Annotated in this window: 48 protein-coding genes, 1 tRNA gene and 4 pseudogenes (2 of these 53 only partly in view); 21 read left to right on the forward strand and 32 right to left on the reverse strand. The window is 72.0% G+C overall.

Annotated elements, in window-relative coordinates:
* Together glp and galU are read right to left on the reverse strand one after the other, a co-directional pair.
* Positions 1-238, reverse strand: the 5' portion of a protein-coding gene (gene glp / locus PZB77_RS12370) for a gephyrin-like molybdotransferase Glp (protein WP_275492648.1). It extends 1073 nt beyond the left edge of the window; only the first 238 of its 1311 coding nucleotides appear in the window; the start codon lies at positions 236-238; the stop codon falls past the left edge of the window.
* 4 nt (positions 239-242) lie between these two features.
* Positions 243-1145 carry a UTP--glucose-1-phosphate uridylyltransferase GalU gene (galU, locus tag PZB77_RS12375; protein ID WP_275492649.1) on the reverse strand — a complete coding sequence of 301 codons (903 nt, stop codon included), beginning with the start codon at positions 1143-1145 and terminating at the stop codon, positions 243-245.
* Positions 1146-1239: 94 nt separating this feature from the next.
* On the opposite strand from galU, the gene PZB77_RS12380 reads away from it, so the two are divergent.
* A complete protein-coding gene (locus PZB77_RS12380) occupies positions 1240-1872 on the forward strand; it encodes a 5-formyltetrahydrofolate cyclo-ligase (protein WP_275492650.1) in 633 nt (210 codons plus the stop codon).
* On the opposite strand, the gene PZB77_RS12385 is transcribed toward PZB77_RS12380, so the two are convergent.
* Positions 1847-4615 carry a penicillin acylase family protein gene (locus tag PZB77_RS12385; RefSeq protein WP_275492651.1) on the reverse strand — a complete coding sequence of 923 codons (2769 nt, stop codon included), beginning with the start codon at positions 4613-4615 and terminating at the stop codon, positions 1847-1849. The two genes, PZB77_RS12380 and PZB77_RS12385, sit on opposite strands and share 26 nt — an antisense overlap.
* Positions 4616-4893: 278 nt before the next feature.
* On the opposite strand from PZB77_RS12385, the pseudogene PZB77_RS12390 reads away from it, so the two are divergent.
* The 5 genes and pseudogenes from PZB77_RS12390 to PZB77_RS12410 all read left to right on the forward strand — a co-directional run.
* A pseudogene (locus tag PZB77_RS12390) lies at positions 4894-6312 on the forward strand (potassium/proton antiporter); the annotation flags it as partial.
* Between the two features lie 890 nt (positions 6313-7202).
* Positions 7203-8483 (forward strand): MFS transporter, encoded by a 1281-nt coding sequence (locus PZB77_RS12395; RefSeq protein WP_275492653.1) that lies wholly within the window; start codon positions 7203-7205, stop codon positions 8481-8483.
* Between the two features lie 66 nt (positions 8484-8549).
* Positions 8550-8909 (forward strand): FmdB family zinc ribbon protein, encoded by a 360-nt coding sequence (locus PZB77_RS12400; RefSeq protein WP_275492654.1) that lies wholly within the window; start codon positions 8550-8552, stop codon positions 8907-8909.
* A gap of 164 nt (positions 8910-9073) precedes the next feature.
* Positions 9074-10000 carry an S-methyl-5'-thioadenosine phosphorylase gene (locus PZB77_RS12405; RefSeq protein ID WP_275492655.1) on the forward strand — a complete coding sequence of 309 codons (927 nt, stop codon included), beginning with the start codon at positions 9074-9076 and terminating at the stop codon, positions 9998-10000.
* A 140-nt stretch (positions 10001-10140) separates the two neighbouring features.
* Entirely contained in the window at positions 10141-10809 is a 669-nt protein-coding gene (locus tag PZB77_RS12410; protein WP_275492656.1) for a hypothetical protein, read from the forward strand.
* Positions 10810-10853: 44 nt separating this feature from the next.
* Here the strand turns inward: PZB77_RS12410 and PZB77_RS12415 are convergent, their stop codons facing one another.
* The 6 genes from PZB77_RS12415 to PZB77_RS12440 are packed head-to-tail and all read right to left on the reverse strand — an operon-like array spanning position 10854 to position 16404.
* A complete protein-coding gene (locus tag PZB77_RS12415) occupies positions 10854-11111 on the reverse strand; it encodes a hypothetical protein (protein ID WP_275492657.1) in 258 nt (85 codons plus the stop codon).
* Positions 11112-11155: 44 nt separating this feature from the next.
* Positions 11156-11539: a hypothetical protein gene (locus PZB77_RS12420; protein ID WP_275492658.1), complete on the reverse strand. Its 384-nt coding sequence runs from the start codon at positions 11537-11539 to the stop codon at positions 11156-11158.
* On the reverse strand, positions 11536-12273 hold the full coding sequence (locus tag PZB77_RS12425; RefSeq protein WP_275492659.1) for a Rieske (2Fe-2S) protein: 738 nt from the start codon (positions 12271-12273) through the stop codon (positions 11536-11538). The genes PZB77_RS12420 and PZB77_RS12425 overlap by 4 nt, the downstream gene beginning before the upstream one ends.
* Positions 12270-12872, reverse strand: coding sequence for a 4Fe-4S dicluster domain-containing protein (locus PZB77_RS12430; RefSeq protein ID WP_275492660.1), 603 nt, complete (start codon positions 12870-12872; stop codon positions 12270-12272). Before PZB77_RS12430 ends, PZB77_RS12425 begins: the two co-directional genes overlap by 4 nt.
* The gene (locus PZB77_RS12435; protein ID WP_275492661.1) at positions 12869-15238 is read right to left on the reverse strand and encodes a molybdopterin oxidoreductase family protein; all 2370 of its coding nucleotides are present in this window, start codon (positions 15236-15238) and stop codon (positions 12869-12871) included. The genes PZB77_RS12430 and PZB77_RS12435 overlap by 4 nt, the downstream gene beginning before the upstream one ends.
* Positions 15235-16404: an MFS transporter gene (locus tag PZB77_RS12440; protein ID WP_275492662.1), complete on the reverse strand. Its 1170-nt coding sequence runs from the start codon at positions 16402-16404 to the stop codon at positions 15235-15237. Before PZB77_RS12440 ends, PZB77_RS12435 begins: the two co-directional genes overlap by 4 nt.
* A gap of 613 nt (positions 16405-17017) precedes the next feature.
* Here PZB77_RS12440 and PZB77_RS12445 point away from each other — a divergent pair.
* Positions 17018-17764, forward strand: coding sequence for a DUF6227 family protein (locus PZB77_RS12445; RefSeq protein ID WP_275492663.1), 747 nt, complete (start codon positions 17018-17020; stop codon positions 17762-17764).
* A 176-nt stretch (positions 17765-17940) separates the two neighbouring features.
* On the opposite strand, the gene PZB77_RS12450 is transcribed toward PZB77_RS12445, so the two are convergent.
* Complete coding sequence (locus PZB77_RS12450; RefSeq protein WP_275492664.1) at positions 17941-18939, reverse strand: sigma-70 family RNA polymerase sigma factor; 999 nt, start codon at positions 18937-18939, stop codon at positions 17941-17943.
* 148 nt (positions 18940-19087) lie between these two features.
* On the opposite strand from PZB77_RS12450, the gene PZB77_RS12455 reads away from it, so the two are divergent.
* A complete protein-coding gene (locus tag PZB77_RS12455; protein WP_275492665.1) occupies positions 19088-19618 on the forward strand; it encodes a GNAT family N-acetyltransferase in 531 nt (176 codons plus the stop codon).
* Between the two features lie 73 nt (positions 19619-19691).
* Here PZB77_RS12455 and PZB77_RS12460 read toward each other — a convergent pair whose 3' ends face one another.
* Complete coding sequence (locus PZB77_RS12460) at positions 19692-20474, reverse strand: class III extradiol ring-cleavage dioxygenase (RefSeq protein ID WP_275492666.1); 783 nt, start codon at positions 20472-20474, stop codon at positions 19692-19694.
* 155 nt (positions 20475-20629) lie between these two features.
* Between PZB77_RS12460 and PZB77_RS12465 the strand changes: the two genes are divergently transcribed.
* Positions 20630-21142 carry a MarR family transcriptional regulator gene (locus PZB77_RS12465; RefSeq protein ID WP_275492667.1) on the forward strand — a complete coding sequence of 171 codons (513 nt, stop codon included), beginning with the start codon at positions 20630-20632 and terminating at the stop codon, positions 21140-21142.
* Between the two features lie 93 nt (positions 21143-21235).
* Here PZB77_RS12465 and PZB77_RS12470 read toward each other — a convergent pair whose 3' ends face one another.
* Positions 21236-22771: an MFS transporter gene (locus PZB77_RS12470; protein ID WP_275492668.1), complete on the reverse strand. Its 1536-nt coding sequence runs from the start codon at positions 22769-22771 to the stop codon at positions 21236-21238.
* 375 nt (positions 22772-23146) lie between these two features.
* Complete coding sequence (locus PZB77_RS12475) at positions 23147-23803, reverse strand: TetR/AcrR family transcriptional regulator (RefSeq protein WP_275492669.1); 657 nt, start codon at positions 23801-23803, stop codon at positions 23147-23149.
* Between the two features lie 262 nt (positions 23804-24065).
* On the opposite strand from PZB77_RS12475, the gene PZB77_RS12480 reads away from it, so the two are divergent.
* Complete coding sequence (locus PZB77_RS12480; RefSeq protein ID WP_275492670.1) at positions 24066-25343, forward strand: M6 family metalloprotease domain-containing protein; 1278 nt, start codon at positions 24066-24068, stop codon at positions 25341-25343.
* Positions 25344-25556: 213 nt separating this feature from the next.
* On the opposite strand, the gene PZB77_RS12485 is transcribed toward PZB77_RS12480, so the two are convergent.
* The 9 genes and pseudogenes from PZB77_RS12485 to PZB77_RS12525 all read right to left on the reverse strand — a co-directional run bounded on the left by PZB77_RS12485 (position 25557) and on the right by PZB77_RS12525 (position 34183).
* Positions 25557-26888: an aromatic acid/H+ symport family MFS transporter gene (locus tag PZB77_RS12485; RefSeq protein WP_275492671.1), complete on the reverse strand. Its 1332-nt coding sequence runs from the start codon at positions 26886-26888 to the stop codon at positions 25557-25559.
* 401 nt (positions 26889-27289) lie between these two features.
* Positions 27290-28240: a catechol 2,3-dioxygenase gene (locus tag PZB77_RS12490; protein ID WP_275496033.1), complete on the reverse strand. Its 951-nt coding sequence runs from the start codon at positions 28238-28240 to the stop codon at positions 27290-27292.
* Between the two features lie 60 nt (positions 28241-28300).
* Positions 28301-29350 (reverse strand): annotated as a pseudogene (locus tag PZB77_RS12495) (4-oxalomesaconate tautomerase); the annotation flags it as partial.
* A 23-nt stretch (positions 29351-29373) separates the two neighbouring features.
* Positions 29374-30084, reverse strand: coding sequence for a 4-carboxy-4-hydroxy-2-oxoadipate aldolase/oxaloacetate decarboxylase (locus PZB77_RS12500; RefSeq protein ID WP_275492672.1), 711 nt, complete (start codon positions 30082-30084; stop codon positions 29374-29376).
* Complete coding sequence (locus tag PZB77_RS12505) at positions 30081-30830, reverse strand: PIG-L deacetylase family protein (protein WP_275492673.1); 750 nt, start codon at positions 30828-30830, stop codon at positions 30081-30083. The genes PZB77_RS12500 and PZB77_RS12505 overlap by 4 nt, the downstream gene beginning before the upstream one ends.
* 57 nt (positions 30831-30887) lie before the next feature.
* A complete protein-coding gene (locus PZB77_RS12510; RefSeq protein WP_275492674.1) occupies positions 30888-31538 on the reverse strand; it encodes a GntR family transcriptional regulator in 651 nt (216 codons plus the stop codon).
* Between the two features lie 618 nt (positions 31539-32156).
* Positions 32157-32678 (reverse strand): recombinase family protein, encoded by a 522-nt coding sequence (locus PZB77_RS12515; protein ID WP_275492675.1) that lies wholly within the window; start codon positions 32676-32678, stop codon positions 32157-32159.
* Positions 32679-32787: 109 nt separating this feature from the next.
* A pseudogene (locus tag PZB77_RS12520) lies at positions 32788-33138 on the reverse strand (recombinase family protein); the annotation flags it as partial.
* Positions 33139-33286: 148 nt separating this feature from the next.
* Positions 33287-34183: a helix-turn-helix transcriptional regulator gene (locus PZB77_RS12525; RefSeq protein WP_275492676.1), complete on the reverse strand. Its 897-nt coding sequence runs from the start codon at positions 34181-34183 to the stop codon at positions 33287-33289.
* Between the two features lie 215 nt (positions 34184-34398).
* Between PZB77_RS12525 and PZB77_RS12530 the strand changes: the two genes are divergently transcribed.
* From PZB77_RS12530 to PZB77_RS12545, 4 genes are all read left to right on the forward strand, one after another.
* Positions 34399-35376: an aldo/keto reductase gene (locus PZB77_RS12530; RefSeq protein ID WP_275492677.1), complete on the forward strand. Its 978-nt coding sequence runs from the start codon at positions 34399-34401 to the stop codon at positions 35374-35376.
* Between the two features lie 61 nt (positions 35377-35437).
* Positions 35438-36466, forward strand: coding sequence for an alcohol dehydrogenase catalytic domain-containing protein (locus tag PZB77_RS12535; protein ID WP_275492678.1), 1029 nt, complete (start codon positions 35438-35440; stop codon positions 36464-36466).
* 51 nt (positions 36467-36517) lie between these two features.
* Positions 36518-37369, forward strand: coding sequence for an aldo/keto reductase (locus PZB77_RS12540; protein WP_275492679.1), 852 nt, complete (start codon positions 36518-36520; stop codon positions 37367-37369).
* Between the two features lie 88 nt (positions 37370-37457).
* Positions 37458-38153: a flavodoxin gene (locus PZB77_RS12545; RefSeq protein ID WP_275492680.1), complete on the forward strand. Its 696-nt coding sequence runs from the start codon at positions 37458-37460 to the stop codon at positions 38151-38153.
* Between the two features lie 18 nt (positions 38154-38171).
* Here PZB77_RS12545 and PZB77_RS12550 read toward each other — a convergent pair.
* Positions 38172-38624: pseudogene (locus PZB77_RS12550) on the reverse strand (Tn3 family transposase); the annotation flags it as partial.
* Positions 38625-38629: 5 nt separating this feature from the next.
* The gene (locus PZB77_RS12555; protein ID WP_275492681.1) at positions 38630-40048 is read right to left on the reverse strand and encodes an MFS transporter; all 1419 of its coding nucleotides are present in this window, start codon (positions 40046-40048) and stop codon (positions 38630-38632) included.
* A gap of 174 nt (positions 40049-40222) precedes the next feature.
* Here PZB77_RS12555 and PZB77_RS12560 point away from each other — a divergent pair, with 174 nt between their 5' ends.
* A complete protein-coding gene (locus PZB77_RS12560) occupies positions 40223-41179 on the forward strand; it encodes a helix-turn-helix transcriptional regulator (protein WP_275492682.1) in 957 nt (318 codons plus the stop codon).
* A 246-nt stretch (positions 41180-41425) separates the two neighbouring features.
* Here the strand turns inward: PZB77_RS12560 and PZB77_RS12565 are convergent, their stop codons facing one another.
* Positions 41426-42349 carry a phosphorothioated DNA-binding restriction endonuclease gene (locus PZB77_RS12565; RefSeq protein ID WP_275492683.1) on the reverse strand — a complete coding sequence of 308 codons (924 nt, stop codon included), beginning with the start codon at positions 42347-42349 and terminating at the stop codon, positions 41426-41428.
* Positions 42350-42717: 368 nt separating this feature from the next.
* Here PZB77_RS12565 and PZB77_RS12570 point away from each other — a divergent pair, with 368 nt between their 5' ends.
* A complete protein-coding gene (locus PZB77_RS12570; RefSeq protein ID WP_275492684.1) occupies positions 42718-43068 on the forward strand; it encodes a hypothetical protein in 351 nt (116 codons plus the stop codon).
* 207 nt (positions 43069-43275) lie between these two features.
* Positions 43276-43348: transfer RNA gene (locus PZB77_RS12575), tRNA-Arg, on the forward strand.
* A gap of 151 nt (positions 43349-43499) precedes the next feature.
* Here the strand turns inward: PZB77_RS12575 and PZB77_RS12580 are convergent.
* Positions 43500-43790 carry a hypothetical protein gene (locus PZB77_RS12580; RefSeq protein WP_275492685.1) on the reverse strand — a complete coding sequence of 97 codons (291 nt, stop codon included), beginning with the start codon at positions 43788-43790 and terminating at the stop codon, positions 43500-43502.
* A gap of 179 nt (positions 43791-43969) precedes the next feature.
* On the reverse strand, positions 43970-44509 hold the full coding sequence (locus PZB77_RS12585; RefSeq protein ID WP_275492686.1) for a helix-turn-helix transcriptional regulator: 540 nt from the start codon (positions 44507-44509) through the stop codon (positions 43970-43972).
* An 831-nt stretch (positions 44510-45340) separates the two neighbouring features.
* Here PZB77_RS12585 and PZB77_RS12590 point away from each other — a divergent pair.
* From PZB77_RS12590 to PZB77_RS12600, 3 genes are all read left to right on the forward strand, one after another.
* Complete coding sequence (locus PZB77_RS12590; RefSeq protein WP_275492687.1) at positions 45341-45712, forward strand: hypothetical protein; 372 nt, start codon at positions 45341-45343, stop codon at positions 45710-45712.
* 2 nt (positions 45713-45714) lie between these two features.
* Positions 45715-46458 (forward strand): ATP-binding protein, encoded by a 744-nt coding sequence (locus PZB77_RS12595; protein ID WP_275492688.1) that lies wholly within the window; start codon positions 45715-45717, stop codon positions 46456-46458.
* Between the two features lie 155 nt (positions 46459-46613).
* On the forward strand, positions 46614-47345 hold the full coding sequence (locus PZB77_RS12600; protein WP_275492689.1) for a hypothetical protein: 732 nt from the start codon (positions 46614-46616) through the stop codon (positions 47343-47345).
* A 90-nt stretch (positions 47346-47435) separates the two neighbouring features.
* Here PZB77_RS12600 and PZB77_RS12605 read toward each other — a convergent pair whose 3' ends face one another.
* Both PZB77_RS12605 and PZB77_RS12610 read right to left on the reverse strand, forming a co-directional pair.
* Positions 47436-48107 (reverse strand): response regulator transcription factor, encoded by a 672-nt coding sequence (locus PZB77_RS12605; RefSeq protein ID WP_275496034.1) that lies wholly within the window; start codon positions 48105-48107, stop codon positions 47436-47438.
* 59 nt (positions 48108-48166) lie between these two features.
* Positions 48167-49504: a histidine kinase gene (locus tag PZB77_RS12610; protein WP_275492690.1), complete on the reverse strand. Its 1338-nt coding sequence runs from the start codon at positions 49502-49504 to the stop codon at positions 48167-48169.
* A 211-nt stretch (positions 49505-49715) separates the two neighbouring features.
* On the opposite strand from PZB77_RS12610, the gene PZB77_RS12615 reads away from it, so the two are divergent.
* A complete protein-coding gene (locus PZB77_RS12615; protein WP_275492691.1) occupies positions 49716-50309 on the forward strand; it encodes a VanZ family protein in 594 nt (197 codons plus the stop codon).
* Between the two features lie 126 nt (positions 50310-50435).
* Here the strand turns inward: PZB77_RS12615 and PZB77_RS12620 are convergent, their stop codons facing one another.
* From PZB77_RS12620 to PZB77_RS12630, 3 genes are all read right to left on the reverse strand, one after another.
* Positions 50436-51389 (reverse strand): aminoglycoside phosphotransferase family protein, encoded by a 954-nt coding sequence (locus PZB77_RS12620; RefSeq protein ID WP_275492692.1) that lies wholly within the window; start codon positions 51387-51389, stop codon positions 50436-50438.
* Between the two features lie 172 nt (positions 51390-51561).
* A complete protein-coding gene (locus PZB77_RS12625) occupies positions 51562-53727 on the reverse strand; it encodes an MFS transporter (protein ID WP_275492693.1) in 2166 nt (721 codons plus the stop codon).
* Between the two features lie 210 nt (positions 53728-53937).
* Positions 53938-56665: the 3' portion of a serine hydrolase gene (locus PZB77_RS12630; RefSeq protein WP_275492694.1), read on the reverse strand. It continues 233 nt past the right edge of the window; the window shows 2728 of its 2961 coding nt (coding positions 234-2961); its start codon lies beyond the right edge, outside the window; its stop codon occupies positions 53938-53940.

Genomic DNA, 56665 nt, shown 5'->3' on the forward strand with positions numbered 1-56665 from the left:
CGACGACGGTCAGCACCGCGGGGAACTCCTCGCTCGCCCCGGTGATGTCGGCGACCCGGACCGCGTAGCCGTCCATGGAGCTGTTGTCGAAGGGTGGCAGCGCGATCCCCACCACGACGTCCTCGACGAGGACGCACCCCTGGGCGTCGGCGAGTTGCAGCTCGATGGGTTCGAGCGGCTTCACCGCGCCCAGGATGTCGTCGAGGTGTTCGTCGACGGACCAGATCGTGCTGCTCAAGGTGCTACATCTCCTCGGTGACGTAACGGCGGAGCCAGGTGCGGAAGTCCGGTCCGAGGTCCTCGCGTTCGCACGCGAGCCGGACGATGGCCCGCAGGTAGTCGCCCCGGTCGCCGGTGTCGTAGCGGCGCCCCTTGAAGACGACGCCGTGGACGGGACCGCCGATCTTCTCGTCGGCGGCGAGCAGTTGGAGGGCGTCGGTGAGCTGGATCTCGCCGCCGCGGCCCGGCTCGGTCCGTCGCAGTATGCCGAAGACGGACGGGTCGAGGACGTACCGGCCGATGACGGCCAGGTTGCTGGGCGCGTCGGACGGCTCGGGCTTCTCCACCAGGCCGGTGACGCGCACGACGCCCTCCTCGGCGGTGTCCGTCACGGCGGCGCAGCCGTAGAGGTGGATCTGTGCCGGGTCGACCTCCATCAGCGCGATGACGCTGCCGCCCTCGCGCTCCTGGATCTCCACCATCCGGGCCAGCAGCGCGTCGCGCGGGTCGATCAGGTCGTCGCCGAGGAGGACCGCGAACGGCTGGTCACCGACGTGCGGGGCGGCGCACAGCACGGCGTGGCCGAGGCCGCGGGGGTCGCCCTGGCGGACGTAGTGCATGGTGGCGAGGTCGCTGGACTCCTGCACCCGCTGGAGGCGCTCTCCGTCGCCCTTGCGGGTGAGCGCGGATTCCAGCTCGTAGTTCCGGTCGAAGTGGTCCTCCAGCGGGCGCTTGTTGCGCCCGGTGATCATCAGTACGTCGGAGAGGCCCGCCGCGACGGCCTCTTCGACGACGTACTGGATGGCCGGCTTGTCGACGACGGGCAGCATCTCCTTGGGAGTGGCCTTCGTAGCCGGCAGGAAGCGGGTTCCGAGACCTGCGGCCGGGATGACGGCCTTGCTGATCCTGGGTGTCGACTCAGTCATGCGCAGAACGATAACGGGTGGACACGGACGAACGAGGACTCCCTGCTTAACTTTGTACGCATATGCGCCCATATGAGAAGAGTGTGAGCTTCCTGTGACCCCCCATCAGGCCGACGACCCGGCCGCCACACCGTCCCGCAAGGCGGAGCTGCGGCGCGAACTCCTCGCCGCGCGGGCCGCTCTGACCCCGGCTGAGCTGACGGAATCCGCCGCCGCGCTGGCACGGACCGCGCTCACGCTGCCCGCTCTCGCCGGCGCCCGGACCGTCGCCGCCTACGTGTCGGTGGGGCGCGAGCCGGGAACCCGGGCGCTGCTCGACGCGCTGCGCGCCCGGGGTGCACGGGTCCTGCTGCCGGTCCTGCTGCCCGACAACGACCTCGACTGGGCGGTGTACGAGGGCCCGGACCGCCTGGCGAAGGCGGGGCGCGGGCTGCTCGAACCCGACGGCACCCGCCTCGGCCCCGGGGCCGTCCTGGACGCCGACGCGGTCCTGCTCCCCGGCCTCGCCGCCGACGCGCGCGGCATGCGGCTCGGCCGGGGCGGCGGCAGCTACGACCGGGTGCTCGCCCGGCTCGCCGACGCCGGGGCCCGCCCCGCACTCGTGGTGCTGCTGTACGGCCACGAGGTGGTCGAGCGGGTCCCGGCGGAACCGCACGACCACCCCGTGGACGCCGTCGTCACTCCGGCCGGGACCCGCCGCTTCAGCCGGCGGACGCCGCCGGCGTGAGCGTCAGCGTGTCGGTGGTGGAGGTGTCCACCGCCTCGGTGCCGTAGGACCAGTCGAGCAGTTCGCCCTCGACCCACTTGTCCGTCTGGTCGGTGTAGTGCGCGCTGAACGCGTGCCCCGAGGCGCCGGTGAGGTTGATCCAGCGTGACTTGTCCCAGTCGCCGACGTTGACCACCATCCGCATCGACGGCACCCAGATGACGTCGTAGCCGCCGGCCGCGTTCCAGCCGGTGGCGTCGACCGCCGCCTCGCCGCCGCCGAGGTTCCACGGGCCCCGGTTCAGCGCCCGCTGGAGCAGACCGGGCCCGGAGGTGCCGAGGGTCTGGTTCTTCAGGGTCAGCTGGTGCAGCCGGCCCCAGCTCCAGGTGGTGATGTCCTTGCCGAGCTTGGCGGTCAGCTCCCAGCGGGCGTCGTCCATGGCGCGGGCGAACAGCTGGTCGCGGTTGTTGACGGCGGACTCGCGGCCCTGGGCGGGCACCTTCCACCAGGCGTTGTCCTCGTCGTCGAGGATCGTGCGGACGACCTCGTTCCAGCGGTCCCCGCCGTCCGGCTGCGCCGAGGCGGCGTCACGCCGGCCGCACTCCCGCACGAGCTTGTTCTGCTCGTCGACGGGGCCGGTGCCGTCTGCCCGGGTGACGTAGATGCAGTCGCCCTCGACGCGCATCTCCTTGGGCAGCTTGTCGCCGAAGGCCAGCATCAGGATGTTGCGCCAGACGCCGTTGAAGTACGCGGCGGCGGCCGAGTCGGAGTCCTGGGTGTAGTCCCAGCCCTCCAGCAGCTTCTGGGCCTCGCGGACGTCCTTGTCGGCGATGTTGATGCTCAGCAGCTTGGGCACCAGCAGCGCGGCGATCTCGCTGGTGTTGTCCATCTGCATCTTCTGCATGTCGACGGTCGAGATCTTCTCGCCGCCCTTGATCTTCGAGGCGATGAGGTCGTTGATGCGCTGGCTGCGGGTGCCGTAGCCCCAGTCGCGGGTGAGCATCTCGGGGTACTTCTCGTCGACGACCGCCTGGTTCGCGGTGACGATGTAACCGCTCGCCGGGTTGTACGCGTACGGCAGTTCGTCGAAGGGGACGGGTTCCTTCTCCCAGCCGTACTTCGAGGACCAGCCGGGCATCGGCATGGTGCCGTCGCCGGACTTGCGGACCGGGATCCAGCCGGGCGCCTGGTAGCCGATGTTGCCCTTCGTCCCCTCGGCGTCCGCGTAGACGAGGTTCTGCGAGGGCACCTCGAAGTGCGCGGCGGCCTTGCGGAAGGAGGCGAAGTCGTGGGCGCGGTCCAGCTCGAAGACGGCGTCCATGGAGTGGCCGGGCTGGAGCGCCGTCCACTTCAGCGCGACGGCGTAACCGGAGGCGCGGTCGGGCGCGGCGTTGGCGACCGGGGCCTTCTGGCCGACCTTCGCCAGCTCGCTGCTGCGGTCGGAGACCAGGGGGCCGTTGTTGGTCTCGCGGACGGTGATCTTCCGGCTCCGGCCGCCGGCGACCTTGATGGTCTCCTCACGGGTGGTGAAGGGGACCGTCTTGCCGTCGTAGAGGTAGCCGTCCGCGGAGACCTTCTCCAGGAAGAGGTCGGTCACGTCGGCGCCGAGGTTGGTGAGCCCCCAGGCGACGTTCTGGTTGTGTCCGATGATCACGCCGGGCATGCCCGAGAAGGTGTACCCGGCGGTGTCGTACTGGCACGTGGCCGAGACCTTCCGGCAGTGCAGCCCCATCTGGTACCAGAGCGAGGGCAGCATCGGCGCCAGGTGCGGGTCGTTCGCGAGGAGCGGCTTGCCGGTGGTGGTGTGGTCGCCGGAGACGACCCAGGAGTTCGAGCCGATGCCGTTGCCGTTCGGGCCGAGCAGCGCCGGGATCTCGTCCAGCGTGTCGGAGAGCGCGCCGAGCTGGGTGTTCAGCCCTTCGGTGGCGCCGGCCACGGTGTCGCCGTCCACCGTGGGGTCGCTCGCCTCGGCGTCCGGGTCGAACTCGCCCGTCAGGGAGGAGACCGCGCCCTCGCCGACGATCGTCTCGTGCTTGTCGTACGGGTACCGCGGGTACAGGTCCGCGATCTGCTTCGCCGAGAGCCTGCTGGTCATCAGCGAGCGGTCGATCTCGTCCTGCATGTTGCCGCGCAGGTCCCAGGCCATCGCCTTCAGCCACGCGACCGAGTCGACCGGGGTCCACTCGGTGGGCTTGTAGTCGTTGGTGAGGTTCAACGCCGCGTACTCGACGGAGATGTCCTTGCCGTCCTTGCCCTTCAGGTACGCGTTGACGCCCTCGGCGTACGCCTGGAGGTTCTTCTTGGTGTCGGCGCCGAGGACCTTGTCGTACTCCTCCTGCGCGACCTTCCGCCAGCCCAGTGTGCGGAGGAAGGAGTCGGTCTCCACCTGGCCGGCACCGAACATCTCGGAGAGCCGGCCGGCCGTCATGTGGCGGCGGACGTCCATCTCGTAGAAGCGGTCCTGTGCCTGGACGAAGCCCTGGGCGCGGAAGAGGTCGGCGTCGGTGTCCGCGTACACCTGGGGAATGCCGTAGTCGTCGCGCTTGACCTCGACGTCCCCGGTGAGGCCCCGGAGCTCGAGCGATCCGGTGGTCTGCGGGTACGAGGCCCGGACCGTGGCGACGGACCAGTACGCGCCGTACCCGACACCCGCGACCAGCGCCAGGACCAGGACGATCACGAGGAGGCGGGCGCGTCGCCCCTTCTTCCTGCCTGTTTTCTTCGCAGCGGAAGGACCGGCAGAGACGGTGGTGTTGGCGGGCATCGCTGTCCTTCGCGGGGCAGGGTGGTCCTGGGAGTGCAGGAGCAACCATAGGCGCAGCCCCGATCACACGCGGACGCGGTGGGGGGCTGCGGCCATGTGCACACAGGTCGTACACATACTCGAAGGCGTCAAGAAAGCGTTAAAGATTAGGTAAGGTAACGAAGTACCTACCCGCCGGGAACCTGCCCGGCGGCCGTACGCGGGGAAGGAATCCGGCCCTGACCGTCCACACGCTCAACGAACTCCTGCTGGTCTCGTCGCTCGTCCTGCTCGTCGCGGTGGCGGCGGTCCGGATCTCGTCGCGCAGCGGCCTGCCCAGCCTTCTCCTCTACCTCGGCATCGGCATCGCGCTGGGGCAGGACGGCATCTTCGACGTCAAGTTCGACAACGCGGAACTCACCCAGGTGATCGGCTACGCCGCCCTGGTCGTGATCCTCGCCGAGGGCGGACTGGGCACGAAGTGGAAAGAGGTCAGGCCCGCGCTGCCGGCGGCGGCCGTGCTCTCGACCGTGGGTGTGGGCATCAGTGTGGGAGTCACCGCGGCGGGGGCGCACTACCTCGTCGGGCTGGAGTGGAAGCAGGCGCTGATCATCGGCGCGGTCGTCTCCTCGACGGACGCGGCCGCCGTCTTCTCCGTACTGCGCCGCGTGCCGCTGCCCGCCCGGATCACCGGCGTGCTGGAGGCGGAGTCCGGCTTCAACGACGCGCCCGTGGTCATCCTCGTCATCGCGTTCTCCACGAGCGGCCCGGTCGAGCACTGGTACATCCTCATCGGCGAGATAGCGCTGGAACTCGCCATCGGCGCGGCCATCGGCCTCGCGGCCGGCTGGCTCGGCGCCTACGCGCTGCGCCACGTCGCCCTGCCCGCCTCCGGCCTCTACCCGATCGCCGTGATGGCCATCGCGGTGACGGCGTACGCGGAGGGCGCCCTCGCGCACGGCAGCGGGTTCCTCGCCGTCTACCTCGCCGCCATGGTGCTGGGCAACTCCAAGCTGCCGCACTGGCCGGCCACCCGGGGCTTCGCCGACGGGCTGGGCTGGCTCGCCCAGATCGGCATGTTCGTCCTGCTCGGCCTGCTCGTCACCCCCCACGACCTGCTCGACGACTTCTGGCCGGCGGTGGTCGTCGGCCTGGTGCTGACGGTGGTGGCCCGGCCGCTCTCGGTCTTCATCAGCCTGGCGCCCTTCCGGCTGCCGAAGCGCGAGAAGACCCTGATGTCCTGGGCGGGGCTGCGCGGAGCGGTCCCCATCATCCTCGCCACCATCCCGATGGTGGCCGGTATCGACGGCTCCACCCGCGTCTTCAACATCGTCTTCGTGCTGGTCATCGTCTACACCCTGATCCAGGGGCCGACCCTGCCCTGGCTCGCCAAGGCGCTCAAGATCGCCGAAGACCCGTCCGACGCCGCCGACCTGGGCATCGAGTCCGCGCCGCTGGAGCGGCTCCGCGGCCACCTGCTCTCCGTCGCGATCCCGGCGAAGTCGCGGATGCACGGCGTGGAGGTCGGCGAACTGCGCCTGCCGTCCGGTTCCGCCGTCACGCTGGTGGTCCGCGACGGCACGAGTTTCGTGCCCGCGCCCGCGACCGTGCTGCGGCGCGGCGACGAACTCCTGGTGGTCGCGACCGACCCGGTGCGCGACGCGGTGGAGGCCCGACTGCGGGCGGTCGGCGAGGGCGGCAAGCTGGCCGGCTGGCTCAGCGCGGGACCCCGGCCGGGCGGCACGGCCGACGACGACGCCGTGGCCCGGCTCGCCCGGGCGACCCACCTGGACCGGGTCGCCCACACGATGCAGCGGATCAGCGGTGCGGCGGACCGGCAGGAGACCGCGCCCAAGGCCCGTCGCGGCAGCGCGGCGGTGGCCCGCGCGGCAGGGGCCGCCCGCGCGGCGGAGGCCGGGCGGGGCGAGAAGGACGGACGGCGGCGGAAGGGCCCGCGCCCCGAGAAGAGCCGGCGCATGGAGAAGGCGGGGCGGCCGGAGCCGGGCGGGCACGGGGAGCGGGGCGGGGAGGCGGGCGACCCCGGGCACGCGGTGCGCCCGAGGCATCCCGCGGACCCCCCGGAACGGCACGGAGGCGGAGGGCGGCCGGGGCCGGGCGACCGCTCGGAGGGACCTCCCGCGCGACGCTGACCGGTGCCCGCCGGGCACGCCGTGCGTGCGTCGGCCCCACACTGTGCCCGCCGGGCACGCCGTGCGTGCATCGGCCCCGCACTGTGCCGCGCCGCGCACCCCCGGGCGCCGTGAAACCGTATACGGCCGCGAACACCCCCGAACCGCGCACCGGTGCGCGCCGCGCGCACGCCGAGCCGCCCGTACACCTCGTACACCCCGCTCGGGCGCCGGTCCTCGCTCCCGCGCCCCCTACCGCCGTGACGCGCGGCTGTAACATGGGACCGACCTGATCGACCAACTCTGTCTGATGCAGAGCTGGCGCGACCGTATGGCGGTCGTGGCGTCGCTCCGCACTCCTTGAGCGGGACGCCCGGCATCTACCGCAGTTCCGCGCGAAGAGGACAGCTCTCGGCAGCCCCCGTACGCCTCGTCGGCGTCCCGGGCGCGGTGCCACCAGGCGGCAGAAAGGCACGGCCGTGGCGTCCACGGTCCCCGTCCGTCCCGGATACGGGCAACTGCTGCGCACTCCCGGTGCGTGGACCTTCCTGCTCCCGGGCTTCGCCGCCCGGCAGCCCTTCGCGATGCTGACCATCGGCATCGTCCTGCTCGTCCAGCACACCACCGGCTCCTACGGCAGCGCGGGCGCCGTCGCGGCGGTCTCCGGTGTCTCGATGGCCCTGTTCGGACCGCAGAGCGGCCGGCTGGCGGACCGGTTCGGGCAGGGAAGAGTCCTGCTCCCCGGCGTACTGGTGCACGCCGCGTCGGTGGGCGCGCTGACGGCGCTCGCGCTGGCGCACGCGCCGCTGTGGGCGCTCTTCGCCGCCGCCGTCCCGACCGGTGCCTCGATCCCGCAGATCGGCCCCATGGTGCGCGCCCGCTGGGCGGCGCTGCTGGGGGCCGCTCCCGACCGGCCGGCTTCCCCGCTGATGGCGACCGCCGCCGCGTTCGAGTCGGTGACCGACGAGTTCACCTTCGTCCTGGGCCCGGTCATCACCACCGCGCTCTGCACCGGCGTGCACCCGGCGGCCGGACTGGTCGCCGAGGCCGCGCTGACCCTGCTCGGCGGTGTGCTCTTCGCGGCGCGGCGCTCCACCGAGCCCGCCCCGCACTCCCCCGCCGCCGGTTCCGCGCCCCGCACCTCGGCGCTCGCCGTCCCCGGCGTGCGGGTGCTCGCCGTCGCCTTCCTGGGCATCGGCGCGGTCTTCGGCGGGATGCAGGTGTCGCTGACCGCGTTCACCGAGGAGATCGGCCACCCCGGGGCGAACGGCCTGCTCTACGGCGTCTTCGCGTCCGGGAACATGCTGGCCGGCATCGTCTGCGGCGCCGTCGCGTGGAAGCGCGGGCCCCGGCGCAGGCTGGTCGTCGGGTACGCCGCCCTGACCCTCACCGCCTCCGTGCTCTGGGCCGTGCACTCCGCACCGCTGATGGCCGGGATCGGCTTCCTGGTCGGGCTCTCCATCGCGCCCGCGCTGATCAGCGGTTACACCCTGGTCGAGGCGCTGGTGCCGGCCTCCGCCCGGACCGAGGCGTTCACGTGGCTGACCGGGGCGGTGGCCCTCGGACAGGCGGCGGCCGTCACGGTGGCGGGCCGGCTGGCCGATGAACGGGGCGCGAGCAGCGGTTTCGTGGTGCCGCTGGTCGCCACCGTGCTCGCGCTGGCGACGCTTCTGGCCTTGCGTTCGCGCCTGATTCCGCCCCCTTCCGGGAAGGCCGTGGCACGTGGGATCGGTCACCGGGAGCCGGTCACGGTGGACTGATCCCACGGAATACGTCAGTATGGAACGTCGTTAGCACTCACTGAGTGAGAGTGCCAGGAGGAGCAAGTGCCGACCTATCAGTACCAGTGCACCGAATGTGGCGAAGGCCTCGAGGCGGTGCAGAAGTTCACCGATGACGCCCTGACCGTGTGCCCGAACTGCAACGGACGCCTCAAGAAGGTGTTCTCTGCGGTCGGCATCGTCTTCAAGGGTTCCGGTTTCTACCGGAACGACAGCCGTGGATCGTCGTCGAGCAGCACGCCTGCTTCGCCGTCCACCAAGTCGTCGGACTCCGCTTCGAAGTCGACCTCGTCGAGCTCCGACGCGGGTTCGTCCGCGGCCTCCACCGCGTCGGCCTCGTCGTCGGCCGGTTCGTCGGCCGGATCGTCTTCCGCCTCGACCTCGTCGAGCGGCTCGGCCGCCTGAGGCCACCGACCGGATCCGCGCCACCGCTCCACCGCACGCACGGTCTCACCAGGACTCCGCCGATCACCTCGGCGGAGTCCTCGTGCTGTCCCCCGATAACCTGACCGCATGGTGAACGCAGGCACGATCACGGACGCGTCGACGCGCGGGGCCGGGGGGACGTCATGAGTGCGGGTACGGATACGGGCACGGCTTCGGAGGCGGAAACGGGCACGGCTTCGGCTTCGGAGGTGGCGACGGGCGCGGCCTCCGGGGCGCGCGCGGAGATCGGGGTCATCGGCGGATCGGGCTTCTACTCCTTCCTGGACGACGTCACCGAGGTCCGGGTGGAGACCCCGTACGGGCAGCCCAGCGACTCCGTCTACCTGGGCGAGATCGCCGGCCGGCGGGTCGCGTTCCTGCCCCGGCACGGACGCGGTCACCACCTTCCGCCGCACCGCATCAACTACCGCGCCAATCTGTGGGCGCTGCGCTCCCTCGGCGTGAGCCAGGTGCTCGGCCCGTGCGCGGTCGGGGGCCTGCGGCCCGAGTACGGACCGGGCACGCTGCTCGTCCCGGACCAGTTGGTCGACCGCACCAAGGCGCGCACCCAGACCTACTACGACGGTGAGCCGCTGCCCGACGGCACGGTACCGAACGTGGTCCACCTCGCCTTCGCCGACCCGTACTGCCCGAAGGGGCGCGCCGCCGCGCTCGCCGCCGCGCGCGGACGGGGGTGGGAGGCGGTGGACGGCGGGACCCTCGTGGTCGTCGAGGGGCCGCGCTTCTCGACCCGCGCGGAATCGCGCTGGCACGCGGCGATGGGGTGGTCGGTGGTGGGGATGACGGGCCACCCCGAGGCCGTGCTCGCCCGCGAACTCGGGCTCTGCTACTCCACGTTGACGCTGGTGACGGACTTGGACGCGGGGGCCGAGGCGGGCGAGGGAGTCTCCCACGAGGAGGTGCTCCGGGTGTTCGCGGAGAACGTGGACCGGCTGCGGTCGGTGCTCTTCGACGCGGTGGCCGCCCTGCCCTCCGCGGAGGACCGCGACTGTGTGTGCGCCCGTGCGCTGGACGGGCTCGACACGGGGATCGTGCTGCCCCGGGGCTGATCACGCTCCTTCGGGTGACCAAGTTGTCCCCAACCGGTGGGCCGTCCACAGGCCCCGGCGGGATCCTGGCGGCCGGGGCATCGTGAGGGGGTCCGTCCGGGGCATCCGGCGGACCTCCGCACGCAGACCCAGGTGGCGCCATGTTCCCGAACACGACGACCCGGCCGTCCTCCGGCCTCTCGGCCACGTACTCCCGCTCCCCCGCCGCGTCCGCCCCCGGGTGGGCCCGGCCCGACGGCACGAGCCGGCTCCCGTCCCCCGTACCGCCCCGGTGCGTGGTTCCGGACTTCGCCCCGCTGCGGGTGCGGGGCGGCGGCGCGTCGCGCCTGCGCCGCGCGGTGTACGGCCGGCAGCGCGCCCTGGCCGCCGGGTTCGCGCTGGCCGCCGCCGCTCTCGCCGCGTCGGGCCTCGGCGCCGGGGAGGGCAGGGCGGCGGGCACGGTGGGGACCGAGCGACCGCGCGCACCGGTGCGTCTGGTCTCCGCACCGGTGCGGATCGCGGACGCGGCGACGGTGCGGCTGCTGCGGCCCGGCGACCGGGTGGACGTGATCTCCGCCCCGGGGTCCGGCGACGACGCGCGGATGGTGGCGCGCGGTGTCCGGGTCGGCCGGGTGCCCGGCGCGCCCTCGGAGGATGCGGCAGGACCGGCGGACAGGGCGCGGGGAGAGTGGCCGACGCCCTCCGGGGCGGGACCGGACGATCCGGGCGGGGGTGCGCTGGTGGTGCTGTCGGTGACCCGCGAGACGGCTGTGGCCCTGGCCGGCGCCCATGCGGCGGGCGAGCTGCTCGTGGCGGTGTCGGATGCGTGACGGCGTGGCGGCGTCCCGTGCGGGGGCGCCGCGGCACAGGTGGCTCAGATGTGGTGCGGGGGCTTCTCGTCCAGGAAGCGGGCGAGATCGGCGGCGCTGCCCCCGTTCGCGGGCCGTTCTCCCCAGCCCCGGTCCGTGTCGTCGGACGACTGCCGGTCCAGCGGATCGTCGAAGTGCAGCTTCGGCCGCGGCGGCCGGGCCTGCTCCGGTCGCGGCTCCGGCTTCGGCTTCGCATCCGGCTTCGGCGACTCGGGCTGTTCCGGCTGCTGCTCGCTGGGTCCGGGGACGGGGGCGGTGCTCATGCCTCCAGGGTACGGCGGCCCGGGCACCGGCCCCGTCGGCCCGCTCAGCGGTCCTTCGGGTCCATCCACCACAGCCCGAGGACCACCAGGAAGGACAGGCAGAGGAAACCGGCACCCCACCAGGCGGTCCCGGTGTTGCCCTCCATCCACTCGTCGACGATCACCAGCAGCCCCCAGAGCTGGCCGACGACCACGGTCATCGCCAGTACCAGGCGGGCGGTCAGTCTGGCGGAGCGCTCCGGCTCCTGGTCGGTGCCCGCCCCGGGGCCCGGTCCGGTGTGCCGGATCCGGGGGTCGCCGTAGCCGCTCGTGGGACGGATCTGCGGATAGCGCTCCTTGAGGGGCCGGTTGAGCTCGGGCCGGACGCTCCCGGGGTGGTAGTCGGGGTAGGCCGGGGTCCCGGGTGGCCGGGGCTGTTCCTCGGTCATGCCCGCCCACCCCTCGCTGCGGTGCCGCCTCCGCCGTGCGCGGCGGCCGTGCCGGTGCGCGGCGGCGCTTCGGCGCCCCCGCCGCGGCCCGGTGCCTCGACGCCGTCGGCGGCTCCGGGGCAGCCGAGGCGGCCGGCGAGAGCGGGGTCGCTCTCCGCGAGCTGGCGGCAGACGCCCTCCTCGACGGACTCGCCGGACCGGGTCGTGCCGATCGCCCACACGCTGCCGTCGGTCTCCTCGGTGACGACCACCTTGGGCAGTCCGCGCGGCGGCGGACCGGCCGTGACCTCGCCGGTGCGCGCGTCGAAGACGCCCTCGTGGCAGGGGCAGTACAGCTCGCCCGCCACGCCCCGGTCCTTGCGCCACAGCACGGCGCAGGCGAGGTGGGTGCAGATCGCGGAGTAGCCGACGAGAGTGCCGTCGTCGAGCCGTACGGCCACCGCGCGGTCCTCGTCGCCGGGGTAGCGGAAGGCGAGGGACTCGCCGGGGAGCAGCCGGTCGGCGATCCGCTTCGGCCGGGCCGGCTTCCCGTCGTCGGTGTCGCCGTGGCGGTGCAGGATGCCCGCGGCGACACCGAGGCCGCCGACGGCCAGTCCGCCGGAGACGGTGGTGACGATCCGGAGGTAGTCGCGGCGGGTGGTGAGGGCGTCGGCGGAGATGCGGTCGTGCAGGGCTTCACGCGGGTCGTTCCCGGGGGGCCGTTCGTTGCCCGGCGGCTGTGCGGTGAGGCTCATGGGCGGACGTCCTTACCGTTGATCTCGACGACGGGCAGGCCGCCGGGGACGGGCCACTGGACCTTGTCGGCGGGGACGACCATGGCGACGCCGGTGCGCACCTCGGTCCGGCCGAACACGAAGGTGTCGGCGACCTGGACGCCGGGGCGCTCCGCCTGGAGCTCCTCGACGGTTCCGTAGAAGAGGGCGCCGGTGGGGCAGACGGTGGCGCACATCGGGGCGAGGCCGTAGGCGGTGCGGTCGTAGCAGAGGTTGCACTTCAGCTGGAGCTTCGCACCGAGGTCGATCTTGGGCACACCGAAGGGGCAGGCGTTGACGCAGTTGGCGCAGCCGATGCAGCGGGTGGTGTCGGCCTGCTGCACCACGCCGTCCGCCGTCACCAGGATGGCGTCGGCAGGACAGACCTCGGCGCACGGGGCGACGGGGTCTTCGCAGTGCATGCAGACGGTGGGGAGGGAGGCGACGCTCTGTCCCTCGTCGGTGTAGTCGAGGTGGATCATCGACTTGCCGCGGTGCGAGTCGCACTCGCGGCAGGCGGAGACGCAGGCCTGGCAGCCGATGCAGCGGCCGGGATCGATGAAGATCGTTCTGCCCATCACGGGGCGTCAGCTCCCTCCGAGGTGCCACGGCCCTGGGGGGACGTGGGGGGCGACGGGTCGGTCCGGGAGACCTGGGTCTCGGGGTAGGCGACGTGCCCGGGGGCCATGGGCGGCGAGGGCACCAGGTCGAGTTCCCCGGCGTGCTCGATGCGGCAGGCGCACACCTTGTACTCGGGGATCTTCGACCGCGGGTCGAGCGCGTCGATGGTGAGGGCGTTGGCGGCGGTGGGAACCGGCCAGTGGTAGGGCACGAAGACGGTGTCGGGCCGGATGGCCTCGGTGACGAGGGCGGGGAAGACCTCGCTGCCGCGCCGGGTGGTGACCCGGACGGGCTCGCCGGTGCGGAACCCGTGGGACGGGTGGACCTCCGCCCAGGGCCGGGGCGACTGCTCGACGAGGGCGCCCAGCCTGCGGGTCTGGTTGCCGGAGAGGAAGTGCGCGATGGTGCGCCCGGTGGTGAGGCTCATCGGGAACTCGTCGCTGTACGGGTCCACCGGCAGGTGCCACTCGACGGCCTGGAGGTGGATCCTGCCGTCGTCGTGGTAGGTCCGGCCGTCCTCGAAGAGGCGGGGTGTCCCGGGGTGGTCGGTGGAGGGGCAGGGCCAGGCGATGCCGCCGGTCTCCTCCAGCCGTTCGTAGGTGATGCCGTAGTAGTCGATGACGGTGCCCCGCGAGGCGACGCGCAGTTCGTCGAAAACCTCGCGGGAGTCGGCGAAGGCGAACTTGTCGCCGGCACCGAGGCGCCGGGCGAGTTCGCACATCACCCAGGTGTCGGTCCGGACGCCGGGGGGCGGCTCCTGCGCCTTGTTGTGTTTGACCACGCGGGCCTCCGCGTTGGCCATCACCCCGTCGTCCTCGGCCCAGGTGGTGACGGGGAATACCACGTGGGCGTTGGCGGCGGTCTCGGAGAGGAAGAAGTCGAACTGGGCGTGGAACTCGATGGCGTCGTACCCCTCCTTGACCACCCGGTAGTTCGGGAGGGAGACGAAGGGGTTGTTGCAGATGCCGATCAGACCGCGGATCTCGCGGCGCTGCATCTGCCAGACCATCTCCATCATGGAGGTTCCGGCGGTGGGGAGTTCGGACTCCTCGATGCCCCAGACCTCGCAGATCTGGCGGCGGTGCTCCTCGTTCAGGATGGAGCGTCCGCCGGGCAGCAGGTCGGCCTTCTGGCCGTGCTCGCGGCCACCCTGGCCGTTGCCCTGGCCGGTGAGGGTTCCGTAGCCGGCGCCGGGCTTGCCGATGTGGCCGGTGGCGGCGCAGAGGTTGATCACGGTGAGGCAGTTCTCGACGCCCTGCGAGTGGTGCTCGATCCCCCGGGCGTGCCAGGCCATGGCCTTGGGGGCGCGGGCGAAGGTCCGGGCGACCTGGACGATCTGCTCGGCGGGGACGCCGCAGATCCCGGCTGCTCGGGACGGCGGGTACGCGGCCGCCTTCGCCTTCACCTCCTCCCAGCCGGTGGTGTGCTCGGCGAGGTACGCCTCGTCGGTGAGCCCTTCCTCGACGATCACGGCGAGCACGGAGTTGAAGAACGCCGAGTCGGTGCCGGGCTTGAGGGCCACGTGGATGTCGGCGGTACGGGCGACGGCCGTCTCGCGCGGATCGATGACGATCAGCGTGGCGCCCCGGTCCCGGGCTCCCCAGACGTACTGGGTCAGCACGGGGAAGCACTCGCCGAGGTTGGAGCCCGCGATGAGCAGGCAGTCGGTGAGCAGGATGTCGGAGAAGGGGTTCCCGGCCCGGTCGATGCCGAAGGCGAGCTTGTTGGCCCCGGCGGCGCTGACCATGCAGAGCCGGCCGTTGTAGTCGACGTGCTTCGTCTTGAGCGCGACCCGGGCGAACTTGCCGACCAGGTAGGTCTTCTCGGAGAAGAGGCTGGCGCCGCCGAGGAGACCGAACGCGTCCTTCCCGTACATCTCCTGGATGCGGCGGATCTCGGAGACGGTGAAGTCGAGCGCCTCGTCCCAGGAGACCTCGGCGAACTCCTCGTCGCGGGAGCGGCGCATCAGCGGGGCGGTGAGCCGGTCGGGGTGGTTGACCTGCTGGTAGGCGTTGATGCCCTTGGGGCAGAGCCGCATCCGGTTGATGTCGTGGTTGCGGGGTTCGACGCCGAAGACCTTGCCGGCGCGGTTCACCCGGAGGTACATCCCGCACTGGATGCCGCAGAAGCAGCAGTGGGTGGGGACGAGCGTCTCGCCGTTCTGGTCGGCGTGCCACTGGTCGGCGGGGATGCCTCCCGCGTCGCGGAAGGCGCGGGTGCCGGGCGGGGCGAGGGAGGGATCGAGGGGTACGGCGGCACGCCGGCCGGAGGGGCCGGCAGGATCGGCCGTCGCACCGGGGTGGGCGGGTCGCGGGTCCGCGGTCATCTGAACCCCTTCTTCACCTGGGTGAGGTAGGCGCTGCCGCGCAGCACCCGCTTGCAGCGCGGGCAGTACTCGGCCCACTCGTCGAAGTCGAGCCGCAGGTCGCGCATGGTGCCGCGGAGGTTCTCCACGTACGGTCCGGTGTCGATGTCCTGTCCGCAGCGGCGGCAGGCGAAGACCTCGTCGTCCTGGCGGGCGGTGTACTTGAACAACTGCATGCCGACGGCGGCAGGCCGCTGGACGATGTGGAAGAACTTCCCGAACGGGATGTAGATGAGCGTGAACACCACGGCGACCATGTGGAGGACGGCGAGGAACTCGTAACCCCCGCCGTGCAGGAAGATCGACGAGAAGGTGAGCAGCAGGCCGGTGACGGAGATGACGACCAGCGCGATGAGCGGGATCAGGTCGTATCCGAAGCGCTGGCCGGTGCCGGCGCCCCGGTCCTTCATCCGGCGCCGGAGGAAGTAGCAGGCGCCGGGGATGACGAGGACGGCCGCGAGGTCCAGGCCGTGGAACATCACCCAGCCGATGAAGCCGAGCGAGTCGAAGCCGAGGATCTCGAAGCCCCAGATCCGCATCTCGTATCCGGGTCCGGACCCGGAGCCGGAGGTGAAGGTGAACCAGCCCCAGATCAGCGGGAAGGTGATCAGGGCGGCCAGGACGCAGCCCCAGAAGATCAGTTGGTGGGCGGCCCAGCGGGCGTGCGAGCGGGCGCCGAGGAACTTCTGGAAGCCGAGGTAGGTCGCGATCATCTTCGGCAGGGCGGTGGGGGTCCTGCGGAAGTTCTCGGCGGAGAAGAGGCTGCGCCAGCCCTGCTTGAAGAGACGGGCGGCGCCGGGGGCCGAGATCCAGACCGTGTAGCGGTAGGCGATGCCGAAGGCCAGGAAGACGCTGGCGACGGCGTAGGGCAGCAGTGCGGAGTCGAAGTTGGCGAGCAGTCGGCTGCCGAGGACGATCGCGAGGATCAGCAGGGCCGAGACGGCCGCTCCGACCAGTGCCGCGCGGGCGTCGACGGACCGGGGAAGCGCTGCCACCGCCCTGCGGAGGCCGCTGCCCGGGCCGGACGGCGCCGGGTCGTCGGTGGACACCCGCGCCGAGACGCCGAACGAGGAGGTGGGGTCGCCGGGCGGGGGTGGTGCGGCGGAAGCTTCTGGGGGCTCGGTCACCCGACCACCGTAGGTACCTCTGGGTACGTTCACCCTGTTTTGCACCCCGCTCGGGGAAGCGCATCCCCTGCATGGCGGCGCTGCGCGGGGGAGCTCCCCCGCGACGGGCGCCGCGCGGGCTCTCGCCGGTTCGCCCCGCCGAGGACGGAGGGGGCCGGGGGCGAGGCGGTCCGCGCAGAGCCGGCCGGGGGGTCCGCGCGCAGCCGGAGGAGGGTCCGCGCAGAGTCGGCCGGGGGTCCGCGCACAACCGGCCGGGGGTCGAAGGACCGGCCGGAGGGGCGCTGAGGGCACCGACGGTGGTAGCCGAGGACGCACGCCGCGGGCGGCCCCGGCCCGGCGCCCCCGTCCGCCGGTGACCATGGCCGGAACCATGGCATCCACTCGCTCGTGGAGGTTTACACGAGTGCGTTCCGGCGGATTCCCGCATACGGTGCGACGGGCCCCGCTCGCCGATTCGCCCCGGCCGGCGGGGAGTTCACCGAGCCGCTCGAACAAGGCCGGGAACTTTCCGTCACCGCCCCACGTTTTTTCCAACCCCGGCGACGATGTCGGAGCCAGGGACTACGTTGAGCACGCACGACGTCACTTGTGGCAACGGCCTGGAGACTGCACCTTGAGCGATCCGTACGAGACAACCGAGCAGCACCTCGACCGACTCCTGCGACAGGCCCTCAACTCCTTCGACCTGCCCGACTGCACGGTCGAACAGCTCGGCACGGCACTCGCGCACAGCACCACCCTCTCCTCCTCGCACCACAGCGCCCGGCTGCACCGCGAGACGTACCGGCACACCTACCTGCTCGCCGACGGCAGCGCGCTGAGCATCTGGGAGCTGGTGCACGGGGGCGGCCGGGACGCACCCAGCGCCCAGGTGCACGAGCTGTACGACGACGAAGCCGACGCGCACGTCGCCGCCGCGCGGGTGGCCGACGCCTGCTCGGACGGCCCGGCCTTCAGCGAGGACGTACCCACCATCGACCTGGACGCGCTCAACGCGCTGATGGCCGTCGTCCCGAGCCCCTCGCCCCGGTCGTACGCGCCGGACAACAGCGCCGACCACGCCCGCCGGGTGCTGCGCCGCGCGGAGAACCCGGACCGGCCGGGCGGGGCCACCGCCCTGCTGCTGCGCTCGGCCTTCGCCCACCACATCACCCAGATCTTCGGCAGGCAGTTCCGGGTCGGCGACCACGACGCCGGCTTCACCCTCTACGAGCACGCGTTCCTGTTGCTCGACGGGAGCGAGACCAGCCTCTGGGAGGTCGAGCACACGGCGACCGAGGACGGCCGCCACATGTGCGAGGTCTACACCGACGAGCAGACGGCCCGGGACGCGATGGAACACCGCACCCGCATCTGCTGAGCCGCCCGGCGGGACCCCTCGCGAAGCCGCGCCCCCGCCCCGGCGACGAGCCCGGACATGAGCGAGCCCCGACGCCGGGGGGGGTGGGCGCCGGGACTCGGTTCAGGGGATCGGTGCGAGGACCGATCGTCGGGCCGGTGCGAACCGGCTTGATGGGGAGATTACGGGTTATTGGCTCACGCCGCAGCGTCAAAGCCCGTGTCGTGAGCCATTCGCTTCAATTCGACCAATGCGTGCTTCTCGATCTGGCGGATCCGCTCACGTGTCAGACCGTGCTGCTTGCCCACTTCGGTCAGCGTCCGCTCCCGGCCGTCCTCGATGCCGTACCGCATCCGGATGATGGAGGCGGTGCGGTTGTCGAGCTTGCCGATCAGCTCCTCCAGCTCCTCGCTGCGCAGCAGCGACATGACGGACTGCTCCGGTGAGACCGCGGAGGTGTCCTCCAGCAGGTCGCCGAATTGCGTGTCGCCGTCGTCGTCCACCGGCATGTTGAGGCTGACCGGGTCGCGGGCCCAGTCCAGGACGTTGCCCACGCGCTCGGCGTTGGAGTCCAGCTCCGCCGCGATCTCGGCGTGCTCCGGGTCGCGCCCGTGCTCGCGGTTGAACTCGCGCTGCACCCGGCGGATGCGGCCCAGCTCCTCCACCAGGTGGACGGGGAGCCGGATCGTGCGGGACTGGTCCGCTATCGAGCGGGTGATCGCCTGGCGGATCCACCAGGTGGCGTAGGTGGAGAACTTGAAGCCCTTGGCGTAGTCGAACTTCTCGACCGCGCGCACCAGGCCGGCGTTCCCCTCCTGGATGAGGTCGAGCAGCGGCAGACCCGCGCGCGGGTAGCGACGGGCGACGGCGACGACGAGACGGAGGTTGGAGCGGATGAAGACGTCCTTGGCGCGCTCGCTCTCGGCGTACAGCGCTTCCAGCTCCTGCGGCTTCGCTCCGCCGGCGTCGCTCTCGACCTCACCGTCGAGAATCTTGCGGGCGTAGACACCGGCCTCGATGGCCTGCGACAGCTCGACCTCCTTGGCGGCGTCGAGCAGGGGCGTTCGCGCGATCTCGTCGAGGTACATGCCGACCAGGTCGCGGTCGGCGATCTCCCCGCTTCCACCGCGAACACTGCGGGCCCGGTCGGTCCCACCGGTGGCGGACGAACGACGGGCGACGGCACGGGTTGCCATGCGTGCTCCCTTGCTGAGTAGGTCGCGACACCTTTTCGGGTGCCCTGCATCCGATGGAAACAACGACTGGAATCCGGACAGAATTCCCCAGCACCGGTCTCAGTTTCGCGATCATGCAGTACCCTGTCCGCCGCAGACGGGAGGACAGATGTCACGCATACCCGGGGACACGCAGGTCAGACCTGGTGGAGAAGGAGATCTGGAGGTCCTCACGGACATCTACAACCATTACGTCCGTGAGACGGCGCTCACGTTCGACACGACTCCCTTCACTCCCCCGGAGCGTCTGCCCTGGCTGCACGCGCACCCGGATCACGGGCCGCACCGCCTGCTCGTCGCCGAGGAGGGCCGGACGGGTCCCGGCGGCGGCAGGGTGCTGGGGTACGCCACCAGCAGTGCGTTCCGCCCGAAGGCGGCCTACGGGACCTCGGTCGAGGTCAGCGTCTACTGCGCGCCGGACGCGACGGGCCGGGGCATCGGCACGCTGTTGTACACGGCGCTCTTCGAGGCGCTGGCCGGTGAGGACATCCACCGCGCGTACGCGGGCATCGCCCAGCCGAACGAACCGTCCGGGCGCCTGCACGCGGCCTTCGGCTTCCGCCTTCTGGGCACGTACTCCGAGGTGGGGCGGAAGTTCGGACGGTACTGGGACGTGAGCTGGTACGAGAAGCCGCTCTGAGCGGTCCGCGGCGGGGCCCGCACGGGCCGGGGCGGCGCTCCCGCCCGGCCCGCGCGGGCGGCACGGCTCCGGATCAGCCGAACTGGACGGAGCGCTTCGCCATCCCCAGCCAGAAGCCGTCGATCACGCTGCGGCCCCGGTCGAGCTCGGACTCCGCGGCGCCCAGCGTCACGAAGAGCGGCGCGAAGTGCTCGGTACGGGGGTGGGCGAGGCGGCCGGCCGGGGACGCGTGCTCGAAGTCGAGCAGGGAGTCGATGTCCTGGGCCTCCAGGGCCCGCTTCCCCCAGTCGTCGAACTCCGCGGACCAGGCGGGGACACCGGGGCCGGTGTGGCGCAGGGCCGCGAGGTTGTGGGTGAAGAAGCCGCTGCCGACGATCAGTACGCCCTCGTCGCGCAGCGGGGCGAGCTTGCGCCCGATCGCCATCAGCTTGCGCGGGTCGAGGGTGGGCAGCGAGATCTGGAGGACCGGGACGTCGGCCTCCGGGAACATCTCCACCAGCGGGACGTACGCGCCGTGGTCGAGGCCGCGGTCCGGGACGTCCATGACCGGGGTCCCGGCGGCGCGGAGCAGCTTGCGGACGTCCTCGGCGAGTTCCGGGGCGCCCGGGGCGGCGTACCGCACCTGGTAGTAGTGCTCGGGGAAGCCCCAGAAGTCGTGGACCAGCGGCACGGTCGCGGTGGCGCCGAGGGCGAGGGGCGCCTCCTCCCAGTGCGCGGAGACGACCAGGATGGCGCGGGGCCGGGGCAGATCGGCGGACCAGGCGGCCAGCTCTCCGGTCCAGACCGGGTCGTCGGCGAGCGGCGGGGCGCCGTGGGAGAGGTAGAGGGCGGGCATGCGCCCGGCGGTGACGGTCATGACACTCCCACGGCTTCGTGCGTCGGACTTCGGGGCAGGCGCGGGGTCACGGCTCCGCCGGACAGGGCGCCTCTGAGCGAGATCCTTGAAACTTCAAGCTCACGCTCCGCAGAGCCTAACTCCATCTAGTTCAAGTTTCAAGGAAAGGTCGTAGAGTGGACGGCATGACCACGGCACCCACGACCGGCACACGGTGGCTCACCGGCGAAGAGCAGAGCGTCTGGCGTGCCTACATCCAGGCCACCACGCTGCTGGAGGACCACCTCGACCGCCAGTTGCAGCGGGACGCCGGCATGCCGCACCTGTACTACGGGCTGCTCGTCGAGCTCTCCCAGTCGCCCGGCGGGCAGCTGCGGATGACGGAGCTGGCGAAGGACGCCAAGATCACCCGCTCCCGGCTCTCCCACGCCATCACCCGGCTGGAGAAGAACGGCTGGGTACGCCGCGAGAACTGCCCCACCGACAAGCGGGGCCAGAACGCGGTCCTCACCGAGCAGGGCCGCGCCATGCTGCGCCGCTCGGCGCCGGGCCACGTGGAGGCCGTCCGGCAGGCCGTGTTCGACCGGCTCACGCCCGAGCAGGTGGGCCGGCTCGGAGAGATCATGCGGATCGTCGCCACCGGACTGCAGCCGGAGCACCCGGACGCGGATCTGCCCTGGCTGCGCTGACACGGGCGCGGAACCAGGGCGGATGTGCCGGACCGGCCCCGGCGTTGGTACGCCGGGGCCGGTCCGATCAGGGCATCAGGGTGCGATCGGCGATCAGTGCGCGATCACCGGCACCTGGAACTCGTCCTCGGCGCCGTCACGCGTGCCGCCGCCCTGGCTCACCGGGCCCATGACGGGCTTGCCGGCGTTGATCAGGGTGAAGGCGATGGCGGAGGCGACCACCAGGATGCCGACCGCCCACCAGATGGCAGTGGTGAAACCGTCCACCATCGCCTGGAGCTGGAGCAGCTTCGGGTCGGTCGCACCGGCCGCGTGGTCCACGAGGAACGCCGTGGTGGCGCTGGCGGCGACGGTGTTCAGCAGCGCGGTGCCGATGGCGCCACCGACCTGCTGCGAGGTGTTGACCATCGCGGAGGCGACGCCCGCGTCACGCGGCTCGATGCCGTGGGTGGCCATGGACATGGCCGGCATGAAGGCGGTGCCCATGCCGAGGCCGAGCAGCACCATGCCCGGCAGGATGACACCGGCGTACGAGGAGTCGACCTCCAGGCGCGTCAGCAGCAGCATGCCGACGGCGGCGAGCAGGAAGCCCGGCCCCATCAGCAGGCGCGGGGCGACGCGGGTCATCAGGCGGGCGCCGATCTGCGTGGAGCCCGTGATCATGCCCGCGACCATCGGCAGGAAGGCGAAGCCGGTCGAGAGCGAGCTGTACCCCTTGACCACCTGGAGGTAGTAGGTGAGGAAGAGGAAGAGGCCGAACATACCGATGACGGCGAGGCCCAGCGAGGCGTAGATGCCGCCGCGGGTGCGGTCGGCGAGCACGCGCAGCGGCAGCAGCGGGGACTTCACGCGCGACTCGACCAGGATGAAGGCGGCGAGCAGCACGACGGAGGCGACGAAGGAACCGATGGTCAGCGCGTCCGACCAGCCGGCGGACTCGGCGCGGGTGAATCCGTAGACCAGCGAGACCAGACCGAAGGTGGAGAGCAGCACACCGGGGATGTCCAGCGAGGAGCGGTTGCGCGAACCGGCACGCTCGTGGACGAAGTAGTACGCGCCGATCGCGGCGACGATCGCGAACGGGATGTTGACGAAGAAGGTCCAGCGCCAGTTGAGCGAGTCGGTGAGGAAACCGCCGAGCAGCAGGCCGACCGCGCCGCCACCACCGGCGATGGCACCGAAGATGCCGAACGCCTTGGCGCGCTCCTTGGCGTCGGTGAACGTCACGGCGAGCAGCGAGAGGGCGGCGGGCGCGAGAAGGGCGCCGAAGACGCCCTGGAGGGCGCGGGAGCCGAAGAGCAGGGCCTGGTTCTCCGCCGCACCACCGAGTGCGGAGGCCAGCGCGAAGCCGATCAGACCGATGACGAAGGTGCGCTTGCGGCCGAACAGGTCGGAGATGCGCCCGCCGAAGAGCAGCAGCCCGCCGAAGGCGAGGGCGTAGGCCGTGATGACCCACTGCTTGTTGGCGTCGGATATGCCGAGGTCCACCTGGGCCTTGGGCAGCGCGATGTTCACGATGGTCGCGTCGAGCACGACCATCAGCTGGGCGAGGGCGATGAAGGCGAGGGCCTTCCAGCGCCCGGGGTCGGGAGCCGGGACGCCGGCGTTCTTCGACAGGGTTTCTGACATGGGACTAGCCACCTAAGGACGTGCGCGGGATCGGCGGGACGTCGATCACGGGAGTTCGTGCGGTACGTGGAAGAGGTGCCGGGGCGCCGATGGAGTGGGCGGGACCGGTTCGAGACCTCGGCGGATCGGGCGCCTCGGGGCGCGGTGACGGGCGGACGGAGCGCCCGGTGCGGCGGGCGGGGCACGGGTAGGGGGGCGCGCCGCGTCGAGCGGGCGCCTTCCCCCGGGTGCGGACCGAGGAGGCCCGGACCCGGTCACCGGCGACGTTGCCGGTCCCGTGGGAAGCAGAGGAGAAACGGAGCGGAAGAAGAGGAAAAGGAAAGGCGTAGGGATACCGGCCGGGCCGGACGTGGGTCGGAGAAGGTGCGCGGGGCGTCAGCGACGCCGCAGGTCCTCCAAGGTCGATGCGGAACCGGGGAGTACGGAGCGGGCCGGGGCCCGCAGACCGTCCAGGAGCAGTTGCAGATGGCGGTGGGCGAACTGGTCGATCGCCATGCACGAAGACCCGGCGAGGGGTCGGGTGAGCTGGGTGAGGGCGACCATCAAGTCTCCCACGGCGACGTCGGGGCGCAGCCGCCCGGAGGCGGCGGCCCGCCGCACGACTTCCTCGACGGCCTCTTCGAGGTGCCGGCGTTCGGCGAGCAGTTCGGGGTGTTCCTGGTCGAACGTCCCGGAGAGCAGGGGGCACAGGGCCCCGATCCGTTCGTCGGCGGCAGCGTGCACGAAGCGGCTGAGCGCGGCGAACGGGTCACTCTCCTCGGCCATGGCCTCTTCGGCCCGGTCGGTGGTGCGGGACAGGACGGCGAGTACCACCTCATGGGTCAGTGCGGCACGGTCGGGGAAGTTCCGGTAGAGCGTGGCGTTCCCGACGCCGGCCCGCCGGGCCACGTCGTCGAGCGGCACGTCCGGCCCGGATTCGACGAACATCTCCCGGGCGGCCGTGACGATCCGCTCGCGGTTGCGCAGCGCGTCGGCCCGCGGACGGGGCGTACGGCGCCGGCAGTCCGGTGCGGTTCGAGCGGCGGTCTCCACGGGCGGGGTCCGTTCCTCACGTGTGCGAGCGGCGCCCCGACCAACCGGGGACCGCGTCCCCACTTCCTGGGGACACACGTGCAAACGGGGAAAGCGTCCCCGGTTATTTCACTCCTGCGTGTGACCCGCGTCACCTATCCTCCCGCGCCGGAAAACCCTCCGATCGGCTTACCCGACGAGCGGTCCGCGAGAGGCCGACGGAGGCTGAGCGCCAGAGCGCAGTCCGGGTCGGCCGGCTGCCGCGTACCCCGGAGGCGCGCCCATGCAGCACCCTCGCCGAGGGATACGCAGCTGTCGCCGCCCGCTCGCACTCGCGGGCGCGACCGCCCTGGTCATCGCCGCGCTGGCCTCCGCGAGCGCCGCCCTGCCCGACGCGAGCCGGGCCTCCGCCGGTTCGGTGCCCCTCTCCGCCGGATCCGCGCTCGGACCGTGCCGGATATCCGCCGCCCTGGGCGTACAGATGTCGGAGGGGATGCCGACCCCGCCCGGATACGCCCCGTCCACCGGCACCGTACGGGCCCTGAACCTCATGATCGACTTCCCGGACGCGCCGGGCAGCGGGACCGCGGCGGACCGGATGGCGGAGTTCTTCCCGCAGACCTCCGACTGGTTCCGCAGGAGTTCCTACGGGCGGCTCGACTACCGCCCCCAGGCCCCGGTGAAGGGCTGGCTGCGGATGCCGCTGAAGTTCGCGGAGTACGGGATGGAGCGCGGCGCGCCGTACGAGCCCGGCTACCGGCAGCTGGTGTCGGACATCGTCCGGGCCGCCGACGCACGGGTGGACTTCTCCGCGTACGACCTGATCAACGTGCTGGTCACCCCGAACGCGGGCCCCTCGGCCCTCGACACCGTGCTCTCCGTGACCTTCCCCGCCAACGACGAGGCGCCGCGCGCCGACGGTGTCCCGCTGGCCAACACCTCGTTCGTCTACAGCCGGCAGGACGACGGCTCGGGCTCCTACGCGAAGACCGGCTACCGGGTGCTCCCCCACGAGAACGGCCACGTCTTCGGCCTCCCCGACCTCTACACCGCGCAGGGGGGCGGCTCGGTCGGGCACTGGGACATCATGTCCGAGGACTGGGGCGCCGACAACGACTTCCTCGGCTGGCACAAGTGGAAGCTGGGCTGGCTCGACAACGGGCAGGTCACCTGCGCGTCGGGGCCCGGCACCACCGAGCGTGTCCTCGAACCGCTCGCGACGACCGGTGGCACCAAGCTCGCGGTCGTCCCGCTGGGCGAGGACTCCGGGTACGTCGCCGAGGTGCGCACCGCCGCCGGGAACGACGAGGCGGTCTGCCGCCCGGGGGTGCTGATCTACCAGGTCGACTCGGACGTGGAGACGGGCCAGGGGCCGGTCTCCGTCGCGGACAGCACCGGTGACAGTGGCGGCTGCACCAGCCGGCCCAACGTGCACGCCGAGCTCTCCGACGCGCCGTTCCAGCCGGGCCAGACCTTCACCGACCGAGCCAACGGTATCCGGGTCTCGGTGCTCGACGAGGACGAGGACGGCGGGTACCGGGTCCGGATAACGCGCTCCTGACCCGTGGCCGCCGGGTCCGCTGCCGGCCGGTGGCCACCGGTGCGGGGCGAGCGGGACCCGGTGGCCACCGGTGCGGGGCGAACGGGACCCGGTGGCCACCGGTGCGGGGCGGTCCGGCTCGCACCGGAGGGGATGGTCCGGCCCGGCGGCCTCCGACGGGATGATCCGGTCGGCCGGCCCCTCGGTCCATCAGGCCGTCGGGCCACCGGCCCGTCAGCCCGTCGCGGAGAGCGGCTGGGCGGGGCCGGCGCCGCCGGTCTCCTTCGTGGGGCGCAGGCCGGTCAGGCAGAGCATCACCGTGGCGAACACGGCGGTGACGGCGAAGGCGGTGAAACCCCAGTCCTCGTGGCCGTTCGCGACCAGCTGTCCGCCGAGCCAGGGGCCGAAGACGGCGCCGAAGCGGCCCATGCCGCTGGTCCAGCCGACGGCGGTGGCGCGGTTGTCGTCGGTCGAGTCGCCGGCGACGGCCGCATAGACCATGGCCTGGGCGCTGAAGAGGAAGAGGCCGGTCAGGAAGACCACCGCGCAGGTGAGCGGCAGCGCCATGTGGACGCCGAGGAGGTAGACGCCGACGGCGGTGAGCGCGAACCAGAGGGCGGCGACGCGGAGTGCGCCGAAGCGGTCGGAGAAGCGGCCCGCGACCAGCATGCCGACGATGCCACCGGCGTTGATGATCACCACGAAGGAGAGCGAGGAGCCGAGTTCGTACCCGGCGCCGCGCATCATCGTGGGCAGCCAGTTGCTGACGCCGTACACGAGGAGCAGACCGCCGAAGGAGGTCAGCCAGTAGAGCAGGGTGCGGCGCCACAGGTTGCCGCGGAAGAGGGCGGCCAGCGCGTCCCAGCGCTCTCCGGCGGCGGGACGGGCGGCCTTGGCGGCGGGCACGTCGACGTCGAAGCGGCGGGCGAGGTCGGCGGCCTCCTCGTCACGGCCCTTCGCCACCAGGAAGCTCATCGACTCGGGCAGGAACTTCCACACCAGCGGGACACCGATGAAGAGCGGGACCACGCAGATCCAGTACGCGACGCGCCAGCCGTTCTCGCCGCCGGTCCACAGGCCGATGAAGCCCGAGACGATGCCGCCGGCCTGGTGGGCGGTCATCAGGGTGCCGACGATGATCGCTCCCCGGCCGCGCGGGGCGTACTCGGAGACCAGGGTGATGGTGACCGGCAGCAGCCCGCCGAGGCCCACCCCGGCGATGAAGCGCCCGAGGCCGAAGACCCCGACGGAGCCGGCCACCGCGCAGAGGGCGGAGGCGAGCGAGAACACCGCCGTGCAGACGATGATCAGCTTCTTGCGGCCGACCCAGTCGGTGATCGTGCCGGCCGAGAGGGCGCCGATCAGCATGCCGAAGGTGGCGTAACTGCCGAGGTCGCCCGCCATGGAGGGCTTCAGGCCGAGCGCGTGGTGCTCCAGCATGTGCGGCAGCACGGCGCCGTAGACGAACATGTCGAGGCCGTCGAAGAGCACGACCAGCCAGCAGAGGCCGACGACCAGCAACGCGAGCTTTCTGCCCCGTGGCGACAGGGTGGTGGAGGAGGACATCGTTGTTTCCTCTCGTCCGGCGGGCCTGGGGCCGCTCGGAGCTGGGCGGGGGACGGTGGGCGGGTCGTGCGGCTCGCGGCGACCCGGTGGGCACGACGGTAGGAACGCGCCCGTTGAGTGTCAACGTTTTTGTCAACAATCTCAGGAACGAAGGGGCCGCCCCCGGACCGACCGGCCCGGGACCGGCCCAGAGGGGCCCCCGGAGAGGCACGGGACAGACCCGACCGGCCCGGGACCAGCCTTCGAGGTCGGCGGCGCGGGGCGGCCGCGGGCGTCGTGGGACGGCACCGGGCGTCGCCGACCGGCCCCGGCGCCGCGGGGCGCGGGGGCCGGTCCGGCCGCGAGGCGTCTGCTTCCCGCGCCGTGCCGTCGAACCGCCGCTCACCGGCGGCTCCTGGGCGTCAGGCGACGGGCGGGGTGCCGTGCGTGTGGAAGGACTCGATCGTCTTGAGACCCCACGCCTGGCCCTTGGCGCGTTCGGCCTCGGTCCAGGTGATCAGCGGCCAGTCGGGGGCCAGCACGAGCCGGGTGAGCGGGTTGCAGAGTTCGACCCGGTTGCCGCCGGGCTCGTATACGTAGAGGAAGAACGTCTGCTGGATGGCGTGCTTGTGCGGGCCGGTCTCGATGAACACGTCGTTGTCGAGGCAGATGTCGGCCGCCCGCAGGATGTCCTCGCGGGTGTCGGTGGCGAAGGCGATGTGGTGCAGCCGGCCGCTGGAGCCCGTCCAGTCGGAGGTGTAGACGACGTCGTACGACTTGTTGGTGAACGTCAGCCACTGGGCGGCGAGCGTGCCGCTGTCGAGGACGATCTGCTCGGTGGGGCGGGCGCCGAGGACGTCGCGGGTGAAGGCGGCGTTGGCGGCCACGTCGGAGCCGAGGAAGTTGACGTGGTCCAGCCGCCGGACGCCGACCCCGTGGGACGGCTTGGCCTGCGGCTGGTTCTTCAGCCCCGGCTTCAGTGCGGGGGGAGCGACGTAGTGCTCGCTCTCCCAGTACAGGGCGAGTTGATGGCCGTCCGGGTCGCTGGTCAGGTACAGCGGGCCGATGCCGGGCTCGTCCTCGGCCCAGCGGCCCGGCCGTCCGGCGGCTTCCAGCTCCTTGATCCTGCGGTGCAGCGCCTCCCCGCTGGAGGTGCGCAGTGCGGTGCGGCGCACGCCCGGCGTCCCGTGCGCGGTGAGGACGAGGCTGTGGTGCTCGTAGTCGTCGAAGGTCCGCAGGTAGACGGAGTTCCCGTCGCGGCCGTTCTCGGTCAGACCGAGTATCCGGGTGAAGAAGTCGACGCTGGCGTCGAGGTCCGGGGTGAGGAGTTCGACGTGTCCGAGGTGGGCGATGTCACCGAGAGGCGGAGTCATCCGTGCCTCCTTCGAGGGGTGCGGGTGCGGGTGCGGAGGTGCGGAGGTGCGGTACGGGGCGGCGGGCCGCGCGAAGACGGTCCCGTCGAAGATCTTGCGGGCGGTGCGCACCACGGCGGTCCGGCCCGGCACCGGGGTGGTGCCGTCCTCGCCGACGTCGACGGCCGCCGTCACGTCCAGGTGGCCGGTGGGGTGCTCGATGCGCACCCGGCCTCCCGGCGGAGGGAGCCGGGCGATCCGCTCACCGACGTTTCCGGGGATCAGCAGCCCGGCGGCGACGCTCGCGGCGCCCAGCACGCCGATGGAGGTGTGGCAGCGGACCGGGATGAAGGTGCGGGTGGTCACCGCGCCGCCTTCCGCGGGCGGGGCGAGCAGACTGAGTTTGGGCACGGTGGCGGTGGAGACGTCACCGAGCCCCATGAGAGCGCCGGCCGCGAGCCGGATCTCGCGGAGGCGGTGGGCGAGCGCGGTGTTCTCCTCCAGCTCGCCGGGGTTCTCGTAGCCGGTGATCCCGGTGTCCCGGAGATCGGCGGCGGCGATCAGGACGGTGGGCATGCCGTTGTCCACGCAGGTGACGGGGGTCCCCGCGACGGTGTCGCGGACCCGTCCGGTCGGCAGCAGCGCCCCCGAACCGGGCGGGAAGTCGACGACCACGGGAGCCGCCGTCCCCGGCACGCCGGAGAGCGCGGTGGTACCGGCGTACTCGACGCGGCCGCCCGGGGTGGGGAAGGTGGCGGCGGCGAGGTCCCCGGTGTTCATCATGCGGATGCGGACGGTGGTGCGGTCCCCGCCGGCCGGGACCAGCCCGCGTTCGACGGCGAACGGTCCGACGCCGGCCAGCAGATTCCCGCAGTTCTGACCGTCACTCACCTCTGCTTCTTGGACGGCCACTTGGAGGAAGAGGTACTCGACGTCCGCGTCGGGGCCGTCCGAGGGCCGGACGACGGCGACCTTGCTGGTCAGCGGGTGCGCCCCGCCGAGCCCGTCGATCTGGCGCGGGTCGGGGCTGCCCATCAGGCGGAGCAGCAGGTCGTCGCGGGCGGCGGCGTCCCCGGGGAGGTCACCGGCGAGGAAGTACGCCCCCTTGGAGGTGCCGCCCCGCATCAGCATGCACGGCACCTCCTCGGGGAGCGTCACGGTGCCGCTCCGTCGCGCAGGTGCTCCTCGTACGAGCGGTACGTCACGCCGAGCCGTTCCAGTGTCTCCCGCAGGCCGTACCGGTCGAGGCCCAACTGCCCCCCGGCGAAGGCCGCCCGGGACGCCTCCTCCTTGGCGGTACGCGCGACGGAGGCCTCGATCGCCTCGGCGGCCCGCTCGCGCGGCACGCACATCACGCCGTCGTCGTCGGCGAGGACGATGTCGCCGGGCCGGACGATCCGCCCTTCGATCGCGACGGGGACGTTGACCGATCCGCCGGTCGCCTTCACGGTGCCCTGCGCGCTGACGGCCTTCGACCAGACGGGGAAGTTCATCGCGCGCAGCTCCGCCGTGTCACGCACCCCGGTGGTGGTGATCAGGCCGCGTACGCCCCGGCGCTGGAGGGCGGTGGCGAAGAGCTCACCGAACAGGCCGTCCGTACAGGGGGAGGTGGTGGTGACGACGAGGATGTCCCCCTCGCCGCACTGCTCCACCGCCGCGTGGATCATGAGGTTGTCGCCGGGCCAGCAGAGGGCCGTGACGGCGGTGCCGGCGATCCGTACGCCCTGCTGGACCGGGCGGAGCGCGGGGCCGAGGCTGCCGGTGCGGCCGAGGGCCTCGTGCACCGTGGCCACACCGTGGCCGGCCAGGGCGTCGGCCTGGGCCAGGGACGCCTTCGGGGGGTTGGTGACGATCACGCCGCTCATGCCAGGACCCCCGTGACCTGCGGGTACGGGCGCATGTACGCCTCGCCGTAGGTGGTCGACGCCAGGCCCAGGTTGGGTCCCGCGTTTCGCTTGAGCTGCACTCCGCGCCGCTTGCCGAGGTCGGTGTAGTACTCCCACAGGTGCGCCTGCGCGGAGAGGCACTCCATCGCCTCGCGCTTGGTGTCGAAGACCTCGGTGATGTCGAGGAGCACCTCGGGGGTGAAGCCGCACATCTCCGGCTGGTGGGGCTCGAAGAAGAAGACCGGCGGGGCACCCAGGACCTCGCCGGGGGCCGGGTAGCCGATGGCCCCGGCCAGCACCCGGGCGTCCAGCGCCATCCGGGCGGCGGCCGGGTGGTCGCCGTTGTACGGGTCCTCCAGCGGGTGCGTGAGCACCACGTCGGGCTGGGTCTCGCGGTAGATCGCGACCAGCCGGTCGGTCAGCTCCGGGGTGACCAACAGGGGGTAGTCACCGGCGTCCAGGAAGCGCACCTCTGCCCCGAGGACGGCGGCGGCCCGTTCCGCCTCGTCCCGGCGCATCGCCTTGATCTCCTCCAGCGCCTTGCCCTCGCGCCAGGCCCGCGCCGACTCACCGCGCTCGCCGTAGGTCAGACAGGCGATGGTCACTCTCTCGCCGCGCGAGGCGGCGAGGGCGACGGCGCCCCCGGCCCGCCACACGAAGTCTCCGGCGTGCGCGGTGACGACGAGCGTCGACCGTGCGGGGGCGGGCGCGTTGGCTTGGGTCATGCTTGCGTCTCCTTGGCTGCGGGTGCGCTCCCGCCCCACCGGAAACCCCCTGGCGGGTCAGGCGCGCAACACGTCGATCACACTGCTGAGATGAGCGCGGACGGCCTGCTCGGCCGCCTGCGGTTCCCCGGCCACGATCGCTTCGATCATGGCGAGGTGTTCGCTCAGGGACTGCTGGGGACGACCGGGCCTCAGGGCCAACTGGAACTGGTGGCGCACCAGTTGCCCGTTGAGTCGCTCCAGGAGTTCCACGGCGGTCCGCTGCCCGGAGAACTCCCTGACGCAGGTGTGCAGTTGGTGGTTGAGCTCGGAGTAGGTGAGGGGATCGCCCTCTGCCACCGCCTTGGCCATGAGTGCGCCCAGACCGGTCAGCTCCTCGCGCTGCGCCTCGGTGGCCAGGACCGCCGCCTTGGCGGCACACAGCCCTTCGAGCGCCATGCGGCACTCGGTGATGGCTACCGCCTCCTCCACGGTCACCACGCGCACCCGGGACCCGCGGTTACGGATCCGCTCCACCAGCCCCTGCGCGGCAAGATCGATCAGCGCCGCACGGATGCTGGCCCGTGTCACACCGAACCGCTCGGCGAGTTCGTTCTCCACCAGCCGTTGGGCCGGCGCCATCTCGCCCCGCAGAATCGCCTGCCGGAGCTGGGACAACGCCAGTTGCTTGGCCTGCTCCCCGCTGCCCGGACTGGCTTCCTTCGGCATTCGTGCCCTCCCTGAGTGAGTGCTTGTCGACGCTAAATCTAGGCCAACATGATTGTCAACAATTTTGTCTCCGATTTTGCGCGGACGGTGCTCTCCCCGGGGGAGGCGGATGCGCCCTCCCCGTGGGAGGGGGAGGGCACCGACGGCACTCCGGAGTCCTCCGGGTTCGCGGGTCCGCCGCGGGGACGACCGGGCCGGTGCCCGGCGGCCCGTGCGAGGGCGTACGGGGAGGAACGGTGTGCGGCGCACGGGGAGGCAGGAAAGAGCGGGTCCGACGGACACGGGGCTGAGCGTCGGCGAGCGGATCGTGCCGCTCGGGCCGGACCGGCGGGACGGCACCCCCGCGGGACCAGCTGCGGGTGGGTGCCGCGGTCGCCGCGGCCCCGCTGCTCCGGCTCGTGCACGCCGGAGGAGTGGTGGCGCGGCACGGCACGCTCCTCGTCGCCTCCGGCCGGCCCCGGTGGAGCCGCTCGCCGCAGCCGTGGCGGTGCGGATGCCGGGTGTGAGTAGTTGACGTACAGGAAATCCCGGTGAGAACGATCGTGCTTGACTACTGGGTCTCCGTGGTCTGAAGGACCTGTGCGTGGAAGCGGTCGCGGTCCGCAGCTTCCTTGGGTGTCAGCGGGTCATCCGGAGGCCGGATCCGGGTTCGGCGGGGGTGCGGGATGTCGTCGGCTTCCCGGAGATCCGCGAAGTCGGCGTGCGCCTCCTCGACGGCCTCGGGGTATGCCTCCCTCCTCTCGTGCTCGGCGAGCGCGCGGTAGATGCTGGCGACGCTGGAGCATGGCCTTTGCGCTTGCCGGTGGGGATGATCAGGTCGGGCTGGATCTGCTCGACCGACTCGCCGTTCGCCCGGCGCCGCAGCACGGTGTGCAGCATGTCCTGGGTGATGACGGCAGGTCGGCCACCGTGCTTGCCCTTGCGGGCCGCCGCGTCGAGACCTTCGAGGGTCGACTCCCGGATGTTCTCCCGCTCGGTCTCCGCCATCGCCGCGAAGAACGCGAACAGTAGACGGCCCGGCCCGCTCGGGTCGTACATCCCGGGCAGCGGCCCGGCAAGCATCTCCAGGACCAGGCCGTGGGCGGTGAGATGGCCGGCGAGCGAGGTGAGTTCGGCGGCGTCGCGGCCCAGTCGCTTCATCTCGTACACGGTGAAGATGACCCGGCAGTGCGGGGGCGTGGGCCTTGATCTGGCGGGCGAGCGCGAGGGCGGCCTCGAACTGCGGGCGGACGCGCACGCGGGTGCTGATCTTCTCGGAGAACACCTTGTCGCGCTCGATGCCGTGTTTGGCGAGGGCGTCGAGCTGCGACTGGAGCTCCTGGCCGAGCGTCGAGCACCGTGCGTACCCGATGCGGATGTCGGCGCTCGGGGCGTTGGGCGCGAGAGCGGGCGGGACGGGGTGCCGGAGCGCCACGGCTGGCCGGGCCCGCGGTCGGCGGGGGTGGGCACGCGCAGGAGCTCGGCGAGGCGGGGCACCTTGGTGAAGCGGCGGGTGTGGTAGGCGCCGGCGACCGCGCCGGAGCGCGAGCGGCACGGCGAGCCAGGCGCGGCACTCTACGTCGTCCGCATCGTTCGGTGAGGCTTCTTGAAGGGCCGTCATGCACCGGAGCTGTCACAAAACATTCTCAGAAGTACCTCGAACCCACCTTTGGGTGAGAACGAGTTCTGCTAACCGGAACGGCGCTTCGCGGTCGCCGGGCCGTCATTTTTGTCTTGCTCGGGCATAGGACCGTTTGTGAGAACGGCGGTCAGATCGATGTGTGCGGGGCTTCCCGGTGGGGCGCGACTGCGGGCGCGGTCATGTCGAGCAGGAGCAGGGCGTCGTGGCCGGGTGTGCCGGGTTCAGCGGTGTAGACGCCGATGCGCTGTCCGGGGGTGCCTTCCAGCTGCATGGACTGCGAGGTGAGCGTGAGGGTGCCGACGCCGGGGTGCTGGAAAGTCTTTTGTGCAGGCTTTCGGCCGGTGACCTCGTAGCGTTCCCACAGCCGGGCGAAGTCGGGGCTCTTGAGGAGGAGCTCGCCGACGAGGTTGGTCAGGTCCGGGGCGTCGGGAGCGGTGCCTGCGACGGCGCGCAGCCGGGCGACGCAGGCGGTGATCTGCCGGTCCCAGTCCGGGAACAGGTTCCGTGCGGCCGGGTGGAGGAAGAGGTAGCGGGCCAGGTTGCGGTGCTTGGCCGGCCAGTCCTCCAGACCCGCGTACAGGGCGAGGCCGCCGGGGTTCCAGGCGAGCATGTCCATGCTGCGGCTGATGACGTACGCGGGGTTCGGGCGCAGCGACTCCAGCAGCAGTTTCAGGTGGGGGCGTACGGTGCGGCTCGGTGCCGGCGGCGGCTCGGAGACATAGCGGGCGGCACGCGCCGCGAGCTCACGCAGGTGCTGGTGCTCCTGGTCGTCCATGTGCAGGGCGCGGGCGAGGGAGTCGAGGACGGCGGGGCTGGGGCGGGTCTCCTTGCCGCGTTCCAGGCGCACGTAGTAGTCGATGCTGATCCCGGCGAGGGTGGCCAGCTCCTCACGGCGCAGGCCCGGGGTGCGGCGGATGCCGGCGCCGACGGTGAGGCCGACGTGCTCGGGGCTGGTCTGGGTGCGGCGGGCGCGCAGGTAACGACCCAGCTCGGCGCCCTCGCTCTGTGCGCTCGTCGAAGTCATGACTCCAGTCTCACCCGCCGGGCACCCGCGGGGCGGGCGGGAGGGGGGCCCTGTCGTTACCCCCGAAGAGCCCGCCCTGCCACACCCGAGCAATCCGGGGAAAGGTGGATGAGGAAGACGCCGGTCCCTCGCGCCGCCCGGGTTTCACCCGGCACGACCTGCCGGGCCGGGCGAGAGTGAGAGACCAGGTAACACCATGATCGGAAGAGGGCGAGATGCGGTACATCAAGCTGCGTAACCTGGAGGTTTCCCGGATCGGGCTGGGCGCGATGGGCATGTCACACGGCTACACCGGCTCCGGCACGGACGACGCGGAGTCGATCCGCACCGTGCACCGGGCGCTGGAGCTGGGCGTCACCCTGATCGACACCGCCGAGATCTACGGCCCCTACACCAACGAGGAGCTGCTCGGCCGGGCCCTGCAGGGGCGCCGGGACAAGGTGGTCCTGGCGACGAAGTTCGGCCTGGTCTCGCACGGCGGCGACGGCGCGTGGAACCTGGACTCCTCCCCGGCCAACATCCGCACGGCTGTCGAGGGCTCGCTGAAGCGCCTGGGCACCGATCACATCGACCTGTACTACCAGCACCGGGTCGACCCGAACACGCCGATCGAGGAGACCGCGGGCGCCGTCGGTGAGCTGATCGCCGAGGGCAAGGTGCGGGGCTTCGGGCTCTCGGAGGCGGGCCCGGACACGATCCGCCGCGCGCACGCCGTGCAGCCGGTCACCGCGGTGCAGTCGGAGTACTCGCTGTTCACCCGGGGGATCGAGGAGCGGGTGCTGCCCGTACTGCGGGAGCTGAACATCGGCCTGGTGCCGTTCTCCCCGCTGGGCCGCGGAATGCTGACCGGCACGGTGCGCTCCCCCGACCAATTCGACGAGAACGACTTCCGCCGTGACAACCCGCGTTTCACCGGCGAGAACTTCCAGCGCAACCTGGCCCTCGCCGATCAGGTCAAGGCCCTGGCCGACGAGGTCGGTGCGACGCCGGGGCAGGTGGCGCTGGCCTGGCTGCTGGCCCAAGGCGACGACATCGCCCCGATCCCCGGCACCAAGCGCGTGTCCCGGGTGGAGGAGAACGCCGCCGCCGACACCGTCACCCTCACCGCGCAGCAGATCGAGACGCTGACCGCCCTCCCGCCGGCCGCCGGCGACACCCACACCGAGGCCCAGGCCCGGATGCTGGAGCGCTGACCCCCACCCCGCCGGGGCGCCACGCTCCGCACCCCCACCACCCGTTTGGAGTAGCACCGTCATGCGTGCAGCCGTGATGTACGGCGCCGGCGACGTCCGTGTCGAAGACCGGCCCGACCCGAAGATCGACCAGCCCACCGACGCGGTCGTCCGCGTCGTCGCGTCCTGCGTGTGCGGCAGCGACCTGTGGCCCTACGCCTCCATGCCCGCCACCGACACCGGCCGCCCCATGGGGCACGAGTTCCTCGGCGTCATCGAGGACACCGGCGCGGACGTCACCGGCCTGACGGCGGGCGACCTGGTCGTCGCCCCGTTCACCTACAGCGACAACACCTGCGACTACTGCGCCAAGGGCCTGCACATCTCCTGCCGCCACGGCGGCCGGTACGGCTTCGACGGCGTCGACGGCGGACAGGGCGAAGCCGTCCGCGTCCCACAGGCCGCCGGCACCCTGGTCAAGCTCCCGGTGGCTGCGGACTCCGCGCTGCTGCCGTCCCTGCTGGCCCTGTCCGACGTCATGACCACCGGCCACCACGGCGCCGTCACCGCCGGCGTCCGCCGCGGCGACACCGTGCTCGTCGTCGGGGACGGCGCGGTCGGCCTGTGCGCGGTGATCGCCGCCAAGCGGCTCGGGGCCGAGCGGATCGTCCTCGCGGGACGCCATACGGCCCGTACAGATCTCGGCCGTGACTTCGGCGTCACGGACGTGGTCGCCGAACGCGGCGAGGAAGCAATCGCCCGCATCCGCGACCTGACCGGCGGCGTCGACAAGGTCATCGAGGCCGTCGGCACCCGCCAGAGCTTCGACACCGCGCTCGGAGCGGTCCTGGACGGCGGCACCGTCAGCCGCCTCGGCGTCCCTCAGTACGAACAGGGCCCGATCGGGCCGGCCCTCTTCATGCGCAACATCACCCTGACCGGCGGAGCCAGCCCCGCCCGCGCCTACATCGAGCAGCTCCTGCCCGACGTCCTTAACGGCACCATCACCCCCGGCCGCGTCTTCGACCAGGAATTCACCCTCGGCCGGACGCCGGACGCCTACCAGGCCATGGCCGACCGCCAGGTCCTCAAGGCGCTCATCCGCCCCTGACCACGACCGGCACCCCCTACCGGCACCCGCACAGCAAAGGACACCCCGCTGATGAAGACCGTCACTCTGAACAACGGCGTCGAGATGCCGCTCCTGGGCTTCGGCGTCTACCAGATCCCCGCCGAGGACACCGAACGCACCGTCTCCGACGCGCTCGCCGCCGGCTACCGGCTGCTGGACACCGCCGCCGCCTACGGCAACGAGGAAGCCGTCGGCCGCGCCATCAAGTCCAGCGGCATCCCGCGCGAGGACCTGTTCGTCACCACCAAGCTGTGGGTCCAGGACGCCCCCGCCCAGGACAACACCCGCCGCGCCTTCGAGACCTCGCTGACCAAGCTGGGTCTGGACCACCTCGACCTGTACCTGATGCACCAGCCCTTCGGCGACGTCTACGGCCAGTGGCGCGCCATGGAGGCCGCCAACCGCGAGGGCCTGACCCGCGCGATCGGCGTCGCCAACTTCTACCCCGACCGCCTGATCGACCTGATCGTCAACAACGAGATCACCCCGCAGGTCAACCAGATCGAGACCCACCCCTTCTTCCAGCGCACCGACTACCACGCCCTCATGCGCGAGCACGGCGTGCAGCACCAGTCCTGGGGCGGCTTCGCCGAAGGCAAGAACGACCTGTTCACCAACCCGCTCCTCGCCGGCATCGGCAAGGAGCACGGCAAGTCCGTCGCCCAGGTCGTGCTGCGCTGGCTCACCCAGCGCGACGTCATCACCATCCCCAAGTCCGTACGCGCCGAGCGCATGGCCGAGAACTTCGACGTCTTCGACTTCGACCTCACCGACGAGCAGATGGCCCAGATCGCCACCCTCGACACCGGCAGCTCCCTGTTCTTCGACCACCACGACCCCGAGATGGTCACCTGGCTCGCGAAGCGCCGCCTCGACGCCTGATCCCAGGAGCCACGGCCACAGAGGGCGGCAGACCGATGGCCTGCCGCCCTCTGTCCTGCTCGAACCTTCGTCCCCGGGGGGCCGACCTGTGACCCGAACCGACCGTCTGCCCGCGCGGCGCGCCCTCCTGCGTGCCGCACTGCTGACCGGAGCCGCCGCCATGACCACCCCCGTCCTCGCCGCCTGCACACGCGACCCCGACCGGCAGACGTCCGGCCAGGCCACCACAGCCCCGGCACCCGAGCCCTCCCGTAAGCCTCGCGGGATCCTGCTCGCCTACTTCTCCCGGCCGGGCGAGAACTACTACTACGGCGACCGCACCGACCTGAAGACCGGCAACACCGAGGTCCTGGCCCGAAAGCTCCACAACCTGATCGACTGCGACCTCTACCGGATCGAAGCCGCCGACCCCTACCCCCACGATTACGATGCCACCGTCCAGCGCAACGTCAGAGAGCAGGACACCGACGCCCGCCCGGCCATCAAGGACCGCCTGCCCGACCTGACCGGCTACGGCACCATCCTGCTCGCCAGCCCGATCTGGAACGTCCGCGCACCCATGATCATGACTACGTTCACCGACGGGCTGGACTTCCGCGGCAAGACCGTCCGCCCGGTCACCACCTACGCCATGAGCGGCCTGGGCACCACCGAACGCGACTACGCCGCCTCCCGCCCCGGCGCAACCATCGCCCCCGGCCTCGCTGTCCAGGGCGAGAAGGTCAGGGACGCCGACACCGAAGTCGAGGCATGGCTGCGACGCATCGGGCTGTCCACCAGGTGACCGTTCCTGCCGGGTACCTCACGGCTGTTCGCCGTCCTCGTCGCCGTCCTCGGACGCGTCCGGGTCGCGGAAGGGGCGCAGGCCCTGGCCGGGGCCGCTGGCCTTGATGTTGAACAGGTAGCGGCCCAGGAAGTTGATGTGGCGGTCCTTGAGCGGGGACAGGCGGGCGACGTCCTCGTCCTTGAGGTCGTGGCCCTCGGAGCGGAGCCGGGCCACGGCAGCGTCCAGGTAGCGGGTATTCCAGAGGACCACCGCGTTGATGACCAGACCCAGGGCGGCGAGCTGGTCCTCCTGACCCTCCCGGTACGCCTGGCGGATCTGGCCCGGGCCACCGTGGCAGATCGCGCGGACGAGCCGGTGGCGGGACTCCTGGACGGTGAGCTGCCGGTTCATCAACCGCCGGTACGTGTCGGCCAGCGGATGGACCAGGGCGAGCAGGTGCATGGTCCTGTCGATCCGCCCGTACTCGGCGAATGTCAGCTGGACCGACCCGCGTGGGAGGCCTTCTCGGTCCGGAGGAAGAAGAAGGAGGTCAGGACCCCGAGGGCGACCACCGCGGTGTTCACGATCACTGCGGTCGTGATCCCGTCGTGGATGTCGGTGTTCGCCGCTGCGATCGCCGACATGACCGGCGTGCCCATCGTGATGCCGATCTGCTGGGTCATGGTGGCCAGGCCCGTCGCCATGCCCTGCTCGTGGTCGGCGAGGCCGGTCGTCGCCGTGACCATGAACCCGACGATCACCAGCATGTTCCCCACGCCCCCGGCGAAGGTAGCGGCGAGCAGCAGCCACATGCTCGAACCGGTCTCGCCCAGCCCGACCAGGGACAGGGTCGCCACCGCCTGCACCACCCCGCCGATCAGCAGCGTCGTCCGGGTGGACGTCGCCCCGATCACGCGGGGCGCCATCGAGCCGCCCACCACCGTGCCGACACCCAGCACGCCGAACGACAGGCCGGCCGTCAGCGGCGAGAACCCCAGTACCTCCTGGAGGTACAGCGTCATCAGGAAGACCAGGCTCGTCTCGGTCAGGAACGCGATCGCACCGGCGACGTTTCCCCAGGCCACCGTCGGCTTCTTCAGCACCGGCACCGGCACCAGCGGGCTCGTCGCCTTCGATTCCACCGCGTAGAAGACCAGGAGCAGCACCACGCCGGCCGCCAGCCATCCCAGCGCCGCACCCGAACCCCAGCCGTGCTCACCGGCCTGCGTCAGACCGAACACCAGCGCCAGCAGCCCCAGCGTCACCGCCACCGCGCCCGGCACGTCCAGCTTGGGACGGACCGCCGGGCGGGACTCCTTGATCGCCGTCGGCGCGATCACCAGTACCGCGACCGCCACCGGCACGTTGATGAAGAACGACCAGCGCCACGACAGGAGGTCGGTCAGCACCCCGCCCAGGATCGCGCCGGTCGTGAACCCCGCCGACATCAAAGCCCCGTTGAGCCCGAGTGCTTTCTGCCGCAGCGGTCCCTCCGGAAACGACGTCGTCAGCAGTGACAGACCCGCCGGGGTGACCGCCGCCGTCGCCAGACCCTGGAACACCCGCGCCACGATGAGCATTTCGGGACTCTGGGCCAACCCACCCACCAGGGAGGAGAGTCCGAGGACCGCGAGTCCCGCCAGGAAGAGCCGCCGCCGGCCGAACAGGTCCGCGATCCGCCCGAACAGCAGGGTGAAGCCGGCCGCCGCCAGCGCGAACGACGTCGCGATCCACTGCAGCCCCGACAGCGAGAAGCCCAGTCCGTCACCGATCACCGGCAACGCCACGTTGAGGATCGAGAAGTCCACCGCCAGCATGAACTGCGCGACCAGCAACACCACCAGGACGAGCCGCAGACGACCGTCCAGACGGACCGGCCCCTCCCCCGCCCGTACACCCTCGGCAACGGCCATCACACACATCCCTCTCCGGAGCGGACGGCCCGAGCGGTCGTCCTGGAGAGTGACTCTGCTGCTGTGCGCGGGAGTTACCCAGCCCTCCGGTCTTGCTGGCGTCCGGGAAGCTATCACTGGCAGGGCCACCTTCAGGGCCCCGTGCCCGGACCTCGCCCCGGCACACTGGTGGGCATGGACACTCCCACGGCTTTGGGCGACTTCCTCCGCAACCGCCGCGCACGGCTCCAGCCGGAGGACGTCGGCCTGCCGAACCACGGCACCCGCAGGCGGGTACCCGGGTTGCGGCGCGAGGAGCTCGCCCTGCTGGCCGGGGTGAGCATCACGTACTACACGCACCTGGAGCAGGGGCAGAGCGCCAACGCCTCGGACAGCGTCCTGGACGCCCTCGCCCGCGCCCTGCGCCTCACGCCGGACGAGCACACGCACCTGCGCGACCTCGCCCGGCCGCCGAAGGCGAAACGGGCTGCGCCGCACCGCCCGGAGTACGTACGCGCCCCCACCCGCCGGCTGATCGACGCGATGCCGCAGGTACCCGCCGTGGTGCTGGACGGGCGCAACGACGTCCTCGCCTGGAACGCGCTGGGCCACGCCCTGCTCGCCGGGCACCTGGACCCCGCGAGCCCGGACACACCGGCCGCCCGCCCCAACCTCACGCGGATGCTCTTCCTGGACCCGCACACCCGCGAGCTGTACACCGACTGGACCAAGGAAGCCCGGGTGGCGCTCTCCGCGCTGCGTCTGGTCGCGGGCCGCAATCCGCAGGACAGCGCGCTGGCGGAGCTCATCGGCTCGCTCCTGCTGCGGAGCGCCGACTTCGCGAAGCTCTGGTCGAAGCACCCGGTGCGCGACTGCACCGTGGGGACGAAGTCGCTGCACCACCCGGCGGTGGGCGCGATGACCCTGGACTTCGAGAACCTCCACCTCGCCGACGGCACCGGCCACCGCATGCTGCTGTACACCGCCCCCGAGGGCTCCCCCTCCGACGCGGCGCTGCGCCTGCTGTCGAGCCTGACGGAGGAGGCGACCCGGACCCGGCGCACGGCGCTGCGCGCGGACGCGGTCGAAGCGACCGACGTGAGCGCGGCGGACGCGGAACCGGCCGGGTGGGGCGCGGACGACCTGCGGTAGGCACCCGTGCCGGCGCCCGGCCAGGACTTCTCCGGCCGGGCGCCCGTGGGGGCGTGGTCGATACGGGTGCGGAGCCCGCCGTCGAGCGGCTTCGGGTCGCTCGGCCCGGGGCGGCGGGCCGGATCGTCGACGACCTGGAGCGACGGGGTCACGCCGAACGCCTCCCGCAACCCGTGGGCCGGGCGGTGCGAACTGGTCGTCCTGGCCGATCGGGCGCGGGGCAGAAGCGGCCGCAGCTGCGACGCCCTACGCCGCCTGTGTCCCCGGCCGCTTGAAGACCTGCCGACCGTGCCACAGGACGAACTCCTCCGCGATACCCGGCTTACCGGGCCGGGGCTCCGCGACCCGTTGACCATGGAGGGCGTCGACGGCGTGGCCCGCCCGGGTCCTGGCCACGTAGAGCGGCGAGACCTGGATCCGCAGATCGGGCAGGAGGCCCAGCACACCGATGTCGAAGAGGGCGTGGTGCAGGGCGCAGAGGGCCAGCCCGTTGCGCACCTCGTCGGGCCCGTCCTGGCTGTGCCACCGCACATGCGCGGCCTCCAGCCCCACGGGGTTGCGGCCGAGCGCACCGTCGAAGCCGCAGAACGCGCAGGAGTACGCGTACGCCCGCAGCACCTCCTCGGCGAATCCGGCCCGCCGCGCGCGCCGCTTGCGGTCCGCCGGTACGCCCGCCCCTTTGCCGAAAACAGCCGGGTCCAGGCCGGCCGCGTCGCAGATCGGCGCCTCCAGCGCCGGGGTGAAGTGCTGCTCCAGCAGGAGCCGGGCTGCCGCCGCGAAGGTCTCCGGATCGGCGAGCAGTGTCTCGACCTCCTGGCGGAGACGACCGTGCGCGCCCCTGGCCCGGAGCGGGGCGCCCCGCTCGGGCGCGTCCGCACCGATGGGCGCACCATCCCGGTCCCGCAGGTCCCACAGGCCGCGCTCGAGGTGGACGAACGGCATCGCAGCCCGCTCCCGCGCCCGGGACGGGCTCGTCACCGCCGGCCCGAAGTCGTTGATCAGCCGGCTGACGGGCTCCTCCGCCTCGTCGTAGCTGACCGCGGAACTGCCGGACGCGGCGAACCTCCCCAGCAACCACAGCATCAGCAGCGGTTTGTGCGGCGCCCGCCTGCTTCCCATCTGCGCACGTCGCAGCGCCGCCAGCGCGCTCATCAGCGCCTCGCGCGTCATACCGCTCCCCCGTCCTCCGCGGCTCCCGACTCCCCGACTGCCCCGACTCCCCGTCTGCCCCGGCTGCCCCGGCTGCCCCGGCTGCCCCGGCTCCGGTGGATCCCCGTCCAGTGCCGCGGGACACCGACCCGGTCGCCCGGCGCGCCTGCCGCTGATCTCCGGGCAACCTACCCGTCGGGCCCGTGACGAACGGGAAAGGGGTGGAGCGAGGTACGTCCGGATGGCCCCGGGGGACCGTGACCACCCCGGCACACGTGCGTTCTCCAGGCACCGGTCCCCCGGCGTCCGACCCCCGGGACGCCCAGGGGGCCCCGACGCGCCGGACGCCCGGGACGACGGCACCGGCCAGGAGGCAGGAGTGGAGAGACATGCGACAGAAGTGCTGCGACCGCTGCGAGTTGGTCATCGGACTGGGCTGCACATGCCCACCCGACGGAGCCGCGCCGACCACGCGCCCCGTCGCCTCACCCCGTCTGGAGTGGCGGAGCTTTCCGGCCGACGCGATCCTCATCTCTCCGAGGCGGTACGCGCACCGTCCCGGCGCCTGTGCCCACCTCTCGGAGGAGCTGGTGACCGCCCCCCGCTGGGGCTGGATCCCGGCCCCGCCGGCCGGGCTCTGGGACCGGCTGAGCACCAGCTGTCCCGCGAAGGCGACCGAGGGGAACACCGACCGTCAGGCGATCCGGCGCTGCGAGGACTGCCAGGCGACGGTCGGGTGAGGAGGCAGCCCGGGCACCAGGCAGGCGGGCGCACAGGTGCTCCGGCTCGCTGTCCGGCTCCGATGCCGCCCCACGGAGAACCCTCGTCGGCGCGCATCCGCTACGCTGTCCTGGTCAGTCGTCGGTACGTCGTGTTGTCCGCCCAGGTGAGCCTGCGGAGAGCACCGCACCACGCCTGGCCGAAGGGTTTGGTTGCCACCAGCCCCGGCCTTCGTAGCTCAGGGGATAGAGCACCACTCTCCTAAAGTGGGTGTCGCAGGTTCGAATCCTGCCGGGGGCACAGCACGAAGGGCCAGTTCGGAGGCGCGATCCTCCCGAACTGGCCCTTTCTCATGATCACGGCCGTGCCACCTGCGTGCCACTGCCTCCCGATGTCTCCAGGAGCCTGCGGATCCCGGCGACGCGGGGCCGCCGGGCAACCTTCAAGATCGTCACTGCGAACCGGCTGCGTCGCGCGCCTCGTTCACGCGCGTCTGCACCTCCATGACCACATCGCGAAGCTTCCCCGGCTGCACGGCTTCCTGTGCCAACCACTCATCGAGGCTCGGGCGTAGGTACATGACCATCCAGGGTCCATGCCGGCGCAGCGCCGAGCGATGGACCGATATCTCCTCCTGGATCTCCCGCCGCAGGTCATCGGTCCAGCCCTGTTCACGGTCAGCCTGCTCCAGCGGAGCTTTGAGGGCAGTCACCGCTTCGCCCAGAAGATCTGCCAGGTCCACGGGCTCTCCCAACCCTCGCGCGAACGGTGGGCCGAAGAACCACCACGCCCTGGTTCTGGCGGCAGTGACACGTCGGCCCCTGATGCCATGGCACGTACGGCCTCGGAGCAACTGCCGAGAGGCACCCAACTGACGGGCCACCCACTCAGTCGTCGAACGCCCGAATCGACGACGCCGGGCTAAGACCGGATTTCCCGTTCCGCCTCTGCTTCTGATTCCGCAGGCCGCGCTTCGCCGACAAACCTCTCGACCAGGTGCGTCTGCGTGCGTCTCCACGCCTCCAGAGCCTCCTGAATCTCTTGCGGCGACCCGCCGGCCTTGCCCTTGACGACCACCACGGCCTGCCCGCCCCCCGGCAGTGAGATCACCACTGTGTCAAGGAGGGGGCCACTGTCGGTGAGGTCCGCCACGATGCGCAGCGGCAGACCGCTGTCGGACAGGGCGGCCGTCGGCTCGAACGGCGTCAAGTCCGGCCTGTGCACAGCCTCCTCGACGATCGGCTCGCCCCCTGCGAGGACCCGCTCCACCGCACCGCTCGACCAGCCGAGCTCAGCGGCATAAGCGCGAATGGTGCGGGTCGGCTTGTTGAACTGCTGGCCCCGTTCGATCGACTGCACAGTCGACTCACCGACGTCGAGCCGCTTGGCAACGTCCACTTGCCTCAGCCCAGCGCTTTCCCGAGCCGCCCGAAGCGCTTGCCCAAGCGCGGTCCAGTCCATGGGCAGCCATCATGCCGCATCGCGTGCAACTCCAGGGGCACAGTCGCCAGTCGCAACCCGCACTTCTGCGAAGCGTTTCGGTCTTTTAGGTTCATTTTGAGTGGACCGCTTGTCCACACACTCATCAGACCACCTTTTCCGAGGGTGAAGACACTCAGTTTCCCTGCGAAGCTCCGCCCCTCTGCACTTAGATCAAAGTGTGTAATCGGTGAATTGCCAGGCGAAGCCCGCCGAAGCCAGCGGGCTGAACCTGGGCTCCGTGCCCGACCTGAAGATCGTCGGAACGCCGACATCTCGATCCCCAACCACCCCGCGCCCCCACGGACGTACGGAAGAAGGACCGCGTGACCCTCGACGCCATGCACTGGGTGTGGACCCACTCCAGGAGTTCCGGCAACCCGCGCCTCGTGCTGCTGGCGGTCGCCGACAAGGTGCAGGACCCCCAATGCGTCACCCGCATCGGCACCACCGAGCTTCGGGCCCGCCTCGGCGGCGTCAGCAAGTCGGTGGTGGTCCGCGCCGTCGACAAGGCCCTTGCGTCCGGGGAGTTGGTGATGGTCGAAGCTCCGCGCGGCAGCCGGGCTGCGGTTTATCGACTGCCCCTCGCCGTGACCCACACACGGCTCGCTCCGAGCTCTACAGGTCCTGTTTCGCCACCGGTAACTGCTAAGTGGGGGTACCGGGTCGAGACCCCTGACCGTACCGGGGGGTGTCAGACCGAGACCGGTGGTGAGGAGTGGAGGGGTACCGGTTCAGGTCCGGGGAGGTACCGGGTCGAGACCCCTTGCGGTACCGAGCCGGGCCCCCTTTACCAACCCACTCCTACCAGGAGTGGAAGCAAGCCGGCTGGAGAGCCCGCATCAGCCGATCTCGGGGCCCGAGATCCCCACCGAAGCACGCCCGTTGGTCGACGCCCTCACCAGCGCGGGAGTCCTGGTCCGCTGGAACCTCTCGACGTCCGAATGGTCGCTCGTCGAAGCCCTCGTGGCACGCACCGGCGTTCCGGCCCTCGCCGCCTTCGCACGGAAGCAAGCCAACGCCCGCGACATCAGCTTCGCGAAGTACTTCCTGCCCGGCTGGCGCGAACTTCCCCCGCTGCCCGCATCCGGAGTCGCCGTACGGCCCGCAGCTCGTGCCGCGTCCCACGACTGGCAGCCGTACACCAACCCCGCCGACCCCTCCGTGTACGAGAACGGATTCTGACCGTGGAACCCACCACCATCGGGGCCGTCGGCCCGTCCGCGCTCGCCCACCTCATGGGCGGCATCGTCCAGAGACAGCGCGAAGGCGTCACCCCCGGCCCCGTCGACGACTTACCCGTCCCCGAGGAGCCGGGCCACCCCGAGTACCACCACCGCCGGCGCGCCGCTTGGGCTCTCGGCCGCTGGGAGACCGCGACGCCGCCCCGCTACCGGCGGGCGGACGCCACGCTCCCCGCCGTTCGGCAATGGGCGGACGCCGTCGCCGCCGACCCGCACACCGCCGGGTCGCTGCTCCTCACCGGTACGACCGGCACCGGCAAGACACACGAGGCGTACGGCGCGCTCCGCCGCATCGCGGCTGCCGGACCCTGTTCGTACGAGGTCATCTCGATCACCACCGCCGACATGTACGGCCGCCTGCGTCCCAAGGGCTCGGACAGGGGCACCGAGGAGGAGTTGCGCCGCCTCTGCCACGTCCCGCTGCTGCTCCTGGACGACCTCGGATCGGCGAAGGCCAGCGAGTGGACGGAGGAGATGACGTACCGGCTGATCAACGAGCGGTACAACGCCTGCCGCCCCAGCCTCTACACCAGCAACCTGCCCGCCCGCGCTCCGCTCGACGAACATGGCCACGCCACCGGCCCCGACCTCACCAGCGCCCTCGGGGGGCGCATCACGTCACGGCTCTCCGAGGACACCCGGATCATCGCCATGACCGGCGCCGACCGCCGACGTACGGCCGGATGACCCCCGCACGACATGCCGCCGGGCCTGCGGCCGACCGCCCGCGTCGGGACGCCTGGCCCGTGCCGGTGAGAAGGTGCTTTCGCCATGACGGGCCGCGCTTTCCGTGGACATCGTGCACCGGCCGGAGATCAACACCGCTCGGATAAGGTGCGCGCATGTCACAGGCGCAAGCACCCGGAGGCTACCGAACAGGCGGCCTCTGGATCGCGGCAGGGATTTCGTTCGGTGTTCTGGCGGTCGGCTCCGCGCTCGCCCTGGTCGCCATGATGGAGTTCGACGAGAGGTGCATGCACGGAATCACGCAGGGACCGGGCCGGCTCCTGCGGGTGCGGAACCAAGCGTTTCCACCGGCCACCGTCTGCGAATTCCAGAACGGTGAGGTCGCGTCCCTCGGGGGTCACGGCGTACTCAACGTCCTGCTCTGGGCCGGCCTGCTGTTCATGGTCACTTGCCTGCTGGTCGCCCTGCTCGCCGAGTGGCTCGACCCGGAACCCGGCAGTGATCTGGTGGTGCCGATGACCCGGGTCGAGAAACTCCGCCGCACCGGTACGGCGTTCTGCGTGACCGGCTCCGCGTTTCTCCTCGTCTACGCCCTGGCCGGCTGGAAATTGCTCATGGGCCCGTCATCGGCCTGTTCGGCGGGTTCCGACTGGGGATCCCAGCAACCGGAGACCTTGGACCCACGTCTCTTTCCGCCTCAGGCGACGTGCCGGTTCACCAGTGGCATGACGGGGCAACTCAACCCCGACTGGCTGGCATCACTGGCCGTCGAGCTGGCCGTCCCGGCGGTGCTGGCGGCAGTCGGCTTCGGGCTCGCTCTGCGCCGCTGGACGGTGGAGCGCCGGGTCACCGGGGAAGAGAAGCCGGCTGCGGCCTTGTCGCACTGATCCTCCGCCCGGATGGCGCGAGCGGCATCCGGGCGAGGGCGGCGAGCGGCATCCGGGCGCGGGCTGCGAGCGAGAGGGCCCCTCCCCTTCTCACTCCGTCCCCGTGAGCCCGGTGCGCCACGCCCAGGCGGCGATCTCCACACGGTTGCGGGCTGCCAGCTTGGACTGGACGTTGCTCAGGTGGGTCTTGACGGTGCCGGTGCTGATGGAGAGGGCGGAGGCGATCTCGGCGTTGGTGAGGCCGTCCGCGAGGAGGACGACGACCTCCTGTTCGCGCGGGGTGAGGGGCTGGGCGGGGGAGATCGGTGTGCGCCCCCGGGTACGGGCGGTGGGGCGGCCGGGGCTGTGGTTGCGCAGGAGGCGGAGGGTGAGCGAGGGGCTCACGAGGGCGTCGCCGGTGGCGGCGGCACGTATCGCCTCGGTGAGCAGGCGGGGACCCGAATCCTTGAGGATGAAGCCGCAGGCGCCCGCCGCGATGGCCCGGGTGAGATAGGCGTCGTCGTCGAAGGTGGTGACGATGACGACCTTCGGGGGGTTCACCGTGCCCGGGCGGTTGATGAGGCGCAGCGCGTCGAGTCCGTCGAGACGGGGCATGCGGATGTCCATGAGGATGACGTCGGGGCGGTGCGCCGCGGCCTGTTCGACGGCGTGCAGGCCGTCGTGGGCGTGGGCGACCACCTCGATGTCGTCCTCGGCGGAGAGGATCATCGCCATCCCCGTACGGACGATGGCCTGGTCGTCGGCGAGGAGCACCCGGATCACGGGGCTCGTGGGGTTCGCGAGAACCTCGGGGACCTCGGGGTTCCCGGGCGGATCGGCGCTCACGCGGACGTCTCCGTTGCGGGGTGGGGGAGTCGGGCGCTGACGCGCCACCGCCCCTGGGGGTCGTCGCCGGCGGTGAAGGTGCCGCCGGTGGAGGTGACGCGCTCGCTGAGGCCGGTGAGGCCGTAGCCACGGCTGTGGGCGGGTCGGGCGGTGCCGTCGTTGGTGACGGTGGCGGTGACGTGGTCGTGGCCGTCCGCGATGCCGAGGTGGACGGTGATCCGGCGGGTGTCCGCGGCGTGCTTCCGTATGTTGGTGAGGGACTCCATGACGATGTGGTGGAGCACGGTCATGGTGTCGGTGGGGAGTTCGTCGAGCGGGCCTTCCTCGACCAGCCGGGCGTGGGCGCCGGGGAGGGTGAAGTCGGCGACGAGCCGGCGGATGCGGGTGAGATCGGCACACGGGGTGTGCTCCTCGCCCGCGCCGGACTCGCCCGCGCCGGACGCGAACGCGCCGGACGCGAACGTCCCGGACTCGGCCGTCCCGGACTCGGCCGTCCCCGAATCGGCTCTGCCGGAGGAGCTGTCGGGCGCTCGGAGGCCGCTGACCATGCGGCGAAGGGAGGCGAGCGCCTCCGTACCGGCCTCCTCGATCCGGGCCAGCGCGGGGGTGATCATCTCCGGGCGGGCGGCGGCGACGGCTTGGGCTCCCTGGGCGTGGACGACGATGCCCATCACGTGGTGGGCGACGTAGTCGTGCAGGTCGCGGGCGAAGGCGAGGCGCTGTTCGAGCCTGAGGTTCTCGTCGCGGTGCCGCCGGTCGGCCACCACCAGGCGCAGGCCGAGGGAGACCGTCGCGACCGTGCCCGCGATCAGTCCGGCGAACAGGGTGACGACGAGGCTGCCTTCGTCGATCTCCACCGCCATCGGCCGTACCACCACCGCCGCGAACAGGAGCGGGGCGGCGACGGCGGACGTCCGGGGTGCCCCGTGGCGCAGGGTCACGGCCAGGACGAGGATCAGTGCGCTGATCTCGAAGAAGGTGTAGGCGTCCGCGCGTTCGAGAGGCTCCCCGGGGCGGGCGGCGACCGCGCGCAGCGCCGCCGTGGACCCGAGGGAGAGGACGGCGACGGCCGCCCCGGCGCCGGCGAGCACCCCGGCCGGTATCCGGTCCCGGCGCAGCGCCCGTACGACGAGCGGGACGGCCGCCGCGAGCCCGGAGACGGCGAGGTATCCGGTCGCCGGGGTCCGGTCGACGCCGGCCAGGTAGTCCGCGTAGAGGGCGGCGCAGAGCCACAGCGCCGCGGCCACCCCCGCCAGGACGCGGAGACCGGTACGGAGCACGGGGCGGGTGAGCGGGCGGAGCGAGCGGGACGGCCGGGGCGCAGCGGTGGACATGAGCCGCAGCCTACGCACGGCGGGGACGGGGGACCTCTGCCGAAAGTCGTAGGCGGGGCCGGGGGAATCTGCCGTTCGGCCGATCCGGGCGCAGCGGGGTTACGGGGAGCGTGGAGCCGTCGGTGCCACCGCCGTCGGTTCACGACCGCAGGTCCACCGCCGTCGCCCTACCGCCCTCGCCCGCCCGCCCCGTCGAGTTCCGGAGCACGCCATGAGCACCCAGTTCGAGATCCCCGCCCTCTACGTGACCGGACCGGCCCTGGCGGCGTTCGCCGCGTACGCGGTGACGCGGCGGCGCCGGGACGCACCCGGTTGGAGCGGCGGACGGCTGGCCGCGCGGGTGACGGCCGCCGTGTACGCCGCCACGGTCGTCACCCTCACCCTCTTCCCGCTGTGGATCTACACCGGCGCCTACCGCAACCGGATGCCGTGGACCAACCAGATCAACTGGATCCCCCTCCTCACGGCCGACGTCACGATGGCCGCCAACGTCGTCATGTTCGTGCCGTTCGGCTTCCTGCTGCCGCTCTTCACCCGCTGTGACCGGGCCCGCCGGGTGGCGCTGCTCTCCGCACTGACGAGCCTGGCCATCGAGTGCGTCCAGCTCGCGCAGTACCTCGTCTTCAGCTCGGGCCGCTCGGTCGACGTCAACGACCTCGTCGCCAACACCCTCGGTGGCCTTCTCGGGTTCGCGGTCCTGCGCCTCGCGCTCCGCGGGGAGCGCACGCGCGGCCTGCTGAGGTCCTGGGCGCGGCCGGCCACCGTCCCGGACCGGTCCACCGCCGGTTCAGCGCCGGTGGGTTGAGCGGGTCGGCCCTGCCCGTACTGCGGAGCGCGACCGCGGGACGGCCGTATCCGGGGTTGGTCGTTCCGAGGGCCTTCTCGTGGCGGACGGCGTCCGCGGTCCCGATCTTCTCTCCGGCGGGGAGGGCTACTCCGTCCCCTCCGCCAGCAGCTCCCCGATGACGCGCGAGGCGTGGGCCGCCATCACCGGGTTCGTGGTGCGGTGGTGGACGAGTTCGGGAAGGGCGATGGAGAGGGCCCAGCCGCGGGCCCGGCTCCAGGTCGCGTCGTCGGCTCCCAGCGCGGTACGGAACCGGGGGCGGACCGGGGCGGGGAGGAGGTACCAGGCGGCGATCAGGTCGAGTGCGGGATCGGCGAGGCCCATGCAGCCGAAGTCGATGACGGCGCCCAGGCGGCCCTCCTTGATGAGGACGTTCCCGGGCTGGAGGTCCCCGTGCGACCAGACCACCGGGCCGCCCGGCGCGGGGGCCCGCAGCGCCGCCTCCCAGACGGCGAGGGCGGCTCCGGCGTCCCAGCGCCCCTCCCCCGCGGGTGGGCGGAGTGCCTGCGGTTCCCGCTCCAGCGCACCGCGCAAGGTCCCGATGGCCCGGCGGGTGCCGGAGTCCCGTGCGGCGAGCGGCTCGCTGCGGTACGCGGGCGGCGCGCCCGCCGGGTCGACGCACCGCATCGCGGCGACGAACTGCGCCAGGTCCGAGGCGAGTTCACCGCCGTCCGGCAACGCGTCCGGGCTCTCCGCCGGCTGTTCCCCGCCGGGCGCGGCCGACCACCCGGCCAAGGGCTCCCCTTCGAGCCACCGGCACACCGTCCAGGGCCACGGGTACCCCTCCCCCGGTTCGCCCTGGGCGAGCGGGGCGGGGATCGGGACCGGGAGGTGCGTGGCCAGCCGGGGCAGCCAGTGGTGTTCCTTCTCCGCGTCCCGGGCGCCGCCCTCGGCGAGCGGGAGCCGTACCGCCATGGCGCCGCCGAGCCGGTAGACGGCGTTCACCGTGCCGTGGGAGCCGGTCCGGCGGACGGGGAGCCCCGCCCACTGCGGGAACTGCGCGGCGACCAGGGCCCGTACAAGATCTTCGTCGGAGAGCATGAGGCGATCGAATCCGGTGGGCGGCGGTCGCCGCAACCGTATTCCGCACCGCCCCGGGTGACCGCCCGCACCGCCTGCCACCTGCGGAAACCGGAGGCGTTGCGGGATCCGGCGTACGGCTTCGGGCGGAGCGGTACGCCCGAAGCGGTCCGGGGCCCGCTCGCGCCGGGGGTCAGCGCATCTCCTCCGGGCACGGGGTGCCGGGCCTGAGCTGGTACGGGGCGGCGAGCCGGTAGACGCCCGCCTTGGGGGCCACCAGCTCGGTCCACTCGTCGTCGTGCGTCTCCTCGTCCACCTTCAGCAGGCAGCCGTTGACGTTGTCGAAGGTCTTCGGAGCGTCCTCGTCCGCCTTGGTGCGCTCCTTGGACTCCGGCGTCTCCTCGGGCCTGTCCAGGCTGTTGCCGTCGTCGTCGACGAGGGCGAGCCAGCGCGTGTAGGGCACCCGGATGAGGACCCGGCCCGCCTTCTCGACGCGCAGCGTGATCTCGTCGGCCTCGGCGTTCTCGACGGTCGCCGGTGGGTCGGCGAGCGGGGTCGGGTCCTCGACCCGGTACAGCTTCCAGTTGGCGTCGGCCCAGATCTGCTTCAGGTAGGGCAGGCCGTCGCCGACCAGGGTCGCCTCCTGCGCGGCTCCGCTGTCCGGGTTCCCCTTGGGCAGGACGACGTAGTGGACGGCCCAGCGGTCGAGCCACTCGCGGTAGTTGACCGCGTCGAGGGTGTCGTCGTAGAAGAGCGGGTTGCGCTTCATGTCGGCCTGGCGGTTCCAGCCCCGGGCGAGGTTCACGTACGGCGCCAGGGCGGAGGCCTCGCGGTGGCTGCTCGCGGGGACCACCTCGATCCGCCCGCGGGTGGCGTCGGCGACCTGCAGCTGGTTGACCAGTGGTGCCAGCTCGCGCGCCCAGGACGCGGTCGGGGCGGTGCGGACGATGTCGGCGACGCTCTTGAAGCCGATCCAGAAGTTGAGGCCGACGATGGCGATCACCAGGGCGTACCACCGGCGGGTGCGCGGCGCGGTGAACGGCAGCGCGGCCAGCAGCACGACACCAGCGAAGAGCATCGCCAGGCGCGTGATGTTGGACCCGATCTGCGAGTCCACGAAGTAGGTGGCGAGCGTGCCGAGGCCGTAGACGGCGGACGCCGTGCGGACCGTCTTCCAGTCGCCGGGGACCAGGACGAAGACGAACACCGCGAAGATGAACGGCAGCGCCAGCGTGCCCACCGACATCGGCTGCGTACCGGAGAACGGGAACAGCCACGAGGAGAGCCCGACCACCGCGACCGGGGCGAGCCCGAGGGCGTACGCGCCGGGGCGCCGCTTGTGCAGGAAGAGCGCGGCGGCCACCACACCCAGGAAGAGGCCGGCGACCGGGCTGGACGCGGTGGCGAGCCCGGCGAGCGGGGCGGCGACGGCCGCCTTCGCCCAGCGCCGGTAGCGCCAGCGGTGCGGCCAGCAGAAGACGGCGGCGACGGCCCCGACCGCGAACATCATGCCGAGCCCGAACGTCACCCGCCCCGAGAGCGCGTTGCACAGGTAGGCGAAGACCCCGGCGAGCGAGCAGACCAGCGGGTTCCGCACGGCCTTGACCCGGACGAGGATCATCGCCGTCAGCCCGGCCGAGACGGTGCCCGCGAGCATCATCGTCGACCGCACGCCGATCAGGGACATCAGGTAGGGCGAGACCACGCTGTACGAGACGGGGTGCATGCCCCCGTACCAGGCGAGGTTGTACGCGGTGCCGGGGTGCTGGCCGACGAACTCGGCCCAGGCGTCCTGCGCCGCGATGTCACCGCCGCTGTTCGCGAAGAAGAAGAACCAGAGGACGTGGGTGACGGCCGCGGCGACCGTCGCGATCGTGACGGGGTGGCGCGCCAGCCGGGTGAGGAGCTTCCCGGAGGGGACCGTGTCCGGATGCTCACGGGAGTCCTCGGGGGACGGGCCGTGGCCCGGACGCTCATGGGTCCCCGGATGCCCGCCGGCACCGGGGGACCGGAGGCGCGGGTGGGCGCCACCGGTCCCGCGGGGCTCCGCTCCCGGGTCGCGCTGGGTCGGCAGGAGACCCAGGGTGGCCGGTTCTCCGGACGTCAGGCGGTCACCGGAGGCAGGCAGCTCACCGGCCGACAGGTGATCGCTGGACTCCAGGAGGTCGGCGGAGGCCAGGAGGTCACCGGAGGCGAGGCGGTCGGCGGTCGGGGCCGGGCTGCTCGCCGCCGCGGGTCCGGTGCCGTCCGCGGCGTCCGTGGAGCCGCCGCCGGTGCCGGGGGTGTCGGTCTCCCCGGGCTTCTTCCGGTCTCTCTCGCTGTCCGCCTCGCGGCCGGGTCTCGGCTCCGCGGTGGTCACTACGGCTCTCCCCGTCATCCGCCGGCCCGGTGGGTCCCTCGGCCACCGGGCGGCCGGGTGCGTCGGGCCTGCCCGGCTGTTCGTCTGTTCGGTCTGTTCCGGGACGCTAACACGTACCAAGCGGACAGAAGCGGGACGGGGGGCACCGGACCGGTGCCCCCCGTCCCGCTTCCCACGGGCTTCCCGCAGGCCGGGCCGCCGGACCGGCCGTCAGCCGATCCGGGACAGTTTGGCCCCGAAACCGGGCTCGCTCAGGTCCTCGGCCAGGGCGACCGCGACCTCCACCCGGCTGCTGCCCTCGCCCACCGTCAGGGTGCCGACGTGGGTGCCGGCCACCGCCGCGTGCGGGACGGTCTCGCCGCCGTCGGTCAGCTCCAGCTTCACCGTGAGGCCGCCCCAGCCGACCGCCTTGACGTCCTTGGTGGCGACGACCGGAGTGGTCGTGCCGAGCCCGTCGTCGACGACTCCGACGACCTGGCCCTTCTTCACGATCGTGGCGCCCTCGAGGGCGTCCTGCGTGGCGATCATCACCGTCTTGCTGACCCGGTTCACCTCGTCGATGATCGACTGGCTGTCGTACTGGCCGAGGATGGCGCCGACGATCAGCTGGTCGGTCCCGTCGATCATCTTGTGGGCCGCGAAGAGCAGGTTGCCGCCCGCCTTCGTGGTCGAGCCGGTCTTGATGCCGAGCGCCCCGTCGAAGGGGACCAGGCGGTTGTAGTTGGGCCAGGCCTTGCCGGTGGGGTCGGTCCAGCTCGGCAGGACGGTGATCTCCATCAGCGCCGGGATCTCGACCAGCTTCTCACCGAGCTTCACCAGGTCCTCGGCGGTGCTCACGGTGGTGGCGTTGAGCCCGGAGGGGTCGGTGTACGTGGTGTTCACCATCCCGAGCTCCTTCGCGGTGGCGTTCATCTTCTCGACGAACGCCTTCTCCGAGCCCGCGTCCCACCGCGCCAGCAGCCGCGCGATGTTGTTGGCCGAGGGGATCATGATCGCGGAGAGGGCGTCGCGCTGCGTGAGCACGTCCCCCTCCTTGACGGTGTCCAGCGTGGACTCACCCTCGGAGGAGAGCTTGCCGTCCGACTCGCCCTTGGCGTCGACCTTGATCGACTCCCCGTCGGCACCCTTCTTCATCGGGTGGTCCCTGAGCACGATGTACGCCGTCATGGCCTTCGCCACGCTCGCGATCGGCACCGGCTTCTGCTTGCCGAACGAGCCGACCCTGCCCAGGCCGGTCGCCGCCATCCAGCCCTGGCCCTGATCCGGCCACGACAGGTCGGGGGCCGCGCCGTCGAACGTGTAGGTCGGCTTCGTCGTGACCGCGAGCGACGGGTCCGGCAACGGCCTGAACATCTGTACGGCTGCAAAGACGATCAACAGCAGCAGGACGAGCGGCGTCCAGATCTTGACCCGCCGGACCGCCGTGCGGACCGGGGTCTCACGCGGCGGCGGGGTGTTGGTCAGCTCGGCGAGCAGGTCCAGCGGCGGCTTCGGAGGCAGCGGCAGCGACCGGGTCCGGTCGGGCTCGTCCGAGGGGGGCGTACCGAGGGCGGGAGTGGCCCCGGGACCCGCGCCCGGGCCCTGCGGGTCCGGGCGGCGCGACGCGGGCGCAGTCCGTACGTCGTCCGAGCGCAGGGGTACGAAGGTGCTGGTGCGCTCCGCGGCGCTCTCGGGCTTCGGCTTCGTGTCCGGGGCGCTCCCGGGCTTCGACTCCGGGTCCGTGCCGCTCCCGGGCCTCGGCTCCGGCTTCGAGACCGGGGCGGGCACGGACTTCGCGTCGGCGGCGGCATCGGGCGTCGGGGCCGCGGCGGGCGTCGATCCGGTGTCCGGGGCGGGCTCCGGGTCCGAGGCCTTCTTCGGGCCGGTGGTGGCCGCTGTCTCGCGCCGCGGCAGCTTCAGCGCGGTCGTCGGCTGGTCGATCCGGGAGCCCACCGCCTTGAACACGGCGGTGGGCTGGTCGATGCCCGTGCCGTCGGCATCGGCGTCGGCAGGGGAGCCGGCGTCGGCTCCCGGTTCGGTGTCCGAGGCCGCGTTCGCGTTCGCGTCGGCGGTCGCTCCGGAGGACTTCCCGCCCGTGGCGGCCTTCACCGGTGCGGCGGGGGCGGCCTCCTCGCGGGTACGGGGCACCGTGGCCCCGGTCGTCCGCGTCTCGGAGGGCTCCTCGTCGCCGGCCGGCGGCTCGGGCGCCGCGGGCTTCGCATCTTCGGTGGGCTTCGCGTCTTCGGCGGGCTTCGCGTCCCCGGCGGGCTTCGTGCTTTCCGCGGGCTTCGCGTCCCCGGCGGGCTTGGCGATTTCCGCGGGCTTCGCGTCCCCGGCGGACTCCTCGGGTGCCCCTGCGGCGTTCCCGGCGCCGGCGCCCTTGCCGGGTGCCGGGGGCTCGGCCGGCTTCCCGGGTCCGGCGGCCGCGTCGGTCTTCCCGACCCAGGCGGCGACCGCGGTGCGCAGCCGCTTGTCGCCCGGCGAGGTCTCGCCGTCGGCCGCGGTGTCGCCCTCGGACGCGTTCTCGGCGTCCGCCGGGGCCTCGTCCGCGCCGACCGGAGCCTCAGCGGCGTCCGCCGGGGCCTCGTCGGCGTCAGGGGCGGCCGGGGCGCTCGCAGGGCTCTCCACCGCGCCGGAGGCGCCGGAGGGGGTCGGATCGGCCTCGGAGGGCCCGGAATCGGCTCCTGAGGGCTCTGCGGGGCCCTCAGGGGCCTGTGCCGCCGCGTTCTCGGCGTCGGGGGCCTCGTCGCCGAGCGCGTTGCCGCTCTCGCCGGCGTCCTCCGCCGTCGCACCCGTCTCGGGCGCGGGGGCCTCGTCGGCGGGCTCCTGAGCGACCTCGTCCGCCTGAGCGGCCGGCGTGGGGGCGTCGGGCGCCGCAGTCCCGTCCGCCGGAGCGTCCTTCAAAGGCACGCGGAACACCGCGGTGGCGTCGTCCTGCGGCGAGCCGGCCTTCGGGCCC

It is taken from the genome of Streptomyces sp. AM 2-1-1 (genome assembly GCF_029167645.1).
In the GTDB taxonomy this organism is placed as follows: Bacteria; Actinomycetota; Actinomycetes; order Streptomycetales; family Streptomycetaceae; genus Streptomyces.

Excerpts from the sequence above, each read along its gene's own strand:
- PZB77_RS12420 (WP_275492658.1), bottom strand. The coding sequence starts at position 11,539 with ATGACCGAGGAACAGCCCCGGCCACCCGGGACCCCGGCCTACCCCGAC.
- PZB77_RS12620 (WP_275492692.1), bottom strand. The coding sequence starts at position 51,389 with ATGCTCTCCGACGAAGATCTTGTACGGGCCCTGGTCGCCGCGCAGTTC.
- PZB77_RS12425 (WP_275492659.1), bottom strand. The coding sequence starts at position 12,273 with ATGAGCCTCACCGCACAGCCGCCGGGCAACGAACGGCCCCCCGGGAAC.
- PZB77_RS12485 (WP_275492671.1), bottom strand. The coding sequence starts at position 26,888 with ATGTCCTCCTCCACCACCCTGTCGCCACGGGGCAGAAAGCTCGCGTTG.
- PZB77_RS12555 (WP_275492681.1), bottom strand. The coding sequence starts at position 40,048 with ATGGCCGTTGCCGAGGGTGTACGGGCGGGGGAGGGGCCGGTCCGTCTG.
- PZB77_RS12540 (WP_275492679.1), top strand. The coding sequence starts at position 36,518 with ATGAAGACCGTCACTCTGAACAACGGCGTCGAGATGCCGCTCCTGGGC.
- PZB77_RS12515 (WP_275492675.1), bottom strand. The coding sequence starts at position 32,678 with ATGAAGCGACTGGGCCGCGACGCCGCCGAACTCACCTCGCTCGCCGGC.
- PZB77_RS12415 (WP_275492657.1), bottom strand. The coding sequence starts at position 11,111 with ATGAGCACCGCCCCCGTCCCCGGACCCAGCGAGCAGCAGCCGGAACAG.
- PZB77_RS12565 (WP_275492683.1), bottom strand. The coding sequence starts at position 42,349 with ATGACGCGCGAGGCGCTGATGAGCGCGCTGGCGGCGCTGCGACGTGCG.
- galU (WP_275492649.1), bottom strand. The coding sequence starts at position 1,145 with ATGACTGAGTCGACACCCAGGATCAGCAAGGCCGTCATCCCGGCCGCA.
- PZB77_RS12490 (WP_275496033.1), bottom strand. The coding sequence starts at position 28,240 with ATGACTCCGCCTCTCGGTGACATCGCCCACCTCGGACACGTCGAACTC.
- PZB77_RS12435 (WP_275492661.1), bottom strand. The coding sequence starts at position 15,238 with ATGACCGCGGACCCGCGACCCGCCCACCCCGGTGCGACGGCCGATCCT.
- PZB77_RS12505 (WP_275492673.1), bottom strand. The coding sequence starts at position 30,830 with ATGACCCAAGCCAACGCGCCCGCCCCCGCACGGTCGACGCTCGTCGTC.
- PZB77_RS12460 (WP_275492666.1), bottom strand. The coding sequence starts at position 20,474 with ATGACCGTCACCGCCGGGCGCATGCCCGCCCTCTACCTCTCCCACGGC.
- PZB77_RS12525 (WP_275492676.1), bottom strand. The coding sequence starts at position 34,183 with ATGACTTCGACGAGCGCACAGAGCGAGGGCGCCGAGCTGGGTCGTTAC.
- PZB77_RS12455 (WP_275492665.1), top strand. The coding sequence starts at position 19,088 with ATGTCACGCATACCCGGGGACACGCAGGTCAGACCTGGTGGAGAAGGA.
- PZB77_RS12535 (WP_275492678.1), top strand. The coding sequence starts at position 35,438 with ATGCGTGCAGCCGTGATGTACGGCGCCGGCGACGTCCGTGTCGAAGAC.
- PZB77_RS12585 (WP_275492686.1), bottom strand. The coding sequence starts at position 44,509 with ATGGACTGGACCGCGCTTGGGCAAGCGCTTCGGGCGGCTCGGGAAAGC.
- PZB77_RS12480 (WP_275492670.1), top strand. The coding sequence starts at position 24,066 with ATGCAGCACCCTCGCCGAGGGATACGCAGCTGTCGCCGCCCGCTCGCA.
- PZB77_RS12530 (WP_275492677.1), top strand. The coding sequence starts at position 34,399 with ATGCGGTACATCAAGCTGCGTAACCTGGAGGTTTCCCGGATCGGGCTG.
- PZB77_RS12500 (WP_275492672.1), bottom strand. The coding sequence starts at position 30,084 with ATGAGCGGCGTGATCGTCACCAACCCCCCGAAGGCGTCCCTGGCCCAG.
- PZB77_RS12410 (WP_275492656.1), top strand. The coding sequence starts at position 10,141 with ATGTTCCCGAACACGACGACCCGGCCGTCCTCCGGCCTCTCGGCCACG.
- PZB77_RS12510 (WP_275492674.1), bottom strand. The coding sequence starts at position 31,538 with ATGCCGAAGGAAGCCAGTCCGGGCAGCGGGGAGCAGGCCAAGCAACTG.
- PZB77_RS12560 (WP_275492682.1), top strand. The coding sequence starts at position 40,223 with ATGGACACTCCCACGGCTTTGGGCGACTTCCTCCGCAACCGCCGCGCA.
- PZB77_RS12450 (WP_275492664.1), bottom strand. The coding sequence starts at position 18,939 with ATGGCAACCCGTGCCGTCGCCCGTCGTTCGTCCGCCACCGGTGGGACC.
- PZB77_RS12385 (WP_275492651.1), bottom strand. The coding sequence starts at position 4,615 with ATGCCCGCCAACACCACCGTCTCTGCCGGTCCTTCCGCTGCGAAGAAA.
- PZB77_RS12405 (WP_275492655.1), top strand. The coding sequence starts at position 9,074 with ATGAGTGCGGGTACGGATACGGGCACGGCTTCGGAGGCGGAAACGGGC.
- PZB77_RS12615 (WP_275492691.1), top strand. The coding sequence starts at position 49,716 with ATGAGCACCCAGTTCGAGATCCCCGCCCTCTACGTGACCGGACCGGCC.
- PZB77_RS12610 (WP_275492690.1), bottom strand. The coding sequence starts at position 49,504 with ATGTCCACCGCTGCGCCCCGGCCGTCCCGCTCGCTCCGCCCGCTCACC.
- PZB77_RS12600 (WP_275492689.1), top strand. The coding sequence starts at position 46,614 with ATGTCACAGGCGCAAGCACCCGGAGGCTACCGAACAGGCGGCCTCTGG.
- PZB77_RS12470 (WP_275492668.1), bottom strand. The coding sequence starts at position 22,771 with ATGTCAGAAACCCTGTCGAAGAACGCCGGCGTCCCGGCTCCCGACCCC.
- PZB77_RS12570 (WP_275492684.1), top strand. The coding sequence starts at position 42,718 with ATGCGACAGAAGTGCTGCGACCGCTGCGAGTTGGTCATCGGACTGGGC.